Raw genomic sequence first — 57,671 nt, forward strand, 5'->3', positions numbered from 1 at the left:
CACAGCCACGTTTGGTGATGATGGCGAAGGGGAACCACGCGTTCCCATCCCGAACACGACCGTTAAGCCCTTCAGCGCCGATGGTACTTGGACCGCAGGGTCCTGGAAGAGTAGGACGTCGCCAAGCACGATGAACCCACGATCTGATGATTGTGGGTTTTTTGTTGCTGTAATTGGGGTTAAGGATGTTCGATAACATCCATGAAACCACGCCACTTCCACACCCGCTGCACCCCAGTCAACTCGCCCTGAAGCTGCAGGTCGCTCCAGATTCCCTGCGTTTTTACCCTAAGTGCGAAAATACAATTAGCATCTGCTACAAAGCAGAGCGATCCATCCTTAAGTGCAAAAATACAATTAACTCATCCCAAATTGGGATTTACTAGAAGGAAATGGAGCTGCTAAGTGTATTTTTGCAACTAGGAGAAGAGAATATAGCCGATTAGTTTGAAATAGTGGTATTTTTGCAGTTAGTGCGTGGATTGGAGGTGGGAAGAGGGGACGGGTGCACGTTTGGAGAAGAAGGATAGGGCGGGTGGCGATGTTAACTAACTAGAGGAGTGGTTAGGCCCCTCGGTTGTTTATAGCTGAGGAAGGAGTTACGAAGTTTAGCCGGGCCATGAGCATCAAACGATGATCACCCCACCTACGTCCGCAAGCCCACAGCCAATAAACACGAAATTTCATACATATTGGAACGATTTTGGCCATAATGTCTCAAATAAGCTCGAAAAATCATATCTATTCGGGGAAAATCCGCTAAAAGGCCGAAATAAATGCGAAAAATCGTGTTTAGCCATAAACAACCCCCTCAACTATCCCAATACACCGCCTCTCACCAGCTTTCAGCATCATAAATCATTTCCAATCAAACTACTGCAACGCAACCCCTCCCCTCTCCTCACGCATCAACAAAAACTGCACCTCACCACCAGAGCAGTATCAAATTGAAGAATCCAATATCCTTTACCATCACAAAGACAGCAGCCTCGCACGCCTGCCACTGTACAGCAGCCACAACGACAAAAGTACCTCTAAAGTCTCCTGTAATCTGGAGAAGTAGGCCCTTAAGGACAAAAATACAGCTAGTTCGTTGGAATTTGGAAGGTTCTAGGATGATGTGGTGCATTTAAGTGTACATTTGTCGGTATCGACTCCATATTGAGCCAGATACGAGGATTAAGGTGTACTTTTGTCTGTACGCAGCCAGCGCGCAGGTTTTGGGACCATGAAGGTAACGCATCAAACCCAATTCAATCTCAATCCCAACCTCAATCCGCAACCTGAATCTCATCCCCTTAAGCACCTGCACCTACCTTGTTGCTACTAGTATTGTCATAGTTGACGAATAAGCGGCGTTAGGATAGGTTTGAGATTAACAGACCAAGAGAGGAAGAGGTGAGTGGTGTGAGACGCTTTCGCCCGTTGCAGGCCCCTGTCGTGCAGGGCACCCATACCGAGCCGGGATATCGCTATCGTGAATATGCGCCCCACCCGCAATTGGCCGACATGGTTGCCTGTTACTGGTCGCTGGAGGTACTGCGCTCTTCTGATCAACCAGTGCTGCATCGGATTTTGCCTGATGGTTGTGTAGATATTATTGTCAGCATGAACGGATTGTCGTCGAATCTGTTGGCGTTCACCGCTGGGTTAATGACCCATTACCGAACCATGCCGCTGGCGGAGCACTCCCTCACGTTGGGTATTCGGATGTATCTCGACGCGGTTCCGCAGGTGACAGGTTACCCGGTGGCCGCGTTCGGTGATGGCCGCGTCATGCTGGAGGAGCTGTGGAACCGGGCGGAAGCGTCTGCGTTAATGGATGAACTCACGGTTGCTACGCTTGATGCGGGTGTTGAGCCTGATCGTTCACCCTCACCGGCCTTTCTGATTCGGCAGATGGAGACCTGGCTAATGCGCCGAGTGGCAAGGCAGGAATCCAAGACTAGCCGGGGAGGAGCAACAAGCCAACTGGTGCTGTCGGGTATGCGGATCATGTATGAAAGCCGGGGGATGCTACCGATGCGGGAGCTTGCGGCGCAACTGGGCTGCAGCGAACGGACGCTGCGCCGGGTATTCAACGAGGAGTTGGGACTCGGACCCAAAGGACTGTCCGGCGTTATTCGGTTCCAGAGCGTGCTTCGGCAGCTGCGGAGGGAAACCAGGATGACCGATGCCGCGTACAGCCACGGGCTCTACGATCAGCCCCATCTGATTCACCTGTTCCAGCGTTATTATGGCATGGCCCCCGGAGCCATACTCTCTTCCCCGCGAACGCTGCGAGCGGAGCCGGAGGGATAACGGATGGCCGTTTTTTACAAGACCGTAAGGCAGGAATGACGGATACTGGTCGTAAAGGAGAGATGATGCATGAAAACATTGGACAAGCAACGGTACGAGGAAGCGATAACCTATATGAAGGAGAAAGCCAGACCACTAGAACGAGCGATCTATGAGCATAGCTTTGAAGGAGGAGCAGCGGAAGCAGTAGTTCGCGAGCTACTAACTTTTCAGAATCCGGATGGTGGATTTGGTCATGGCCTGGAGCCTGATCTGCGGACGCCGCATTCTTCGGCATTGGCCACAACTAACACGCTGGCTATTCTCAAAAACCTGCCTTCCCATGAAGAGGCATTGAAGATGGCACATCAAGCGCTTGGTTTCCTGGCTGATACGTACCAAGCGGATCGCGTCGGCTGGGAGATCATCCCCAAGGAGGCCGAAGAAGCACCGCGTGCTGTCTGGTGGACTTACAACGGCTTTGACGCCTACTGGGGCAACCCGAATGCGGATATCGTGGCTTATTTTATAGCTTACCAGACCACCTTCCCTTATGAACGGTTAGAGACCGTCAAACGCCAAGCCCTTCATTATCTGCTCCACGAGTCCGAGCTGACAGAAATGCACGAGATGCTGTGCTACTTGAACTTGAATGAACGATTAAGTGAACAGGAGCAATTGGCGATCCAACACAAGCTGCTCCAATTTCTTGACCAATGTGTCATGACTGGCGAACAGCAAGGTTACGGAGCCAGACCGCTCCAAGTGGCTGACTCCCCCAACTCACGATACGCTGCCCGATATGCCGCGCATCTTCCTGACGAACTGAATAAGTTGATCGACGAGCAAGGCGAGGATGGAGCTTGGTCGCCTAACTGGACTTGGCATCAGTATGAGCAGGAATGGGAGCAGGCAAGAGAAGAGTGGAAGGGAATCCTGACGCTTCAAGCCCTGCGAACACTCCAAGCTTACCACCGTCTTCCATAAAAAACGCTTTATTATATCCTGCCGAAGCCCTTCCGTACCAGGGTATCCCTGCGTTGGCAGTCGGCGTACAGCCGCTCTCCCCGAATGGTATGAAAATGAAATGTAAGCTTGCGGGAGAAAGCTTGACAGCCCTATACCCCTCTGCTAATATTGCAATAATATCGATCTGGGCGAGGGGCGAACATGCATGCCAAGTCCTGCCCAGACGGTGCTGTGAGGCAGATGAGCGACAAGCAGAATCAGCCTGGTTAACCGGGAATAATACTTGGTATAGACCAGGCAGCAGAGACCTCCACCAGCCAACAGCAGAGAATAGACGGATAGATATTGGACAAGGAGGAACTATACTCGTGTGGGAAACCAAGTTCGCCAAAGAAGGATTGACGTTTGACGATGTGCTGCTCGTCCCTCGTAAATCCGAAGTACTGCCTCGTAATGTGAGTCTGTCAGTAAGCCTGAGCAAGACGGTGAAGCTGAATATGCCGGTCATCAGCGCAGGTATGGATACCGTCACGGAGGCGGCGCTGGCCATTGCTATTGCCAGAGAAGGCGGGGTCGGCATCATTCATAAGAATATGTCTGTTGCAGAGCAAGCGGAAGAGGTAGACCGGGTTAAACGGTCAGAGAGCGGTGTTATTACCAATCCGTTCTCCCTTACTCCGGACCATCATGTCTATGATGCTGAGGAGCTCATGGGCAAGTATCGGATCTCGGGCGTGCCTGTAGTCGATGGTGAAGATAAACTGGTTGGTATTATTACGAACCGCGACTTGCGGTTTGTGCACGACTATTCCATGAAAATCAGCGAAGTGATGACTCACGAAGCGCTTGTGACAGCGCCTGTGGGTACAACACTGCAGGAAGCTGAAGTGCTGCTGCAGAAGCATAAGATTGAGAAATTGCCTCTGGTTGACGAGAACAATACCCTCAAGGGTCTGATTACGATCAAGGATATCGAGAAGGCCATTCAATTCCCGAACGCAGCCAAGGATCAGCAGGGCAGATTGCTATGCGGCGCAGCGGTTGGCATTTCCAAGGATACCTTTGAGCGTGCCGAAGCGCTAACCAAGGCTGGCGTGGATGTGCTGGTCGTGGATTCGGCGCATGGCCATCATATTAACATTCTCGAGACGGTACGCAAGCTGAGAGAAGCTTATCCTGAGCTGACCATCGTCGCCGGCAATGTTGCAACTGGCGAAGCCACCCGCGATCTGATTGAAGCCGGAGCATCTGTCGTCAAGGTTGGAATCGGTCCGGGATCGATCTGTACGACTCGTGTAATTGCAGGTATTGGCGTGCCTCAGATTACGGCCATCTACGATTGTGCTTCGGTGGCACGGGAGTATGGCATTCCGGTCATTGCTGACGGAGGCATCAAGTACTCTGGTGATATTACCAAAGCGATCGCTGCTGGAGCAAGTGCGATCATGGTCGGCAGCCTTTTCGCCGGTACGGAAGAGAGCCCGGGCGAATCGGAGATCTACCAAGGCCGCCGGTTCAAGGTCTATCGCGGTATGGGTTCGCTGGGTGCGATGAAGGAAGGAAGTAAAGACCGGTACTTCCAGGAGAATGAGAACAAGCTTGTTCCTGAAGGCATTGAAGGCCGCGTGCCTTACAAGGGACCACTTGCCGATACCGTACACCAGCTGATGGGCGGATTGCGCTCTGGTATGGGGTACTGCGGTACGAACACGATTGAGGAGCTCAAGAACGACACGCAATTCGTCCGGATTACCGGAGCTGGTCTGCGCGAGAGCCATCCGCATGATGTTCAGATTACCAAAGAAGCGCCGAACTACTCCCTTTAATAAAACGTTAGACCTCAGACAGGAAGGGGATTTCATTCCCCGATATTCCTGTCTGTTTTCTTGTGTCTAGCTCTAACGCTCCCCGCTATTCTTGTGGTACAATGATAAACGGATTAAGTACAGGTAGAGAGGGAGAGGAGTGCTGTGGTAAACAGCCGGAAGGCGAGGCCCTGGAAGCAGGTATTGGCCGCTTTTATGGCCATCTGGATGACATTGCTGGCAACGGCAGCCCATGTAAACGCAGAAGTACAGTCAGCCAATGAATTGGGATTGCAAGTGAGGTCTGCTTTTCTGATGGATGTTGCGACCGGACAAGTATTGGTCGATATCCAAGCGGATGAAGCCCTGCCCCCAGCCAGTATGTCGAAGATGATGACCGAGTATATCGTTTTGGAAGAGATAGCCAATGGTAACCTGCGTTGGGACGAAGAGGTGACCGTCGGGGAGAATGCGGCGACCACGACCCGCCAAGGCTCCCATGTCTTTCTGGCGCAGGGTGACAAACATACAGTAGAAGAGTTGTTCATTGCAATGGCTGTTGGTTCGGCCAATGACGCTTCGATTGCGCTTGCTGAGCGGGTGTCGGGCACAGAAGAAGCCTTTGCTCAGCGGATGAACGAGACAGCCAAGCGCTTGGGTCTTACAACCGCTCATTTCATCAATGCGACAGGATTGGGTCGTGATGACATGAGTGCTAAGTTCCAACCGGCGTCGATCAGTGGCGAGACTGTGATGTCAGCCCGCGACGCAGCGATGCTGGCCTACCACATCCTGAGCGAGCATGATGAGTTTTTGAAATATTCCAGTATTCCTTCCTATCAGTTCCGTGAGCGGGATCAAGAGCCTCTCATTAACTACAACTGGATGTTGGAGGGCAACAAGGACGTCCAAGCGTTCCGTCGTTATGCATACGAGGGACTGGATGGCATGAAGACCGGTCATACCCGGGCGGCAGGATACTGCTTCACCGGTACGGCCGAGAGAGACGGTATGCGTCTGATCGGCGTTGTCATGGGCGCAGACAGTCAGGGTGGACGCTTCCTGGAAACGGCCAAGCTGCTGGATTACGGCTTCAACAATTTTGAGATGAAGACGGTCGTTCAGCCGAAGAGTGTCGTGGAGACCGCCGAAACGGTCAAGGTCAAGAAGGGCGTCCAGACAAGTGTGCCGATTTTCACGCAGAATGATGTCAGCTTCCTGGTGAAGCGCAATGTTGAGCCGCAGATCGAGCTGCTGGAGACAAGCCTGAAAGAGCCGGACGAGCTGGTGGCACCGTTGGAAGCAGCGACGGTCGTCGGTACGGCAACCTATCAGTATACTGATCCAGAAGGCGACACGGTACAGAAGACGGTCAATCTGGTAACGGATGAAGAAGTGAAAAAGGGCAGCTGGTGGCGGCTGATGTTCCGGGCAATCAAGGATTTCTTCGTTGATCTGTTCAACGGAATCGTCGGATTATTCTAGCTTAAGCGGTCCATTCATGGATTCATTTATTATAAAAGGTTAGATTAAGTACTATAAGCACAGTCTAGGAGGAAGAAAAGCAATGGAAACAGGTACTTCACGTGTAAAACGCGGCATGGCCGAAATGCAAAAAGGCGGCGTCATCATGGACGTTATGAACGCCGAGCAAGCTAAAATCGCTGAAGCGGCAGGTGCAACAGCCGTTATGGCGCTGGAGCGCGTGCCTTCCGATATCCGCGCAGCCGGCGGCGTTGCCCGTATGGCTGACCCGACTGTAACTGAGCAAGTGCTTCAAGCCGTATCGATTCCGGTTATGGCGAAAGCCAGAATTGGCCATTTCGTTGAAGCCAAAGTACTGGAGTCGATGGGTGTGGACTACATCGATGAGAGTGAAGTGCTGACACCGGCTGACGAAGTCTTCCATATCGACAAGACCGGCTTCACGGTACCATTCGTTTGCGGTGCCAAGGACCTGGGCGAAGCCCTCCGCCGGATCGGCGAGGGTGCCTCGATGCTGCGGACCAAAGGCGAGCCAGGAACTGGAAACATCGTCGAAGCGGTACGCCACCTGCGTTTGATCAACGGTCAAATCCGTAAAATTCAGAACCTGTCCAAGGACGAGCTCTACCATGAGGCAAAAACACTTGGCGTTGCTTACGATCTGCTGTTGGCTGTTCACGAGAGTGGCAAGCTGCCAGTCGTTAACTTTGCCGCTGGTGGCGTAGCTACGCCTTCGGATGCTGCCTTGATGATGCATCTGGGCGCAGACGGCGTATTCGTTGGCTCGGGTATTTTCAAGTCCGACAGCCCGGAGAAATTCGCACGCGCCATCGTAGAAGCAACGACTCACTATGAAGACTACAAGCTCATCGCCGAAGTATCCAAGAACCTGGGTACGCCGATGAAGGGTATCGAGATCTCCAAGCTGGTCGGCTCCGACCGGATGCAAGACCGCAGCTTGTAATCGCTGATTCATCAGCAAGTGAAGAAAGAAGGATTCGCATGAAGATAGGTGTACTGGCGCTGCAAGGCGCCGTGGCTGAGCATATGAAGAGCATCACGCTGGCCGGCGGCGAGCCGGTCGCTATCAAGCGGACGGAGCAACTGCAGGAGCTGCACGGATTAATCATCCCCGGCGGGGAGAGCACCGTTATCGGCCGGCTGATGCGCAAGTATGAGTTCATCGATGCGCTGCGCGACTTCTCTGCCCAAGGCAAGCCGATGTTCGGCACCTGCGCCGGCATGATCGTATTGGCCGAGAGGATTGAAGGCCAGGATGACGCGCATCTGAGGCTCATGGATATGACGGTAGCGCGTAATGCCTTCGGTCGTCAGCGCGAGAGCTTCGAGACGGATCTGGACGTCAAGGGCGTCGACGAGGCGGTTCGTGCGGTGTTTATCCGAGCACCTCTCGTTACTGAGGTCGGATCCGAGGTCGACGTGCTGTCGACGTACAAGGACGAGATTGTCATGGCACGGCAAGGCCATCTACTGGCGTGTTCGTATCATCCAGAGCTGACGCATGACTACCGGATGCATAGCTACTTCTTGGATATGGCCAGAGAAGCGCAAGTCTAGACTGAATAGCTCCCTATAGCATGAACAGAAACAAAGGTTGCAGAGAGGATGACTTCCACTCGTGTTAGATATCAAACGACTCAGAGCGGACTTCTCCGGCGTACAGGAAACCCTGGTCAAACGAGGCGGTACAGCCGCTGATGTCTTGGCCGGGTTCACTGACCTGGACACGAAGCGCCGTGATATGCTGCAAGAAACCGAGCAGCTGAAAAGCCGCCGCAATACGGTATCGCAGGAGGTCGCCAAGCTCAAAAAATCGGGCGGCGATGCAGATGCGCTTATCCTGGAGATGCGCGAAGTAGGCGATCGGATCAAGGCACTAGATGAAGAGATCCGTGGATTGGAAGTGCAGATCGACGAACTGATGTTGTCCGTGCCCAACCTGCCGCATGAAAGCGTACCGGTGGGAAGCTCGGAAGAGGACAATGTTGAGATTCGCCGGGTCGGCGAGCCGCGGACCTTCGAATTCGAGCCCAAAGCACATTGGGATATCGCCCAAGGGCTGGGGATCCTCGATTTTGAAGCAGCAGGTAAAGTAACGGGATCGCGCTTCGTCTTCTACAAAGGCTTGGGCGCACGTCTGGAGCGGGCCCTCATTAACTTCATGATGGACCTGCACAGCGACCGTCACGGTTATGAGGAGCTGTTGCCGCCACAAATCGTAAATCGCGACAGCCTGGTAGGCACAGGTCAGCTGCCCAAGTTTGAAGAGGACCTCTTCAAGCTGGCGGATACCGAGTATTACATGATTCCTACCGCTGAGGTGCCGGTCACCAATATTCACCGTGATGAAATCCTGTCCGGGGAAGAGCTGCCGAAGCACTATGTCGCTTATTCCGCTTGTTTTCGCTCCGAAGCGGGTTCAGCGGGCCGCGACACGCGGGGCTTGATCCGTCAGCATCAGTTCAACAAAGTCGAGCTAATCAAGGTCGTCAAGCCGGAGGATTCCTACCGCGAGCTTGAGGCGATGACGGCGGACGCCGAGCGCGTACTGCAGCTGTTGGGGCTGCCTTACCGCGTGCTGACATTGTGTACCGGTGACATGGGCTTTACCGCTGCCAAGACCTACGATCTTGAGGTTTGGCTGCCAGAGAGCGGGATGTACCGCGAGATTTCATCTTGCTCCAACTGTGAGGACTTCCAGGCTCGTCGAGCAGCGATTCGCTATCGCTCCGAGCCTAAGGCCAAGCCGGAGTTTGTGCATACGCTGAATGGGTCCGGCCTTGCCGTCGGACGTACGGTTGCAGCCATTCTGGAGAATGGCCAGCAGGCAGACGGCTCGGTGATCATTCCTGAGGCACTGCGTCCGTATATGGGCAACCTGGAGTCCATCCAGGCCCGTTAGACGCGGGTAGAGCCACTGTACGCCTTGTGCGTACGGTGGCTCTTTTTTTGCCTTGGACAGATGTCATAGATTAGTCATTGACAAAGTGCTGGCCGAGCTATATATTTACATTGATTGTGATAATCATTATCATACCATATGACAGATGAGGGGTTTTCTATCATGAAGAAAGTGGTTTATTTTGCAGGTCTATTCCTGCTTATTATGCTGTTGGCTGCTTGTGGCAGCAATACGAACAATGAAGAATCCGTACCTGCCGCACCCAACACAGGCAGCGGGACTGAAGCGCCTGACACGAATGAAGAAGCGGCAACGGAGGGCGACACGATTACCTACCAATCGGAGACAGGCCCTGTTGAAATTCCGGCTAACCCACAGCGGATTGTTGCGCTGACGAATGCGCCTAATGTCCTATCCCTCGAAGGCCACGTCGTAGGGGTGGATCAGTGGACTCAAGCCAATCCGTTGTTCACTGAGCGCTTGGAAGGCGTGAAGGTTGTATCTGAAGCAGACTTCGAAGAGATTCTGGATCTGGATCCGGATCTAATCATTGCGGGCTCCCATATGGAGACGATTGCAGAGTTAGAAAAAATCGCGCCGACCGTGGTTTACACATGGGGCAAGCTGGACTACCTTGAGCAGCAGCTAGAGATCGGCAAATTGTTGAACAAAGAGCAAGAAACACAGGAGTGGATCGATGATTTCACTGCACGTGCCGCGGCAGTCGGTGAAGAGGTCAAAGGCGAATTTGGAGAAGATGTCAGTGTATCGGTCTTCGAGACAGACAGCAAAAACTTCTCTGTCTTTGGCGCGAATTGGGCGCGTGGAACCGAGATTTTGTATCAGGCGATGGGTCTGAGCATGCCAGAGAAAGCCCGGACAGATACGCTTGATGTGGGCTATTATAATTTGTCTCTGGAAGTCATCCCGGATTATGCGGGAGATTTCATTATCCTCAGCCGTCCAGCAGCCAGCGAAACCAGCTATATGGATACAGAAGTATGGAAGAGCATTCCTGCTGTGCAAAATGACCGTGTTATTACAATCGACTTGGAAGCTTCCACTTACAGCGATCCGATCTCTCTGGAGACCATGTTGGGCACCTTCCAAGAAGGGATGCTGGGAAGTCAGTAGCATCTGCTGTCAGCGTATCCAAGATAAAGAGCTTGTTTTGCCTTGAGCCATATGGTAAAATACATTCTGTTACGTGATTTGTTATAGAATGAGGAGAGATACCGAAGCGGTCATAACGGGGCGGTCTTGAAAACCGTTAGGGTGCAAGCCCACGTGGGTTCGAATCCCACTCTCTCCGCCACTTTATCTAACCAACGCGACTAAACTGCCGAGCTTTTCTCGGCGGTTTTTTTATTGTTCTCGGGAAGGGAAACGCCGCATAAAAAGAGCTGCCGTATGCCATAGTAACCTCATGGAGGTGGCAAAGCCCATGAGTAAGAAAGATGAGCTGCAGCTAGATCAGCAGCGGTTGGTCGAAGCATGGCAAACCACGCTGCCGGAGCGGATCAAGCATGGTGACCATGCGGACGTGAAGGCGGATGAGGCAGATGCCCGAAGTATCCGGGTTACGATCCGGACGGCAGGCCACCAGGAATATGACTTCGACTTCCTCGTTACTTATGTAGATAGCCGGGAGGTTCATGTCAGTCTGGTCGATGTCGAGAAAGCAGGCGTGTCCGTTGACGAACGGACCGACACCATTCAACAGTTGATCCAGGATTATAAGCGTCACCTGCATGAGTGCGCACAGGCGCTTCATCATCTCACGCATGCTTGATTGGAGGGATTGAAGATGACTCACAAAGCGAAGCCAGACGAGAACCTGGAAGGTGTAGCAGCCGATCTGGCGCAGACCCCAGTCAATGGCCACCAGGCGCAGCAATTGCAACAGGACAAGAATGACCGCCGTCATCAGGACGCGCTGAATCATGATGAACCCACGGACTTGGAGCATCAGCGCAGCTAGTCATCCCTTCAGAGGAGGCCCATATCGATGAGTAAGCCGAAGAGCCAGCCCGTACCGGAGGCGACACCACAGCAGCACAAGGAGCCCCGTCGCAATCGTCAGCAAGAGCCGAATTCAGGCTCCAAAGACACCAAGCAAGCCAACCATGTGGACCATCATAATCCGCAAGGATAATCAATCTCGTGGCTAAGAGAACTCCCATAAATTGAGACAGCTCGTCTCAATTTATGGGAGTTTTTTAATGTTACAGTTCTTTCCTGTCTGGGTAAGTTGTAATAGAATGGGTATGTTGTGCGTCAGAAACTTACAGAGAAAGAGGAGGGATACCATTTGTACAACACACACAAGAAAACCGTGAAGCTGATGCTTCTCCTGGTGGTTCTGTCTCTGGCAATGCTAGGGTGCAGCACAAAAGAGCCCAAAGAGGCGGTCACCAATGCATTTGCTAATTCCATGCTGATGAAATCCTACACGTTCAGCGGCTCCATGCAGCTCGATCAGTTGAACGTTCCGCCAGAAGCAATGGGAGCGAACGGCCCCGAAGCTGCAGCAATTATTAATACGCTCAAAGGCGCTGAAATTTCGGTAACAGGCGCGTATCAAGAGAATCCGATGCGGATGGAGATGACCATGAACCTGGCGCTGCAAGGCGACTTCTCCATGAATATCTCCGTGCCGATGATTATGACGGAAGACAAGATGTATGTTAAGATTCCGTCGATTCCAATGGTTCCGATGGAGGGACTGGCTGGTCAATTCATCGTGGTGGATCTGAACGAGCTTCCAGAGGAGGAAGGCTTCTCGCCAATGACGGACATGAACGTCGAGTCGTTCCGCAAGATGGCACAAGACCTGGCTTCTGTTGTGCTCAAGCATTATGAAGAAGGAGTCTACTTCACCGCAGCTAGTGAAGACGAGCTGAAGGCGAAGCCGGAGAACCTGTCCTCGGATCAGATCGTCAAGTTCTCGGTCACGCAGGACAATATTGATGATTTCGTCACAACCCTCATTCAGCAAGTGGCGCCAGAGATTCTGGATGTCATTGCAGCCAATGAAGAGTACAAGGCTACACTTCAACTCTCGGACGCCGAGATCGAGTCCGCTCGCAGCGAGCTGGCCGAGGTTCAAGGCGAAGAGCTACAGCGCGGCCTGGACGAGATGAAGGAATCGCTGGTCATCAACGAGATCAACACCATTGCCGCCATTGAGGATGACTATATCCGTTACCAGGAGATCAACGTGAACGTTGACATTACGGATGAACAAGGACAAACCGTAACGATTGGCTTCTTCACGACGAGCGAGTACAACAACATTAATGAAGACATCGAATTTGAGCTTGAGATTCCAACGGATGCTATTCCGATCGAAGAGCTCCAGAACATGGGTTCATCGATGCAAGGTCTATAATCATTCCCACCAGGTAGAGGGGCTGTCCCTGCGCTTCATCAATCGATGAGGGCAGGGCAGCCCCTCTCATGCGGGTGGGCGGAGTCTAAAGATAAGTTAAAGAAACAACAAACTCTGCGACCCCTACGTTTCTGGTCACGTATAAACGGGTAAGTAAGCAATGATTTACAAAAGCATCCAATTTACAAGATAAAGGGAGAGGTCCATAATGAACATGAAATCATCCATCTACAAGCTTGCAGCAGCTGGGCTGATCAGCAGTATGATTCTGGCAGGTTGCGCAAGCAACGGCAATAACGAAACACCACCGCCGCCTCCGGCTAACAACAACGCAAATGCCAATGCAAATGGAAATGCGGAGCCGGTCGTCGATAATGAACAGGGAAGTGAAACGCCTGCCCTGGATGGAACGGCGCTGGCCAGCGCAAACGAAGATATTCAAATTACACTGCCGGATGGCTGGCGTGAAGATAATGAGCTCAATCCTGTTGCCCGTCTGAGCGCTTCTAACCGTGCAAAAGAGAAATACATCATGGTTCTAGCTACATCCAAGCAAGACCTTGCAGAAGGCGCGGGATTGGATGATTACATCAACATCTTCAAAGAGAATACAACGCCTTCCGTAGAGAACTTCGATGCAACTGAGGCCACCGATACGACAATTGATGGTGCACCGGCCAAGCAAATTGAAATCACCGGTGAAGTTCAACGAATCAAAGTCCACTACCTGGCCACATTCGTTGAGAAGGACGATGCCTTCTATCAAGTCATTTCTTGGTCTACCCAGGCTCAGTTCCCCGACCATAAGGAAGAGTTTGATGCTATGTCCCACAGCCTGCAGGTCCTTAAACCACTCGAAGCTTCGGTAGGCAATGACGGAGGAGGATCGGCAGACCTGCAAGCTTACGAAGGCACAAGCGGCAACTTCCAGATCATGCTGCCTTCGGATTGGACCGAAGAGACGACTCTGACGCCAGGGGCCGATATCCAAGCGGCACGGATGGCTCAGGAAGACTATGTAGCAATCATCACTGAATCCAAATCAACCTTCTCCGACGGTACAGCTCTGGAGGATTACCTGGATCTCGTACTGCAAAACGGCATGCTGGAAGCCATTGAGGGGGCGCAGATGTCTGATCCGCAATCTGTGACTGTCAACGGTAATGCTGGTTTGCAATTCACGCTGACAGGCGCAGTAGAGAAAGTGAAAGTAGGCTATATGATTACTGTTGTGGAGACCAACGGTCACTTCTCCCAGGTCATCTTCTGGACCCTGGAGCAGATGCTGGATCAGAAGCTCCCAGCTTATAATGAATACCTGCAGACGTTCGAAGAGAAGGGCTCTGCCCTTTAAGATGAGCGATAACTGAATCATAGCATGACCCCAGACGCAGTGGAACTCCGCTGCGTCTGTTTTGTCTGTGAGCGGGGAGCACAGAACAGCACAAAAAAAGCGGCCCCGAGATGAATCGAACATCCGACACCACGTTTAGGAAACGTGTGCTCTATCCGCTGAGCTACGGGGCCACAGCAATATCCATTATAGCATACGCTGAGCCGCATCGTCATTATCCTAACTTTTGACCTAATGGGGTGTCTATGGGCCTGTTTTTAATTATAGGAAAATGGTAGGATGTGTGGAAAACTGGTATACTTGTCCATAGAGAAACTAACGGTGGGAAGGTGCGGATGCCCAGATGAATCAACAGTCAAGGAAAGTACAAAAGCTTTCCCTCTACGGCAGCAAGGAGGGGAATGATGTAAGCGTCTTGGTCGATGCCAAGGTAGCGGTGGAGAAGCGGAGTTTCGTCGCCACCGGTATTGTCACCTATGTGCTCGGCGAAATCATCGAAGTTGAGCTACCCCAATTCGATGAATTCGGACTGGGGGAGCAGGTAAAGTTGATGATCTACTCCAGAGGCGGGATGTTTGTCTTCGAATCGACGGTCATAGCCAAGCATAATGGAGCGCTGATGATTCTCAATCCCCCAGAGAACAGACGGCGGTTCAATGACAAACGCGAGCATCCGCGAGTAGAGGTGGCCTGCACGGGCACACTCCATGCCATGTTGAATCCATCCAGCCGGCAAGAGTGGCTGATGCCTTCCCCAGTTGAGTTCACAATAGATAATATGAGTATGGGCGGGCTGGGCCTGATGTTGACTGTTGACCTGGGAATCAGCCGCACCTGGCAGCTCGACGTGCAGCTCGATCTGGGCTTCGTGCTTCCTTGCGGGCTGGAGATTATCCGAATTGACCGATCGGCAAGCAGCTTCTACTATGGTGCTTCGTTCCGGGGGATGCCCCAAGAGCAAGCCAGCAGGCTCAGAGCCTTCATTCTCAAGCGTCAAATTGAGGCTCATTATGAGCAGAAGCACCGCATTGTTGAAATCGGGAGCGAGGAGCCCGAGAAATTGCCGGAAGAGGCTCCAAATGCTATCAAAGGCTCGGGCATGCATATCCTCAAAGCGTCCGAATAATAAGAATAATCAACTGCAGAATTTGTAGAAGTTTGTCGAATATTTTGGGAAAATGCATGTAAGTTGTCGACAGGTTTTTACAAATTCCTTACCAAGAAGCGCGTATACTATACTTACAGCTAGTAATGTCTAGGATAGGAGCGAGCTTCTTGGGGCGAGTATTCGATAAATCCAAACTTCTTGACCAGCTTCAACGACTTCGTCTCCAACTGCATGAACTGGCCGAAGCACGTGGAAGCTTAACCGACCCCGACGTCATAGCCATCAGTGAAGAGGCGGACCGTTTGATCGTGATCCTCCAGCATCTTCAAAAATCTGAGATGAGCGGCAGTGTCACGTCTGCCGGCGAGTAGCGCGCCCTAGGATGATCTAGAGCGTAAGCGCCGGAAGAATTGCGTGAGCAGTGCCGCACATCGTTCTTGATGTATGCCGCTAATGAGCTCGGTTGTATGATTGAACCGATCATCTTGCAGCAGATTCATCAAGGTACCCGCACATCCCGCCTTTGGATCCGGGGTGCCATAGATAACACGTGCAATCCGGGATTGGACGATGGCGCCAGCACACATCGGGCACGGCTCCAAGGTTACATATAATGAACAGTCCAACAGTCTCCAGGCGTCCAAGTGACGACTAGCCTCCCGGATCGCTACCATTTCCGCGTGTGCGGTCGGGTCATGACTGGTCTCCCGCAGATTGTATCCCCTGCCTATGATCTCACCGTCTTTGACAACCACCGCACCAATCGGAACTTCCATTAACGCTTCGGCCTTCAGTGCCTCTTCAATTGCTGCTTGCATCCAGTATTCATTATCTTTCATTTCATTCATGTACCAAGGGGCCTCCATTACTGATGTAGTCAGAAGGACAGCCTTTTTTTGTTGATAGGCTGTCGATAAATAGCGAATTGTGCCACGAACAAATATTCGTTGTTAACAGCGTGTGGATATAATTGTGGATAAATGCATCGTTGTACACATTATTATACACATTTATTCGATTTTGCTGTGAGTAACTAGGATAACTTGTGTATAAGTCGACGAGTTACGTAAAGTTTACTTACGTATAGTACTTTTAACGCTAGAATTTTTTGGTAGTTGTGTTATCATCGAAAGTAAAGCAAGCATCACTAGACAAAGGGTGTGTCAGCTGTTGTCGGTCAAAGCCAAGCTAGCATTCATCCTATCCTCCATCGTCTTTATTCTGCTCATCCTTAATGTTCTCCTGCATGATTATATGACAAGAGATGATCTGCGGGCGCAAGCTGAGCAAGATATGAGCACCGTCGCAGAGCAGCTCATGCTGTCGATCGTTAGTTATCGCCATGGCGTGGCTTATATCGACAGGGAATGGGAAGAGCGTCTGCGATTGGCATCGATTGCTGCTGCGGACAGGCTGGGTCCGAGCAGGGAACAGATTACAGCAAGTCAGCTCAACGAGATGGCGCATGAGCTCGGATTGAAGCAGGTGGTGGTGCTCTCGCGTGAGCAATTGACACCCGAACCTGTACTGACCTCCGATACCGAGCTTCCGAACCTGAACAGCGCCCGCTGGCGTGAGCGAATGTCCTGGCTCGCCTCGGTCATGAACGACAATCCGTCCGGGTATTGGTCACCGCCTTATGAGACGATGGCGACCGGGGGCATCAATCCAGACAAGTGGGGGTATTATACCCGCGAAGGACTGGATTATATGTTGGCTGTCTCCCTGGATAATACGAACCTCACCGACGCCGTGTCGGTGGTAGGGCCAGCCCCTGTCTATGCCAAAGCGATCGAGTCCATAGATGCACTGGTCGAAATCATGCTGTTCAATATGACTCCTGAGGATGAGACAGATCACCTGGAGACGACCATGCGGCAGCTGGACAAAATGTGGTTCACACAATACGGGAATTCTCGCGTGTTTGGTACGGGCACCTATGCAGAGCCAGGGAGAGATTATGAGCGGGCGCAAGTTGCAATGAAACAGGGTATCTTGTACCACGAGGCCGTCTTGGGGGGCAAGGAACTGCTCAAGAGCTATGTTCCATTCACGGACGGCAGTCCCTACATTCTGGGAATCGTCATGGACAAGCAGCTAGCCATCTACGATAAGGTGCGGGCGGAGCGGGATCAGCGCTTATTGGTATCAAGCATTGCTTGGCTAATCGTGATCATCTTCAGCTACTGGATATCCGGGTGGATTCTCCGGCCCATTCGCTCGATACTGTGGAAGGTGAGCGAGGTTGCATCGGGCCGGTTTGACGAGTCGCTCCTGGTGACGCGCAAGGATGAATTCGGCCAACTGGCCACGCGTATCAATGCGATGTCCAAAAATCTCGCCATTTACACGACGAAGCTCAAACAAGCTTTTGAAGAGAACCGCTCCATGAAAGAGTACCTGGAGTCCTTCATTAACCATACAATCGATGCCATCCACGTGGTAGATCTGGACGGGCGTGTCACCCAGGTCAATCGGGCATTTGAAAAGATGTTTGGCTGGACGGCGGAGGAAGCGGTCGGCCATGTGCTGCCCCTCATTCCTGCCTCTCAGCAGAAAGAGGAGCAAGCTGCCATGGAGGCGCTGCGCAGCGGCAAGCTGCTGGATGCACGCGAAGTCATCCGCCGCAACAAATACGGCGAGGAAATCGCCGTGAGCGTGACCACCTCGCCGATCCGGGACCGGAGCGGTGCCATTGGCGCGATAGCCAGCATCTCACGCGATATGACCAGTCGCAACAAGATGGAGGAGCTGCTGCGCCAATCCGAGAAGCTGACCACCGTCGGACAGCTGGCTGCGGGTGTCGCTCATGAGATCCGCAACCCGCTGACGACGCTCCGGGGTTTCCTGCAGCTGCAGCAGCAGACGGGGAATCTGAATATGAGACATAATGATCTGATGCTCTCGGAGCTAGACCGGATCAACCTGATCGTCAGTGAATTCCTTATTCTTGCAAAGCCGCAGGCGAGCAAGTTTCATGTCAAGGACGTCCGTTATGTCTTGGGCGATGTCATCTCCCTGCTCGATAGTCAGGCGCATCTGTGCAATGTCGTATTCCAGGAGCGCTTCAGCGAGGAGCCGTGCGAGATTTCTTGCGAAGAAAATCAACTGAAGCAGGTGTTCATCAATCTACTCAAGAATGCCATGGAATCGATGCCTCAGGGTGGCGAGATTATCATCTCTGTTACACGGAACGCCCTGGATTATATCACCATTGCCATTCAGGATCAGGGTATTGGCATTCCCGAAGAAATGATCCCCAAGCTGGGTGACCCCTTCTTCACCGGCAAGGAAACCGGTACAGGTCTGGGCATCATGGTGAGTCAGCGCATTATCCATAGTCACCATGGTACAATGCAGATCGCCAGCACTGTCGGGGAAGGGACCACCGTGAAGCTGACGCTGCCGGCCTGGCGGGCCAATGCAGGCGAAGCAAGCGAAAATGAGGTACAATAGGAGCCATAGGGCAGACATCAAGAGCAGGAGGAACCATCATGCGGATCAACAAATTTATTAGCGAGAGCGGCTACTGCTCGCGCCGTGAGGCTGACAAGCTGGTGGAGAGCGGCCGTGTGACGATTAATGGCAAGCCTGCGGAGCTGGGCAGTCAGGCAGAACCCGGTGACGATGTCCGTGTCGACGGGAATCCGCTGGGTGCGCACAAGCAGCATGTCTATCTGGCGCTCAACAAACCGGTAGGCATTACAAGTACGACCGAGCAGCATATCGCGGGCAACATTGTGGACTATGTCGGACACCGGGAACGGATCTTCCCGATTGGCCGCCTGGACAAAGACTCGGAAGGGCTAATTCTCATGACCAATGACGGAGACATCGTCAATCGGATTCTGCGCGCCGAGGGCGAGCATGAAAAAGAGTACGTGGTTACTGTGGACCGGCCGATCACGCCAGCCTTTGTGAAGGGGATGAGTGAAGGCGTACGGGTGCTGGGGAGCATGACGCTCCCCTGCCGGGTGGAGTCCATGTCACAGCGGACCTTCCGCATTACGTTGACCGAAGGACGCAACCGCCAGATACGGCGGATGTGCGCAGCCTTCGGCTATCAGGTGCGGCGGCTGCAGCGGGTGCGCATCATGAATATCCGTCTTGGCGAGCTGCCGAACGGACAATGGCGGGACCTGACCTCCGAGGAGCGCAACGAGCTGTTCGGTAAGCTGAATTACCAGCCGCAATAGGTTCGTTGGAAGCAGGATAATGCACAAGCGACGCCCCCGGGTCCATGTGGACCCGGGGGCGTCGCTCAGCGTTCAGGCAGGTCATCAAGGCAGCAGAGGCGCGAGGAGGTAGGGACGTTCACTTAGCAGTCCCTCTTCCCTGCTAGGCCTGCTCCAGACCGACGAAATACCAGCTGCCCTCCCGGATTACCGGATGCTTCTCTTTCACCCGGAACCCATGCTCGCCCGCAATGGTCTCGAGCTCGGCTTCTGTTGGGAACCCATATAGATTCTCATGAGAAGACATGAAGTTGTTGAAGGCAGCTGAGAAGGCTTTCCCGCTGCTGGTCATATATAAGGGCGTAATCATGGACACGGAGCCGTTCTTGCTGAGCAGCTGACGCGCCCGGTCCAACAGGACGCCGCGTTGGTCCGGACTAAAATAGTGCAGAATATTATTCATCATGATTAGATCAACCGGCTCGCCCGGTCCTTCCCATTGACGGAAGTCGCCGTGGACGAACTCGATGCTCACATCGGGACTGCTGCTGGTGTCTTTGCGTGCCTGCAGGACGACATCCTCGTTCTGTTCGATGCCGATCAGCTTGAGACCCTCGATCTTCGTGGCCAGCTTGAGCAGATAGCCGCCATGGCCGCAACCAATATCCAGAACCGATTGAGCATGGCTGTTCTTGACCCAATGGGAGACCTTGGGGAAAGCCAGCTTCTCCAACAGGGACGAGGTAGCCGCGACGGTCGAGCCGAATTTCTCATTCTCAAAGGAAGGCTTTTGCTCCCCCTTCAGCAGCTCGGGAAACCGCAGCAGCGTTGGAATGTGCAGCTCCATCATCTCATGCAGCAGCGCACCGACAGACTGGGGGCTGGACTTGGACACATATTGCAGCATCGTCGGTGCCGTCTGGATTCGCTCCTCCTGGCGACTCAGATGACCGAGCACCAATCCCGTATCTATCCAATTCTGCAGCAGCTGTGGATCCAATCCGCGATTGGCGGCCACGGTTGCAGCTTCTTCGCCCTCGGCGAAGGCATCGAACAGATCCGATTCATACCCTACGTAGGCGTGCCACGCCGGAAGAAAGGACGCATTTTGCTTCATCCACTTACGGGCTTGCAATAATCTTCTCCACTCTTTAATTGTCTCAAGCATCCTTCTCTCCTCCATTCATTGTTCCGGGCGCGGCAAGGCTGCCAACCTTGGAGAGCCAGGGGTAATCTTCTTCCTCTCGGAAACGTCGGGCCAGCCGTTCTGCCTTCGAGAGCGAGCTGCCTCCAGGGAGCACTCCCAGCTGCCTGAAACGGTCAAACAGGTTCTCCGGCCATTCACCCAAACCGGAAATGTTCAGCATATATTTGAAGTGGAGATAATCCGACTGCTCGATACGCTTCAGCACATGGCTGCGCGCACGACGGACCACGTCTTGATCAAAAGAATAAGCCAAGGCTGAGAGATGACTCAGCTCAGAGATGAACTGGGCGCGCTGGCGGCGGACCCGCTCATACCAGGGCAGACTGTCTTCAATATCCCGCTGCTCGCGGTAGCTCCAACTGATTAGGTGACCGAGAATATCTGCATCCTGAATCGCCATATTCATGCCCTCCCCGGCCATCGGATGGACATTGTGGGCAGCGTCGCCCATGATGGCGATATTGTGCCGGATGTAGCGATTCGCATTATGGCGGAACGGAATCATCAATTGGATATCCTTCCACCGCTGAATTTCATCGACATAACCCTCCAGATCCGGACGCATCTCCCGATATTCCCGATAGAAGCGCTCCAGCCCCTCCCGGCGCATTTGCTTGAACTCCTCCGGCTTGATCAGGAAGACGGTCCGCACCTGTTGATCAGGCAACGGGAACAGGCCGAGGAAGCGGGAACCCTGTGAGATGATGGTAGCTTCATCAAGCGTATCGGGTCGGCCGAAGGATACGGTGAGGAAGTGATGATTGTAGTCGGTGCGTTTGGCTACGGTGTTCATTTCCTCACGCATTCGCGAGACCCGTCCCTCTGCACCGACGAAGAGATCAGCAGTAACCGTTAGCGGACCATCCGGTGTATCGACGGTGGCGGAGACAGCGCGGCCATCCGCATCACGATTCAGTCCGGTGAATGAACCAGGCTGAATCCAGCGGAAGGAAGGAAGCGCCTGCGCCTCATCCAGCAGCAGTTGCTTCAACTCTTCATGCGGATGCATCAGGGCATAGTCGTAAGGGGAGGCCAGCTTGCCGTAATCGAAGACGATATCGCGAGAGCTCCGGCGGGGTTCGCCGTCAGGCGGAGGATCGACCGGCTGCTCCTGCATTCGAATCGTCCGAACGGTGAAGCTTTCTCGCCGCAGATGCCCCAGCAGACCTAAATTATCCAGAATTTTCAGACTTTTAGGTTGTAATAATTCTCCCTTGTACATGAGACCTCCACCGGGACTCCGTTCAGCGACGACGGTATCAATGCCTTCCCTCGCCAGGATCAAACCCAGCGTCAGGCCGGCTACGCCGCCGCCGGATATGAATACCTGGCAGCGCATATCGTTCCTCCTCCCTGATTATTCTGTTACGACATACATACCGCAATCTTGAGCGGTTGAAACGAGGGGTGGCGGCCAGGCAAGGCAAACAGCCGCCCCGCGGCTGCGGGACGGCTGACAAAGGGTACGTCTTATGGTGTTGTGGACGCCGTGGAAATTTCTTGCGTATTGTCCATATCAACATATTTGCGGATGATGGAAACTTCAACCCGGCGGTTCTTGGCCCGTCCTTCGACGGTCTCATTGGTAGCAATTGGTTGTTGCTCCCCCCGACCGACGGCGCTGAACCGTTCAGGCTCCAGACCGGGTACTGACAGGATGACACCAAGGAAACGGCTGGCGCGGGTCCCGCTGAGATCCCAGTTGGATTCGAATTGATACGTTGCGATAGGCTCGGTATCGGTATGGCCCGTTACGACCACTTCGTAATCGGGGTATTGCTGCAGCATCTTGCCGATGGCGAGTCCCAGCTCGCGCGACTCGTCCTTGACTGAGGCGCTGCCGGAGGCAAAGAGGGCGTTATCGCTGATTACGAGCATCAGCTGCGCCAGATTGAGCTGGGTCTCGAGCTGAGTGGTCAACCCATGATCACGAATGTACTCGTCGAGCTGGCGCTTGAGCTCCTCCAGATCCTCTTGCTCCTTTTGCATCAGTGCCTGACGCTGCTCCTCCACCGTGCGGTTCTCCGGTCCGTCGGAGGGCGCCTTGCCAGTCGGGAGATCCATCTGTGGGCCGGTACGTATAATCGCTGGCGAATCCAAGACGCCGCTGCCGGTATTGAAGGCAATGGTGAAGGCTTCAGCCATTTCTTCGAATTTCTTGGCATCAACAGAACTCATGGAATATAGAACGATGAATAGCGCCAGCAGCAGCGTCATCAAGTCCGCGTAGGGAATCAGCCACGACTCGTCTGCATGTTCTTCGTGATCGTTATGCTTGTGCCGTTTGCTCACTTACTGCACCTTCTTTCTCACTCAGCTGCAACCGCTCGGTCGGCGTGAGGAAGACAGACAGCTTCTGGCTGATTGCGATCGTGGACACGCCTGACTGGATAGACAGCAGTCCCTCGACCATCATCACCCGAATCTCCATCTCCCGCTTGGACAACCGCTTCAGCTTGTTGGCAATCGGATGCCAGAGTACGTAGCCGGTGAAGATACCGAGCAGGGTTGCGATAAAGGCAGCGGCGATCGCTGCGGCGAGTTTGTTCATATCACTCATATCTGCCAGGGCAGCGATCAGACCGATAACGGCCCCGAGTACCCCGAGCGTCGGTGCATACATCCCAGCCTGGGAGAAGAGCAAGGCACCGGCCTTATGGCGCTCCTCGGTAGCTGCAATATCTTCTAGCAGCACGTCACGCACAAAATCCTGGTCGTTGCCGTCGATGATCATGCGCATGCCGTTGCGCAGAAACGGATCTTTAATATCGTCTACCTGCGTTTCCAGTGCCAGCAACCCTTCGCGGCGAGTGATGGTCGCCCAGTCCATGAAGAGCCGGATCAACTCACTGCGCGGTACCAGCTGTTGGGCGCTGAAGACCAGCTTGATTAGCTTGGGGAACTTCTTGACTTCCGACATGGGGAAGCCTACGAACAGGGAAGCGGCCGTGCCGACGAGGATGATGACGAAGGCGGCAGGGTTGTATAGGTTAGAAAGCGGTGCATGCTTCAAGAACATCCCGCCCACGACAGCCACGATTCCAAGTCCAATACCGATAAGCGTTGATTTTTCCATAAGACACCCCGTCCAGAGAATATGTAGGAGAGCGAACAACAGCCAAACTGGATGCTTCTGATCGTATTCGACAACACTCTCTATCTATATATCGACAAAAAGGGGATTGAGATTAGAGGTAAACGTCTGATTTGTGAGCGAAACGTGCATAAATAAACTATAATGGCTGTATACAGCTGTAATTAAGGAAGGTGGAGAAGCGCAAATGGGCGTTAAGCATGCCAGAGAATATGCCGACATCCTCTCAGAACTGACCGATGCGGTGGGTGCAATCGACAATAGTTATGAATTTTTTGATATGTCTCAGGAGGATTGGGTCGCGCTGGGCGAGGGGGAGCGCAAGGAAGTGATGGAGGCGCTCGCGGACGATGTGTTCTACGGACTTGGCGAGCAGGAGAGCATCCAGGTGGGTTCAGGTACGATTACGCATCGGCCCAAATTCCATGTGATTGAAGTAGCGGTCGACGGCACTGAGGTTCGAATCGTCCGATTGGTGTAATGAGGAATAGGCGGCAGGAGTGCCGCCTAACATTCCTATCTATGGAGGCGATCCTATGGCACCGAAAAAGCTGAGTGAACAGGAGCTGGAGACTGGCATGGCCAGCCTGCCAGAATGGCGGCGCGAGGGCGACTGGATGGAACGGACCTGGGAGCGGCCGTCTTTTCCCGAGGCGGTGCAGGCTGTTGGTGAGATTGCGGCTATCGCGGAAGCGATGCAGCATCACCCACAAATCATCATTGATTATAAGAAGCTTACGCTGCGTTTGACGACGCATGACGCCAGCGGACTGACTGCGCTTGATCTGGAAGCGGCCGGTCGTTTTGATGCTGCCCTGCAATAGATATTCCTGAATTTGGCTTACAGACGCTTTACAATCCCGGTTCTCTCCCTTACAATCGTATCATAATAAGATGTCAAATTAGTTGACATTTCAGTGGCTGAGGGAGAGCGCATGTACAACTACGTGGACAACCAACCAATACCCGTCACTCCATCCGAACAAGAAGCCGTGGCTTGCTATCAGCCGGTGCTAGCTCTCGATACCCGCCAAATTGTCGGCTATGAGGTGTTGGGACGACGGCAGAGGGTGGGGCGTCTGGAGACGCTCGGACCTTTCTTCACCGACCCCCGTGTGCCGGCAGCCGATCAGATTCGAATTGACCGACATATCCGTGAGCAGGCATTGGCCACGCTCAGCCGGACAGACGATACGTCGCTGCTATTCCTTAACTTGAAGCCTTCCTGGATGTATCAATCGTTTCAGGAAACTGGAGAGTTGCTGACGCTTCAGCTGCTGAAGCGATATGGTGTTGATCCCGCACGGATTGTCATTGAAGTGACGGAAGAGGCTTTTCGGGGATCGATGGTTTCGCTGAGTGAAGTCATTGATGTCTATCGGCAGGCCGGCTGCCAGATCGCGATAGATGACGTCGGGACAGGCTTCAACAATGCCGACCGAATTGCGCAGATCGGACCCAGCCTGCTCAAGGTGGATATTCACGTCATGAAGAAGAGCGCCAGTCACAGCGGGTACTTTGGCGTCCTGCGCTCGTTCTCTACGTTAGCCGAGCAGATCGGGGCCTCCCTTCTCATCGAAGGTGTAGAGACCCGGGAAGACCTGCAGCGGGCGGTCGAGATTGGGGCTCGTTATGTCCAGGGGTATCTGTTCGCTCCGGCAGAGCCTGCCTTCCGGGCGGCTGACAGCTACTCGGTGCTGATCGAGGAGGAGCTGCATGCCCACAGGCAGCGTCTCTATTCGGTCGAGCATTACTGGCAGTCGCAGAGCTGCCTCTTGCAGGAACTGGTGGACCGGACCGCGGGGGTGGCGGATGGGAGCCTTCCGGATGATACGGGCATCGAGCGCCTGCTGGACGGCCTGGATGATAGCTGTATCCGGGTCTACATCTGCCAGGAGAGTGGACTGCAGCTCTCTTCCAATTACAGGCGCGAAGAGACCGGATGGTGCAGACAGACCCAGTACCAGGGCGCCAATTGGAGCTGGCGTCCGTACTTCATCGCCAGTCTGCTGGCGATGAAACGCCGGGGCGAGGCCGGCGTCTCGCTCACATATACCGATCTGGAGACCAAGATGCGGATCCGCTCGGTCTCCATCCAGCTCGGCGAAGGCCGCGTCCTGTTCGTAGACATGCTGGACCCGACAGCGGTGCACGGGGGCTGACGCGGGCGTACAGCGTGTGAGGCGGTGCGCGTGGGGCAGTGTCGGCTCACATCGCGGCCTGAGGCCAGCGTCGTAGCCCGTTGCTAGCGTAGCGTGGTAGCTGTGGCGTGGGCACGCAGGTGGAGCGGTGCGTGTGGGGCAGTGCGGCACACGTCGCAGCCTAGGGCCAGCGTCGTAGCCCGTCGCTAGCGTAGCGTGGTAGCTGTGGCGTGTGCACGCAGGTGGAGCGGTGCGTGTGGGGTAATGCAGCTGGGGCCAGCGTCGTAGCTGGGCGGCCCGCATCGCGGCCAAGGTGGCTGGCGGTGCAGCGATGCTGGGGGAGCGTTTCGGCAGAGGGAACTTGCGCTGCAACCAGCGCCGCAACTGAGGCGTCCAGCGACGTAGCCTGGCGGCTAGCGTGGCAGCTGTGGCGTGGGCACCGCGTGGCTCGTCGGCTAGCGTCGCAGCTGTGGCGTTCGGCGCGCACGTGCGAAGGATGGGGGAGCTTGCAGGAAGAGTATCGATTAATTGCCAATCCCAGTTGGAACGTGCTAACGGACACATACGCGCTTATTAGCTCTAAAACTAGAAATTTTGTAACGGCCACCACAGCCGCTATTTCGCCTAAATCGAGTCACTTTGAATTCTAACGGCCACCAGCGCAGTTATTGGAGGGTTTTCGAGGCTCCAACGGTCTGTTTGGCCACAATAGGCGCATATATGGCCGTTAGAAATGATGAGCTACCTTTTCAGGGCAAATAAGCGCATATATGGCCATTAGCCGGGAGGGCAGCAAGGACGCGCAGGGTAGGCGACGCCTAGCAGTAGGTCGGCGGCTGGACAACCACCCTCCTCTGCTCTAACGGCCACCACAGCCGCTATTTCGCCCAAATCGAGTCACTTTGAATTCTAACGGCCACCAGCGCAGTTATTGGAGGGTTTTCGAGGCTCCAACGGTCTGTTTGGCCACAATAGGCGCATATATGGCCGTTAGAAATGAGAGCTACCTTTTCAGGGCAAATAAGCGTATATATGGCCGTTAGCTGGGAGGACAGGGAGGACGCGCAGGGCAGCAAGGACGCGCAGGGTAGGAGGCGACGCCTAGCAGTAGGTCGGCGGCTGGACAACCACCTTCTCTGTGATAGGCGATACCGATACAGCTTCAATCGACGCTCTCGCAGGAAGCACTTAGCGGCCTATTTTGGCCTACTCGTGGTTGTAACGCTTGCCACGAAGCGTTAAAGGCAAAAAAACGGCCGCTAAGGTCAGATGGCAAGCGTAAGAATGATAATGGGGCCGAAAAAGATCAAATAAGCTGTGTGGCAGGCGTTAGAGCTGTGATGCGACGGAGAAAGTAGGATTGAGGAATATATGTTCCGCTATATCCCGTATCTTAGCTGGATTCGAGATAAAGGGGCGCTTATTTTCCCTTATCTCGCTGGTAACCATTGGTTAGTTGTGCCACATTCGAGAATAAGGGAACAAATGCGGCGTATCATCTCCTAAAGTCCCTCTAGGCCTGGAATAAAGGAAAATAAGTGGCGTATCGCAAGGCTCGGGAGGGCTGAGGTTGGGTTTGTGGAGGTTAGCGAAGGTTAGCGAAGGTTAGCCAAGGCTCATGAGACCTCAGATTACTTCGGATTGGCCTGTGCTAGCGTATCTTTGAGAATCCTCCGGAAACCTCGCTCTAGTTCGAGTGCTTCTCTGGAAAACCCCGGCATTTTTGCGCATCTCCATAGTCCTTTGGCATTCTCACAAACCCTAGTCTAACCTTGTCCATTCCCTACATTCACACGTATCCTCGCGGACCAACCTGCAGTACCTTGCATCTACACGTTTCTTTGTACACCCACCTGCATTCTCTACCTTTTGAACTCTCTAGCAACCTTGGAATCACTGGACGTATCCTCGCCCACCATCGGCGTTATCCAGCAATCTCGCGTTCTCATGTAGGCTCCGAAATGCTCGCGCACTTCTGGCATACCGTGATAACTTCGCAAATACTTGCGCATCCTTCAGCAGCCTCGTGCACCCTCGGCATTGCCCGGCATACCATCAGCTCATATACTCGAGCACCCTCGGGATAACCCATCCTCCACACCAAGCCGCATGAACCCCCATGATTCGCGACGAAGCTCGCCGCTTTAAGGTCCCCCGATGACACGTGCCGCATCACGCAGCTTGCGGAACCAACTGACATCGTAGGCTCTCACCCACAAGACGGCAGCAGCCGTTTCATCGTCTTTTCCCCGTCATGATTTTCTCTTATACGACACCTTGAGCAATCATCGCATCCGCCACGTGGACGAAGGCTGAGATGTTGGCGCCCGCTACAAGATTGCCGGAGCAGCCATACTCTTCAGAGGCGACAACCGCCCGCTCATAGATCTGTTTCATGATCTGGTGCAGCTTGGCATCGACTTCTTCGAACGTCCAGGACATCCGCATGCTGTTTTGCGACATTTCGAGTGCAGATACAGCTACGCCACCTGCATTGGCGGCTTTGGCTGGTCCGAACAGGACGCCGTGCTCCAGGAAGTGGTCAATCGCCTCCAGCGTTGAAGGCATGTTGGCGCCTTCGCCGACAGCTTTCACACCGTTTTTCACCAACGTTGCCGCAGCTTGACCATCAATCTCGTTCTGAGTGGCGCATGGCAATGCGATATCACAAGGAAGCGTCCAGATGCCCTCCCAACCCGACACATAAGATGCCCGAGGATGGGTAGCGGTATATTCGCTGATCCGTTTGCGGTCGCGCTCTTTGAGCTGCTTCAGCAATGCCAAGTCAATGCCTTCTGGATCGTAAATGTAGCCGGAGGAGTCACTGCAAGCTATGACAGTCGCACCCAACTCTTGAGCCTTCTCAATAGCATAAATCGCCACATTGCCTGAACCCGAGACAACCACTTTGCTGCCCTCGAAGCTCAGTCCTGCGAATTTCAACATTTCCTGCACGAAATATACACACCCGTAGCCTGTTGCTTCCGTACGTCCGAGGCTGCCTCCGTAGAGTACACCTTTGCCTGTGAGTACCCCGGATTCATTGCCGCCGCGGATCCGCTTATATTGGCCGAACATATAGCCGATCTCTCTTGCACCTACGCCGATATCCCCGGCAGGCACGTCCGTATCCTCGCCAAGATATTTATACAGTTCCGTCATAAAACTCTGCGTGAACCGCATAATCTCCAGGTCCGATTTGCCTTTGGGATCAAAGTCGGAGCCGCCCTTGCCGCCGCCAATTGGCAGGCCGGTCAAGGCATTTTTATAAATCTGCTCGAAGCCAAGGAACTTGACGATGTTGGCATTCACCGACGGGTGAAAGCGCAGACCGCCTTTGTATGGCCCGAGTGTACTGTTGAATTGCACGCGAAAGCCCCGGTTGACCTGAACTTTGCCTTGGTCATCCACCCAGGGTACGCGAAACGAAACCAAACGCTCCGGTTCTACCATACGCTCAAGAATAGCATGATCGATATAACGGGGTTGCTTGGCGAGAACGGGAAGCAGAGTATCCGTAAACTCCTTCACAGCCTGATGGAATTCGGGCTCGTGGGGGTTACGCCGCACGACGCCTTCGTATACGGACCGGATATACTCCGCTGCCCGTGTCTCATGTTCGGTGATCACCGCTGTCAATAAAAACACTCCCTCAAGGTGAATTTGCACTTTCTGACGTTTCTTTGCACTTAATCATGGATTTTATCGAATCTAACATGGAATAGCTAATAAAAAAAATTTATCGCCCGGCCAAGAAAATTAAATGGCACCGGAAAAAGCCTTGCCACTCATAGGTGACAAGGCTTGTAAGCATGGGAAAAGTTTTTTTGAAAAGAGACGATTCTCGGCTTCGATTTACAGCAAATCGCGGCGCAGCTCTTCTGGTGACTTAGGGGACAGGTAGCCCAGCGCGATATCAAATACGGTACGTGCACCCGTCTGACCTTCGCGGTGCAGACGGTAGGCTGCTCTCGCATAGGCGACAAGCACACTTGCTGTGAATTCTGGATTGCTGTCTAGCTTCAGTCCAAACTCAATAATCTGACGGTTGCCTTCGCCAGTCACGCCACTGCGAATGACGAAGCCGCCATGCGGCATGCCGCTGTGCTCCTCACGCAGCTGCTCCTCCGAGATGAAGTCGACTGTCGTGTCATAATCCGCAAAATAGTTCGGCATATTCACGATCGTCTCGCGAATTTGCGCTTGGTCTGCGCCTTCCTCGGCTACGACATAGCATGCGCGCAAATGCTTGGCGCGGGTCGGCAGTTCTGGCGTCTCACCAGAACGGATGCGGTCGATCACCTCTTGCTGTGGCACAGTATACTGAACGCCGGCCTTCACGCCAGGCACGCGGCGGATGGCATCGGAGTGGCCTTGGCTGACGCCTTTGCCCCAGAACGTGTACTCTTTGCCTTCAGGCAGAATGGACTGGGCCAACAGACGGTTCATGGAGAACAGGCCCGGGTCCCAGCCGGTAGAGATGACGCTGATGGTATCCGCACGCTTGGCCGCAGCATCCACACTATCATAGAACGCCGGGATGTTGGCATGCGTGTCGAAGCTGTCGACGGTATTGAACATCGACGCGATGACCGGGGTTTGCTCCGGCAGGTCTGTTGCCGAACCGCCACAGAGGATCATAACATCGATGATGCCTTTATATTGTTCAGCTGCCGAGATGGATTCGAATTTAATGCTGCTATCTTGACCTACCTGGGATGGCTCACGGCGGGTAAATACCGCTACCAGTTCCAGGTCCGGGTTTTGAGTGATGGCCTTTTGAACGCCTTTTCCTAAGTTGCCGTAGCCTACGATACCGACTTTGATCGTGGTTGTCATGTCGTCCTCCTTGGGAATAAAAAATTGTGACAAGCTCTCCCCTAAGTATAAGGATGTTACATGAAATGTAAACTATGAATCTGAAATTTGGTCCTTTTGATCGACCGTTTGGTAGACCATACAATAGAATTTTGCCAGGCCTGACGGGGTGTTGCGTCTGTACGAATCGGTAATGACAAAGCCTGCTTTTTCGTAGACCCGGATAGCACGCTGGTTCCAGGTGAGCACCTCCAGGTCGATCTCATCCCCTGGTGCGCGGCGGATTGCTTCATTGGCAATCATTCGTGTAAAAACCGTTCCTATTCCTCGGCTGCATAAGCCAGGATGGAGTCCAAGCCCCAGACGCGTGACCCCAAGCAGAGGAAAAAATTGAGCGAAGCCGACGAGACGGTCACGGTCATCCACGACGGTGGCAAATTGACGTTCACGCACCTCGGGATCGGCAGCGTCGGAGCTGCTCGCGAGCATGACGTCCCAGGCGGGCCAGTCGAACACGTCATAAGGCGGCTCGTACCGCCAGGTGGAAATCTCGCGGGCATGCTCGACCGTCATCGGAACGATGTGCATGGCGTCCGGATGTAACGTCAGCTTGTCCATTTTGCCAGCGGGCTCGTTGTTCTGGCTGCTCTGTCCAGTCATAGGCTGTCATCTCCCTGATAAACTCTTAAGTTTTTAGTATATCAAACCGTCAGGGACTCATGATATGATGGGGGACGGTACAATTTTCAGCATGTAGGGACAACATGAGATAGGAGTTATGATGCGTAATTTGATATGGCTGAGCTGCCTCTCGTATATGGTCATCGGGATGGCGCACGTAGTCGCGGGTGCCGTTCTGGAGCCCATGATGGCTTCGTACGGACTGAGCTACGGCGATGGCGGACAGTTTATTATGAACCAATTTCTAGGTTTTCTAGGCGGCGTACTGATCACCCCCTGGCTGACGCGCAGAGTGGGCAAGCGGCGGGGACTGCTGCTGGCACTGGGGATGCTGACGGGAATTCAGGCTTTATATAGTCTCTTGCTGCCGTGGGCGTGGATGCTGGCGATTGCACCGATTGCGGGCTTCGGCTTCGGGATGACAGAGACGATTATCGGAGCGGTCATTATTGATGCGGTTCAGGACAAAAAAGCATCGGCCATGACACGGATTGAGGCCTTCTTCGGTCTGGGCGCACTGGCGATGCCGGCCCTCGCGGCCCTGCTGATCAAGCAAGGGCTGTGGCAGTGGTCTTTTCCAATCGTCATGGTGCTGGCGTTATTGACCGTGCTGCTCTGGGCGAGGCTGCCGATGGGACAGGCGGAGTCGCTGCTCTCGCACAAACGTGAGGAGCTGCAGCAGGCAGCTACGCAGCAACCGGGTTACAGCCGAGCCATGCTGCCATTCCTACTGATGGGTGTGGCCTACTTCCTGTTCTATGTCGGAATGGAGATGGGCTTCTCCAATTATCTGCCATCGATCATGATTAATCAGACGGGCATGGACCAATCCAGCGCGGCGATGACGATGAGTCTGTTCTGGGGGCTCATGGTGGTGGGACGTTTGTTCGCAGGGCGTCTTGCAGATGGTATTGGACATGGACGGTATCTGATTATCTCCACGGCTGCGGGTACGATGATGTTCGTGTTCCTGCTGTTCTCGGCCAGTGTGACGTGGAGTCTCTTGTTCATCGCGCTCAGCGGCCTGATCTGGTCGGGTGTGTTCGCGATCGGCCTGGTTTACATCAATGGTCAGCTGCCAGGCATGACCGAGCGGACGACGAGCTTGCTCGTCGCCTGCGGCGGTCTGGGCGGGGCGTTGTTCCCCCGGTTCTCCGGATCGCTGATGGATAATTCCGGCGCGCCTGCGACACTTAGCATGTATGTCGGGATGGCCGTGCTGATGTTCCTCCTGATGGCGGGCATGCTTGTAGTGGCCAGGAGGCGGAATGGGATGAAGGCGGTCTGAGCGGGGCTATAGTGCTCCTGAGACTGAATTAAGGTAGATGTTGAAAAAAGGAGAGGGACTTACTTTGGTGTAAGTCCCTCTCCCTTCTTTTTAAAATATAAGAAAGTATATGTTCCCATCTACTTGGCTTATATTTCGCCATTCGCCGGTGGCGGCTGACTTGCAGGCTGCCGCGCACCGGTGATGCGGTAGCGAGTTCCGCTCAGCTTCTCATGCCAGAGCTGAAGCTGATGATTGAACAGGCAGCGCATGGCGTGAATGAAGACGGCAATGTTGAGCACCAGCGTAGCCACGTTGAAGATCAGGGATAAGGGCGATGGCGGCAGTGGCGCCACGAGGACGTTCCAGCCCAGAAAGCCATACAACAACGACTGGCGCAATGCGACCTCACCTAGCCGCAGCCGTTCTCCCTTGCCTTGCAACTCAATCCGAACGATGGCACGGCCGACGGTCCGTCCGTTCGTCCAGTATGGGACAAGGCTATGATAGGCCACGACCATCAGCAGACCGATCACGGGATGGAACACCACGCCGAAGATCAGCATAACCGGTAGCATGAGCAAGCCATCGATCCCAAAAGCGAGCAATCGTCTCGTATAGCTAACCCGTTTGGCAGACAAATCAAGCGAGTCGTCCAGCCGATCCATCCGCGGCAGCTTCACGGAGAGCACTTGGGCGATCAGATAGCCGACCATGCCGCCCAGTGTGTTGGTCATGATATCATCTATGTCGAACAAGCGGTACGGATGATCAAAGTAGCCATAGATGCCAGTCACCTGCGTCACTTCGAAGAACAGCGACAGGGCGAAGGCGGCTGCCAGACAGCTAAACCAACGCAGGCGGAAGTAATAGCGCATGAACATGCCAAAAGGGATCGTCAACATGACATTGAAAAGGTTCTGGAGAACGGCTCTCTCCCTCAGCAGGTTAATATATTGGCTTGGCTTGCTGAAATCCACATTCGTCTCACGCAGAATGTCCTGGATGAAGATAAATGGAATAAGCTGCATCACCTGCTGGGGCGGCTCATTGTGCCGTGTCGGGGGCATCGGCAGCAAGACCAGAAAGAAGGCATTCATCAGATACAGCAGGAACAAATAGAGCAAAAACCCGCGCCACTTGTTAATATAACCATGCCGCCGGTATTGCACAATTAAAAATGGCAGCGTGAATAGCATCGCGGCGAACGGAAACGTCAGAAACGCTTGGGTCACCGGTGATATGTAGTGTTGGAGCATAGCGTGGCCTCCTTTGCTTTGGTTTCGTTTGGAAAGTTGATTAAGTGCAAAAGTCAGGCTGTTGAAAAAGAATGCCTACAGTCACGGATCGATCTTACGATCGCTGTTGTCCCCCAGATTTCTTGAATTTTTAACCGCTTCAGCGGTTGAAATCCGGGGACAAAGGCGAACGCTTCGCTTCTCCAGATTCGATTCCGTGCCTCTCCGGCGGTTTTCAATAGTCTGAAAAGTACACTTAATATCGGACTACAAAGTGATAGTAGTATCGTAAGTGCAAAAATACAATTATATCTTATGTATTACCCAGAATCAGGGGGTTTGGGCGGTGGTAAATGCATTTTTGCACTTAACCACATGAAACTCAAGAGAAATGGCGGAAATAAGTGTACTTTTGCTTTTAAGGAGCAAGGGTGACGGTGTTGTGGAGGTCTGGAGGCGCGAGCTACCTATTACAGCTTACCCTCTTCATCCCGGATAAAAACGCAAATCTGCGGAAGCGAGGAGAGGCGCAGGATAGGATTGCTCCTTTCGGTCAGGGCATAAATTCCGTATAATAGGACGCATACACGCAAGAGAGGCGGAAACAAGGATGGACAATATTGTATCGTTGAAATGGCTGTTGGCCCGGATGTATGAACCGGATATTGTGATTGTAGACTGTCGTTTTCTGATGGGTAAGCCGGACGCAGGACGGGAGTTATATGAGGCATCGCATATTCCAGGTGCGGTCTATATGGATTTGGAGAAGGATCTGTCGGCTCCTGTGGAAGAGGATGGGCATGGCGGACGGCATCCGCTGCCGGATATCTTTGATCTGACGGTGACCATGAGCCGTGTCGGCATCAAGAAAGAATCACGTGTGGTGGCTTACGACGATCAAGGTGGGGCGATGGCTTCGCGGTTCTGGTGGCTGCTCAAATATCTCGGGCACGACCAGGTGTATGTGCTGGATGAAGGCTATACGGCTTGGGTCGAGGCGGGGTTCCCGGTATCCTCGGAGCAGCAGGTGCTGATTCCGTCGAAGTACCTGGCTGAGGTCCGACACTCCATGCTGGCAGAGATGGCCGAAATTCAGGAGCGTTTGGACGATGAGTCGCTGACGCTGATCGACTCACGGGAAGCGCCCCGTTACCGGGGCGAGGTCGAGCCGCTCGACAAGGCCGCAGGCCACATCCCGGGCGCAATCAACCGTTTCTGGAAGGACGGCTTGACGGAGGGTGGCGCTTGGAAGGACGCGGCCGCTCAGACGGACCGGTTCGCCGACCTGGACCGCGATAGCGAAGTGATTGTTTACTGTGGCTCTGGCGTCACCGCCACCCCGAACATCATTGCCCTACAGGAAGCGGGCTTTACGAAAGTACGGCTGTATGCCGGGAGCTGGAGCGACTGGATCTCCTACAGCGAGAATCCGGTGGCTACGGGGGAAGAATAACATTTGCTTCAATCTAAAATACACCGCAAAGTGGTATGCGCCACGGCGGTGTGTTTTTTTATGGCAAATGCGTGGACAAGTTACTTTATTTTTCTGTGTGAGGCTGCGTAAGGTAATGCTCTAAGCGAACTTTTGTTTCGGAAAGAGCTATATAAACCATGATCCGCTGATCGGGTTCATTCGGAAATTGAAGCGTGATATGCTCAAATTCAATTGCGCCTAGAGCAGGGTGAATCAGCTTCTTGTAGCCGTCAAGGGAGCTTGGCACTTCGTGATCCTGCCACATCATCGTAAAATCGGCACTCGTTCTCTTTAGATCCTCGATTAATATATCAAATGAAGCGTCGTTCAGATAACGCGCTCTAGCCGTTCGAAACTCGGCCAACATTCTTCGAGAGACAAGCTCCCAATCCTCTGTGCCTTCCTTCCACACCGGATCGGTAAATTGACGCCACATGAGATTATAATCGTGCGGGGGCGACAACTTATGAATGGTAAAAACAGCCGCGGCCGCCTTGTTCCAAGCTAGAAAGTCCCATTTCTTTCCGATGACATAGGCTGGATTCGGATCCAATGCATGTAGCATGTCCTGGATAGAAGAGCTGATCCTCTCTTCCGCAATTGTCGATGAAGGAGGCGGCGATTCTCCAGCAAGCACAAAGAGATGTCGGCGTTCATTTGGAGTCAGTTTGAGCGCGGAAGCCAAGCTTTCCAATACACCCACCGACGGACGAATATCGCGACCTTGCTCCAGCCGGGTATACCAGGAGAGTCCAATGTTGGCAATCCCGGCGACCTCTTCCCGCCTCAGGCCTCGTGTGCGGCGACGATTGCTGGGCAGAAGGCCAACATCCAGGGGAGTAAGAGAGGATCGCAGATCCCGCAAGAAATTACCCAGTGCTGCTCGGCGCTCACTGTCATTCACCTTTTAAATCCCCCTTATCCTATCACTCACAATCCCACCATAAAGCAGGTTATCGTTATCATTTCATAGTCAAAGTATACTCAAGGCAGTTGATGAGATCAACAATTCCAAGGGTAAGGAGAATGAATATGGAAACCATGGCAGGAACGCTGTTGGCGGGTAAGATCGTGATGATTACAGGTGCGGGGCGAGGCATTGGGGCTGAGGCAGCAAGGCTGTTTGCCAAACAAGGAGCTTCAGTGATGCTCGTCGCAAGAACAGAGTCTGAGCTCAGAAAAGTTAGGGATGAAATTACGATGTCTGGCGGAGAGGCAGCCTATGTTACAGCCGATCTGTCATACGCAAGCAGTGCGGAAGAGGCTGTTAAAGCTACGGTAGCAAGATTCGGTCGTCTTGATGCTGCTTTTAATAATGCAGGACTCGGAGTAACTGTATCTCCGCTTGCGGATGAAAGAGAAGAGGATTTCGACTTAATTCAGTCCGTTAACTATAAAGGCGTCTGGTTGTGCATGAAAGCTCAAATTAAGGCCATGCTGGAGAGTGCCGGATCGGGATCGATTGTTAACACTAGCAGCGTGGGAAGTCTCAAGGGAAATCCGGGATTGGGAGCGTACGGGGCATCTAAACGAGCGGTCAACAGCTTGACTCAGACGGCTGCAGTCGAATATGGGCCAGCGGGTATCCGCGTCAATGCCATTGCTCCAGGAACCACGATGACGGATATGATACAGCAGTGGGTCTCTATCAACCCAGAAATCATTGAACAAATTAGCTCAAAGACCCCCCTCCGAAGGCCAGCTGAGCCTATCGAAATCGCTAACGCAGCTGCTTGGTTGCTTAGTGATTATGCTTCTTTCGTTACAGGGGTCGTGCTGCCTGTAGACGGTGGGCTAAGTGTGTAACTTTTGTGAGATTGGATAAAACGTATACAGCATATAGAGCACAACGACACCGCCACGCAGGCTGAGGCCTGGGGCGGTGCCATTGTCGTTAATTGGGGCCTATTAAGTGTCAGAATCAATATCCACAAATGGCTCACTTGCCTCGCCAGCAGCCCTCAGCAGACGCATAAGCGTCAGAAGCAAGTCTTATGTTGATGGGAGCATGGGGCATAAACGTATCCTCGGCTGTGCCATGAATGATACCAACTCCCGGCCCTGGTCCCTGTCCTGGATCGGGTTGAAATCAAGGACCACTCGGCGTTATGATCGTTGCACCCAACGCAGAATAGCTCTCATTACCTGCCGCATCCAGCGCGGTCACCTGGAAGTGGTACGTGTTGCCTGCTGGCAGGGGGGCGGTTTCGTAGGTAGTTATTCCGCCACTGACGGTGTCCAGCAGAACGCCGTTTTGATAGATTCGGTATTGCGTGACGCCGATGATGTCCTCCGCGGGATTCCAACTCAGCTCAGCTTGAACGCTCGTTCCCAGCTCGGTCTGGAGTGCGCTCCTTGTCGGCCAATACGGTGCTCTCTGGTCGGCAAAGGCGCCCGGCAGCTGGAGCAGGCGCGACGTGCCTGGCCCGAATCGCTCATAGAGCTCCCGCAGCACATCGGTGAACTGATTGCCCCGAGTCGTATGGCCATACAGGCCGCTCATCATGACCAGCCCGTCAGCCATATGCTCCAATTGATTGTTCTCGATGATGACATTCAGGTTGTCACGGTCCTCCAGCGTAAAGATCGGATTGCCATCGCTGGACAGCGTCGCCGCCGAGGAGACGATGCCCGAGAACTTCTGATGCCGCGGCGTGGAGATCGGCTCTTGGCTGCCGTACAGATAATTGTCTCTGATTTCAACACCGTACACGCCCGTCGCATAGAACAGCCCGCCCACGTTTCTGCGATTCGACACCGCAATGATGCCTGCCGCATGTCCGGTACCCGGCGTGCCGATCAATTGATTGCCTTTTACATTCACAAAATAGGCTGGGGTATATCGGCCCGTCGGCACCGCGGCTGTGGAAGAGATATAGATGCCATCGGTATTCGTCAGGGTATTATCCGCAACCACGGCGTCGATGGCATTGCCATACAGCCAGACGCCGCGTTGATTGTCTGTCAGTTCATTGCGATACACCGTAACATTGTCATTGGGTGCAATTAGCGAGAATTTGCTCGTGCGGTCCGGGATTACGTCCCAGTCCTCCGTCAGCGCATACGTCGTGCCCGATGTATATTGCACCTCGCGATACTGCCCGAGTCCCGTGCCGTCTACAATGACGACACTTAACGTACCTCTGCGCAACCGGATCGGCTCCGGCAGCGGTTGCGTAGGTGCCAAGGTGATCGTATCAGCTGTCGCTCCCAGCACCTCACCTACAGAGAAGTAAGCGCCTGGCATCTCCGCCATAATGGACTCGCCGTCATTGTTATACGTGGTTTTCAGGTCAGCCCCGGTCGTGCGTACAATATTGTTCTCAACATGGCTGTTCGACTTGATGCTGATCCCATGCACCTCAACGTCCATTTCGCCGCGCATCACGAATTCATTATCCCAAATAAAAGTGTAGTCTGCCGTGATCGGCATTTGGCTAAAGCCGTACTCCACATAATTGCCTGTAGACTGGACATAACGGTTCATATAGGTACGGTTATATTGCGCTACCCAGCCTACCATGCGATTGTCCTTGATGACGATACGCTCATCCCCAACAAACAGTACGCCTTGTCCGCGACCGCCGCCCTGTGACCGATCTACAGGAACCAGCACCGGGTATTCAATGCTCGTTTCAACGACAAACAGCTCACTGGCCGTCCGCAGGGTCACATCTTCAACAGCAGCGCCCCAATCCTGACCCAGCCAGATGAAGGCATCCGGGTACATCGTATCGTCTGCTGCGCGAATGGCGATTCTGGCAACGCCTGTGCGGCCTACTGTTTTGCCGTCGCCCGACGCCTGAATAAAGTTCTGGCTGCTGCCAGTATGATAGAGGAACGTGCTGTCTGGTCCATCACCCATCAAGACGATGCCACTAGGCAACTGCACGAGGGTCGCATGGAATGTGCCGGGTGGCAGATACACGACACCGCCTCCGTCACTCTTGGCAGCTGCAATGGTCGCTTGAATCGCGGCCGTATCGTCCAGATCATCGTCCGCAATCGCTCCGTAATCCGTCACATCAAACACATTGTCCCAGTCAAAATGATCGGCCCATGCCACGCCGAGTCCCAGCGGATCTTGGCCCGGGGCAACGACGGTCAGCGTCTGCTCGCTCTGCAGTGTAATCCAGGTCTGCCCGCTGTCATTGGACACTTCCACCTCATATTCCCCTAGCGGCACATCCTCCACGAGAAAGCGCACAGAGTAGGGGGTCAGCTCCGTAATCGGCACCGCATACGCGCTCGTTCCCTGGGTCAGCCGGACTTTGGTCTCCGCAGTTGCGTCAAATTCCCGTGCCTGGAAATTACGGCCTGAGACGTCGATGGACAACCCTTCATACACTTCATATTCGGACATAAACAATGGGCGCGGCTTATTCAAATCGATTGGCTCGCTCCAGCCCTCTTCATTGCTCACCCACAATCGGTAGGCGCCCGGTGAGCTGGAGTCGGGGAAGGCCAACTGCAGGAATTGCCCGCGCAGTTCATCTCTTTGAATAATGTCAAGCTCGACTGCTGCGGAAGACGGCGTCATTCCGGAGGTACTAAGCGGCTCAATCACCGCCTTCACATCATCCCAATCGTCAGCTTGCATGGCGTGCCCGCTCAGCTGAAACAGCATGCCGGGCTTCACGGCATCCGTCACGCGCATCAACAGAGGAGGCAGTTCCCACTGCGGCTGCTGGACATCCAATGCAGTGATTGCTTCAGCTCCATCCAGCAGATCGTCATCATTCGGCTCTGTCCAAGCCCTAACGTTGAATTGACCTGCGTAAGGCGGTGTGTAATTCACGGAAGCGACACCATTGGCATCGGTTACGCCTTGGCCAATTTCCGAATCAATGTAGGTGCCTACATAGTCCCCTTGCAGCTCAAAGGTTATGGTATACCCCTCAATCGGTTCATCGTCCTCATCCGTCAAAACAGCTGTCAGCGCTACCGGCTGACCCGGAGCTTCGACCGAATAGGGGCTCTGAAGAAATGTTAGGCTGGTGGAATCATAGCTCTCCGCCAGATAAGACACTGGAGCGGACGGCAAGGAATACAACGCCCCGGACTTGCTTTGCAGGGCATACTCATAGTGCTGACCGGGTATCAAGTTTTCGTCGATGTAGCTGTCGATACCCCCAGCGGTTTCTGCGATTTTTACAAAATCGGTTTCTCCTTGCAGCCTTCTAAGGACGGCAACGGGGCCCGAAGTGCTATCTGTCCACTGCAACTCAACGCTGCGAGCGGGCAGCGGAACAACGGTCAGGTCCTGGGCCGTCAAAGGCACGGGGGCATCAAAGAAAAACCCTTGCGCAAACGCGCGCGTACCGCTCACCCTTGTCACCTTGAGCTTGAAGCTGCCTTGGACGGCGAAGCAGAGATATTTGCCGCTACCCACGTTATCCACTTCCCGGGATTGTAGCACCTGATTCGACGAATTTAAAATTTCGAACCGCGCTTTGTCGGCTGAACCTACTCCGAAATCAGTCGTATACACGGAAAACAAATGCTGCTGGGTATCATTTAGTACAAAGGAATAGGTGAAGTTGCCGCCTGTATAAACCTCAATTCGTTTCCTGCCGCTTGCGTCTGGCAGCTGCAGGGCGCTTGGACCCGCAGGGTTAGACTGCCAGTAGTTCACATTGCCGCTCTTGCTGTAGCTATCCACATAGGAGGGCAGCAGCGCCACATCGGCAGCGGGCGGATCATCTCGCCCGTCGGATCGATTCGACGTGAAGTAGGGCAGGATGTAGCCATCTGATCCGTAAGCGCCAACCCAGTTTCCGGATGTAGTTGAATCGGTATTCACATAAGGTGCTTCCTCTGCAAGCGCCATGCCGACCAAGCCGGGCAGCAAACCAGCTGCCAGAGATACAATGAGCAACAGCAAACCCGATTTCCTTAACATTCTCCGATGCCTTGCCATGTGTAACATCCCTCTTTTCATTGATATGGTCATTTCTATCAGCACTCGCCGAGAGTACTCCCACTTCTTCAAGTGGTGAGGTGAATCGGCGACTTCCTGTTTGAGCCCAACAAAAGGCTTTTGTTTTTCTCGATGTAGCGGTATACTGGATAGGAACATATATTCCCGTTTTGGCAAGGAGGTGAACGCATGTCCGATCCCCTGCTTATGTATCGAACCTATCACGTGTGGATTAAACCGGGGCATCGGTTGTTTGCCTACCTGGATGAAGCTTGTCAGTGCGCCAAGAACTTGTATAATACGGCGAACTTTTATCTCCGGCAAGTGTTCACGGCAAAGGGACAGCAGACCGGGGGACAACCGCTGCAGCAACTCGTCATGGCTACCCTCTCCGCGCATCTGGATACAATGAACGAACGGCGACGTGCAAGAAATCGTTCCCGTCCCTTTGTGCTGCCTACGCCCGAGCAGCCCTTTCTCTCCTATGCTTTCCTGGATGCCTTGTTCAAAGTGATGGAGCAGCCGGATTATCGCTCGCTTGCTGCCCAGAGCAGTCAAGGGATCTTGCAGTTGGTCTTCCAGAACTGGGCCTCCTTTTTCGCGAGTATGAAGGACTACCGCAAGCATCCTGAGAAGTATACCGGCAAGCCGAACCTTCCAGGCTACGCGCGCGGCCAGGTGAAGGACGTGGTGTTCTCCAATCAGGACTGTGTCATCAAAAAGGGTAGATATCTCAAGCTTCCCCGAACCAAGCTGCAACTGAACATTGGCAAATTGGGCGCTGCGGATGGCAAACTAATGCAGGTGCGCGTGCTTCCTCGTCACGGACACTACCTTGTTGAACTTGTCTTCGCTTGTCCGCAGAGGCAGCAGGCATCCGAGACGGAATTACGGCTAAACGCGAGGCCTGCTGATGCATGCATGGCGATTGATTTGGGCGTGAACAATCTTGCAACCATCGTCACGACAACCGGCGCACAGCCGTTGATCGTGAAGGGCGGGATGGCCAAAGCGACCAATCAGTATTACAACAAGATGAAAGCTTACTATACCGGCATTCTTCGCCAAGGCAAGGCGCCGCAGGAAGGCCTGCATACGTCCAAGCGATTGGAACGCTTGCACAGAAAGCGGTATTGCCGCATCAAGGACCTGTTTCACAAGACCAGTTACCACATCGTCAAGCTGGCTGAGAAACAAGGGATTGGCACCCTCATCATCGGTCAAAACAAGGGATGGAAGCAAGCATCCGGTATGGGGCGGCAAACCAATCAGACGTTCGGCCACCTCCCGCATCTCCATCTCATCTCGATGATACAGTACAAGGCCGAAGAGAAAGGAATCACGGTGATCCTGACGGAAGAAGCCTACACATCGAAAGCGAGTTTTCTGGATCAAGATCCTTTGCCTCGGTTCGATGAGCAAACGCCCGCAGCCTTCTCCGGCAAGCGAATTCATCGCGGGTTGTATGCGAGTCCGGCTGGTCTAATCAACGCCGATGTGAACGGAGCCGCCAATATCATGCGCAAAGTATTCCCAAACGTGACGGCCAAACACACGAATGGGATAGAGGGGTTGGATGGTAACCAGTCCGTCAACGTGTCAACTCCCCGGAGGTTAAGCATCCTGCGAACGTCAGGTTGAGACCTTCGAAACCCACACTTCAGCCGAAGCGACCGCTTTGGCAAGTGGTGGGAGTATTCATGTACGAAGTCTTTCGATCAGCCCTATGAACAGAATGAGTTAGGTGGCAAACGCTTTCATATTTCCGAGTGCTATCTTGGCTCCACTATACCCAACCCGCTCGTTACCCGGCCATTCACATTTTTTTTTGCGCCAATTCTAGGCAGCAACCATCCCCGAAATAAATGTTCATCCATGTGGAATCGTCCGCAAACGGTTGAAGGGCTGCTACATATCTGTAGCAGCCCAACTTGGCTAAGCCGTTTAAATGATTGCTCCGATGTCATGCTGGCCGACGATAAGCTTCACCGGCTCGAGGTAAACCCGGGTGAGCGTTGGTTGGGCGACAAGATCGATTTCGATATCCGCGATTTTATAACGAGCGATTTTGCCTTCCCTTTTATCGTACACGACATTGAATTCCTTCAATCCTAGTTGTTGAATCAGAACGGAGGACCCGAGCGACAAGGCAGCCGTTTCGAACTCCCCATGCTCGAACAACACTTCCGAAAGAATCTCTTCGTCCATATCCACTATCGTGACCTGTTGGCAAAATTGGTATTTCATTCACAGACATCTCCTTTAGATGGTATTCATGCAGAATGAGAAGATTGGATGCCCCATACCGCTATTCTTACTTTATCGGATTTATTGGGCTGTCCGTGTAGCTACTAAACTCGCCCACCCTGATTTAGGCTGACTAGAGGGTCAAAAAGGCATGAGCCCGGTACCGTACCGGACTCATGCCTAACTTGCATGCTACCTATTCCTGTTTTCATAGCGCTCTTGTTCGCTTTATTCGCCTCTTGTACGAATTTCGGTGATGGTCTCCCTCAGCACATAACTAAAGGTCAGGGCTTCCGCACGCGTCAGCAGATCGTTCCCGGCATAGCCTGCAATCGAGTTGCCCGTTTTGCCCTTGGAATAACCCTGCTCCAGAAGATAAGCAATCGCCGCATCGCCTGAATAATCTTTTCCGGCTGCAGCGGCGATAATCTCGGCTACCCGTACGCGAGTGATAGCTGCGCTGCGCAATTTGTAATCCTCGGTGCCTTGGACAGGCGCTCGGCGCAGCGTGGCCAAGGCATAGAGCTCATCCGCCCAATGACCGTTGGGTGCCAGATTTTCCTCGGATAGCTCCATGCGTGGTCTGTAGAAGAAGGCAAGGAACTCCGCTTCACTAACGGTGCGATTCGGGCGGAAGGTGTTGTCCTCGTAGCCCCGTGCGAGGCCCTCAGCTACAGCCCATTTAATTGCTTCTGCCGCCCAGTGGCCAGCGATGTCGCGGAAGGCTGGGACTTCCGGTTGCGTGTTCTGCTCATTCCGCTGCTTTTCCTCCTCGGCCCGGCGCTCTTCTTCCTGTTGCTTCTGCTCATCCAATTCAAAGAACCGGATATCATACGCAATGGACGTATCTTGACCCTGGCGATCTTGAAGACCGGTAATCCGGATGCTGAACTCATCTCCGTGCTTGATGTTCAGCTGGGTGTGACCAAAGGTTAAAAAATCACTTCGATTTCCTGCGTTATACTCGCTGGATACATACATCAGTCCCGCACTCTGGTACTTGGCAGTGTCGTAAAACAGCCATTTGACTGCATTTCTTTTATCAATGACTTCAATACGCAGATGCTCTTGGTCAATAGGAGCGTACCTGGACGGATTCAAGTGGATAGAGAACATTTCAAATCTAGAAAGCAGTGTCGGGAAATTGCCTGGAGCTGGCCAAGCGACATAATCTCTGCCATCCGGCCACGGCGCATGCTGGGTGCTGTTCAGATGCATCAGCATATAATTATTCGTATATCCGAAGCCCACTTTCTCTAAGCCAAATTGCAGGATCGCTTTGCGGTGGCCTACATTGTAACGGTTCTGGCTACCCCAATCATCCATGAAGGAACGTACCGCATCGCTTGGGATGAGACCATAATGCAAATTTTCAAAGCCTCTGCCTTCTGAACGTAGCCAGCCTTCTGAGATTTTGAAGAATGAGTCATCCATGTCGGCCGGCTTGGCCGGCCAATGAGGATCTCGCGGGTTATAGGTCTGCTCGAGTACAACTGTTTTGTGCTGGGCAGATTCATTTAGTAGCGGATCCAGCTGCACGGTCTCGGACACCCCGCCAAGGTACCGTACAAATTTGGTCATGTTCAGGGCATCCGTTAACACCTGTTCCTGGAGCTTGCCGGCCCGATAAGGAGAGGAGGTCTGCGGCTCCTGTAAGAACATGCTCCCAGTATAAGTAGACACAGGTGCGTACTGCTTCCATTTGGCCCGGATTTCAGCGATGCCGGCATCGCCCACCTTCGCAGTCAACCGGGAGTCACCCGCTGTTAATTGCTCACGGCTATCACCAGGGGATTCCTGCACAAGCGTATGCGGCGCACGCACGCCCAAGTAATAGGAGATATTCTGATTGGTATTTACAAATACGCTCACCCGATCGGAAACCATCGGCGCCGTTGTGTACGTGAAGAAGCCGCGGGCATCTACTGTGACTTCCACGATGATTTGTTCAAACGGCAGCGACTCATGGCTGTCGAATTGCAGCTGAATTTTTCCATTAGCATGCGATTCAGCCGTTCCCTCAACGGATATGGTGTGGTTCGGGTGGAACACGGCAGTAAACCCATGGTTCTCCGCCTTATCCGAGATTGCAGCGGTTACCGTCGTTACGTAGAAAAGGGAACCAATGATGTACAATAAGACCGCTATCCCCATGGGATGCTTCCATGTCATCTTGTTGCTCATGGATGAGGTGACACTCCTTTTGCTTGAATTCGTTCGCTATGTATCCTACTTGTGGACTACGACAAACGAACCAAGTATAGCATGGTCACCTCTCCTTGTCGATGCACGTCACTGCGCTCAACAGCGAACGCCGTTTCGTCTTATTAACTCTAATGGATTAGTTTGTCTCAACGATTTCACTAATGGCAAGTTTTTATACTACCAAGGTAAGGCTCTGGGTTACGGCATTACAAGCTGCACGGTATCAATACTTCGACAGATTGAAAATTGGCCGGGCAATCTTGCGCATCCAGTACGCCATGACGGTCATGGGTGTCCATGAGCTGCGCTTGTTCTGGAGGTATTGATCACTAATAATATACGTCCGGGTGGAGGTAGGGCTCTTCAGGCCAAAGGCTTCCCAATCCGCCGGATCTGTAGAACCGCCTAGCTTGTTGAGCATGGCCTCTGATTCCTGCTGTATGGTATCCGGTATTTGCTCGTAGGCTTCGGTTATCTGTGCATGGAATTCATCAATCGGATTGCGGCTTGCCAGACTCTCCAAGTGGATGCCCTCGCGAAGGTAAGAGACATAGGCGAGATGGTCAGCCCAGCACGCATCGATATAAAACAGCCGGACCCGCTGCTCTGTAGGACTCATCGACTGCCTACCATGCAGAATGGCCAGCCGCTCGGCATAGAGGAGCCGTCTCTGATCCTCTACCATGTCCGAATAGCTATTGAGCTCCTTGCGGATTTCGAAGTTTTGAGTCATGGCCACGCGCTGGATATGCGAGATTTTATTCTGTAGTGCAGGGTCTTCCAATGCCTCCGCTTGCTTGAGACCACGCACCCACGTATCGATACCATATTGAACCGGCAGCTCGTCCTCCAGGCTGACAAAAAACACGGAAGCACCCGGATCACCCTGGCGGCCTGCGCGGCCGCGCAGCTGGTCATCGATCCGCACGCTTTCGTTCACATGGGTGCCAATGACATACAACCCACCGAGCTTGGCAACTGCTTCGGCTTGGGTAGGTTCCCCACCACCCAGCCGGATGTCGACGCCGCGTCCCGCCATATTCGTGGACACCGTCACGGCGCCGATTTCTCCCGCTCTGGCAATGATTCCAGCTTCTTCGGCATCGTTCTTGGCATTCAGCACATGGCAAGGGACATCGGCAGCGGCGAGTGCTTCTGCCAGCGTGTCCGACTCCTCAACGCTTGATGTACCAATGAGAATGGGACGTCCGGTCCTATGAATGGACGAGATTTCGTGTGCAAGCGCCTTAAGCTTGGCGGCTTTGTGGGTATAGATCCGGCGCGGATGATCGATTCGAATGTTGGGCCGGTTAGGTGGAATCTGCACGACCTCCAGCTCATACCCATCTGCGAATTCCAGGGCAGCGGCGTGTGCGGTAGCCGTCATGCCGCACATCCGCGGATACAAATCGATGAAGTGGTGCAGGGTGATGGTTCCGAGAATAGTGCCGCCCGTTTGTGACTGCAGCCCTTCTTTGGCCGCCAAGGCAGCCTGCAGCCGATCCGGCAGGTGCCTGTTCTCCGCTACGCGGCCCGTATATTCATCGATTAGCTCGATACGGTCATCCCGGACGATGTAATCCACGTCTTTTTTCAACAAGGCTTCCACATGCAGCGCGCAATTGAGGGCAGATAACAACGAACTATTATGCGTTTCGTACAGATTGCCGCATTCCAGCAGAGCTTCTACTGTGGCAGAGCCGGCTTCATTCAAGTACACGTTCCGCTTGGACTCGTCGAAGTCGTAATGCTCCAGAGGCTCTAGCTGGCGGGCAATCTCTGCTAGATTCAGGTCGCTGCTCCCGGATGTGCCCGACTCGCCGGCAATGACTAAGGGCACCCGCGCTTCGTCGAGCAGCAGGGAATCCGCCTCGTCAACGATGACATAGTGGAAGGGGCGATGCACGGTGTCCTCCACATCCAGGGCAATCGTGTCGCGCAGATAGTCGAACCCCGCCTCCTTGGCTGTCACATAGGTAATATCTGCGGCGTAAGCTTCCTGCTTCTCAGGCAAGGGCATGCCCGCTTGAACCGAGCTTGCGGTTAAGCCAAGGAAGCGATAGATCGGTCCCATCCACTCTGCGTCCCGGTGAGCCAAGTAATCGTTGAACGTCAGGACATGAACACCCTCGACGGTAAGCGCATTGAGATACGCAGGCATGACGGCCGACAGGGTTTTTCCTTCACCCGTATGCTGCTCGATTAGCTTCCCTTCGTGTAGCGCGATGGCCGCCATAATCTGGACCTCGTACGGCTGCAGTCCGAGTGTTCGCTTCGCGACTTCGCAGACTAGTGCATACGCATCAACGAGCAGCTCATCCAGCGACGTGCCTGACTTGGCTTCTTGTTGCAGCCTGCGGGACTCCGCTTGAAGCTGTCCATCGTCCCATGCGACATAACTCCGCGCCCGGATGAGCGCCGCTTGGGCTTGATAGGCTTGCAGCTGATTCTCGGTATCGCGATCCTTGAGCTTTTGCATCCATTTCACGGCTCGATTCATTGGCATGGTCCCCCCTCGGTAGAGTAAGCGGCTAGTGATTGGTTTGAATTGGTTGCTTTCGATTATATCATTTTTTCAAGTAGCGCACGTAAGCCTCGGCACTGCGATCGATCTGTTCATCGGTCATCTGAAAAGAAGCCCCGTACACCGCGAAGTGGGGAAGAGCGATGGCCCCGACATGTCGGAGACTGGCTTGAAAGGGAGCCGTGAGCTGATCGACCGTAAACGAGATGGGACCGTCCGCCCGGTAATGCTGCTCTTTGTCGCCAATGGACATGGCCAGCCCCATCGCTTTTCCCTTGAGCTTGTCGCCTCGTGATCCGTAGGCCCAGCCGTAGGTAAACACATCGTCGAACCATTTTTTCAGCAGGGGCGGGTAACTGTACCAGTAGAATGGAAATTGCAAAATGGTCCGGTCGTGCTCTTCCAGCAGTCGTTGTTCTCTCGGCACGTCAATCTGCCCGTCGGGATAGTCATGGTACAACTCATGAAGCGTGCATATACCAGGATGCTTGAGCAGCTCGGCCTTCCAGCGGCGGTTGACCCGGGATGTCTCCAAATGCGGATGTGCAAGGATAACCAGTGTGTTCATGTCTCCATAACCCCTTCCCTTTTCTTCTGCGTGTCGGAATAGGGTCATTATCATACAGAAAAGGTTTAATGAAAATACACACTTTGAAGTAAGGTGCTTACCTCAAAGTGCGTACTGGACGGTAACGAATCGATATGGCAAGATTGAGGTTTAAAGAAGATCTTCCAACCATGAGAAATGGGGGATGAACGGATATGAAACAGTATCACCTTGGTATTGAAGCGACGCTCGAAATTATTGGCGGTAAATGGAAAGCCTTGATCATCTGTCTACTGATGACCGGCCCCAAACGGACCAGCGAGCTGGAACGTGGGATCACTGGAATTACGCAAAAAGTCTTGATTCAACAGCTGCGGGAGCTGGAGCGGGACGGCCTCGTGCTACGCACGGTTTATGAGCAGATGCCGCCCAAGGTGGACTATCGCCTAACGGACTATGGCCTGACCGCCAACCGGATTGTAGATGTCATGTGTGCGTGGGGAACGGACAATATTAAGCGGAGACAATCACAAGGGGAGGATATTGTGCTGAGGGAAGAGGGAAGGGTGGAGTAGGGGAGGGCAGCTCCCAGCAGCGGGGGCCAGCGGGGCCAGCGGCATGACGGTGGTTGGACGACCACGTGCTATGGCTCGCAAATTCACCCATTGCCGGCCATCCAGTCCGTGCCTCAATTCCGTGTTGTTTTAATGGCTTCCAAATCCTCCCGGTTTCAACCTGCTGTAGGTTGGGTACTGGGAGTAGGCTGCCGAAAACACAACAGGGAGGTTTTCTGTTCATGGTAAAAAAGATGAAGCGGGCCGCGGTCGCGCTGGTGGCGATCACCGTATTTGGCAATGTGGCGTACGCAGGCCCCGCTCGGGCGACAAGTTCGAATGGCGACAATGGTGACATTGCCGTCGCTACCAAAACCGTGCGTAAGGAGGAACAAATGACAGACTCGCCAAGCAATTACCGCTATATGGATTTCGAGCAAATGGCGCGGCAATTCGATGAACTCGTATTTTCGTTTGCTGCTAATCCTGACTATGTGCCTGTCGACACGGACTCTTACCTGCCGATTGGGTACTGGGATGACAACAACGTCAATGGCTACGGCCGAACATTTGGTTTTCCCTCTTACATCGGCCAAATCAATGAGGCAGGAGAAGGAACGCTGGTGCCGGGGTCTCAGGAGGCGATCTCCACGATGGCACCGGTATTGTCCGGCATGCTTGTCGGCATCGATAAGACCCAGCAGCATGGCTACAATCTGGTGGAAATGATGAACGAATTTCACAATGTAGCCAACGGCGAGCATATGGTGCTCAACCATGTAGATACTTCGACTGGGCAATCGTTCTGGTATGAATTGTATCCTCAGCTGCTGTACATTCAGCTCTATGAGACAGCCAAGCGTCAATACGGGCAAGACATCGATTCCATGCGCGAGATTATTGTGGAAGGTGCAGACAGATGGTTGGAAGCGTTACCAAATTTTAAGGATAGCGATGGAAGATTGTCGTTTGACTTCACCTCCTACGATATGAAGCGAGGGGAGCCAGTTCGCAACGGGCGATGGACAGAACCGCCTGGTGGATCTCTTGCGTACATATTCTATTCCGCCTATGAGACGACGGGCGAACAGAAGTATTTGGATGCAATGGCGCTGGTCATGGATGAGCTGAATGATAGCGCTAACAATCCTTATTATGAGGTCACCCAGGATTACAGTGCGTTGATGGCCGCCATGATGAATTTTCGATTTGGTGAGCAGTATGATGTGGACAAAATGATCAATTGGATTTTCGATGCAGATAGTGATGTCCGGACCGGCTGGGGGGTCATGGCAGGCGAGTGGGGAGGCTATCAAGCCGACGGCTTGGTAGGTTCAGACCGCGACAGCGGCGGCTTCGGCTTCCTGATGAATACGTACCATCTCGGTGCGGTGTTGGCGCCGCTGGCCAAATATGATCCGCGCTACTCCGATGCCATCGGCAAATGGTATCTGAGCGCATCCAACAGCGTGAGGCTTATGTATCCGAACGAGCTGCCAGCGGCCAATCAGATTCATGGGGGCGCGTTCGAGCATGATCCGGAGGGTGTCCTCGGTTACGAAGGCGTCCGTCACACGGTCGACGGTCAAACGCCGTATGCCAGCGGTGATCCCGTACGTTATGGCTGGGGCCAGACCGACTACGGGATTTATGGTTCGGGGTTGGTCGGCGTGTTTGGAGCTGTTATCGAGCCTACGGAGGTTGAGCGGATTCTTCAGCTTGATTTGAATGCAACCGATTATTTCCGTGAGGAAGGGAGCTTCCCTCATTACTTGTACTACAATCCCTATCCGGAGGAGCGCAGCGTAGCGATTGAACTGGACGATTCGTCCCAGCTGTTCGATGCAGCAGCCAAGACAACCCTGGCCACGAATGTATCCGGCACGCACCACGTAACGATTCCGGCGATGTCCTCGCTGAATGTGATCGTCCTGCCGGCAGAGGCTGACATTCGCCATGAAGGCAACAGCTGGATGGTCGGGGCCCGGACGATTGCCAAGGATGCGATCGGTGTGAGTATACTATCTCCATCTCAGCAGCGTACGTATATCGAGTCGGATGAGGTCGAGCTGGAGCTGGCGCTCACGGGAAGCGAGAGTGCTCATATGACGGTGAGCGCGGACGGCAATGTGCTGTATGAAGGCGACTTCTCGCCTGCTTATACCCTGGATACGACAGAGCTTCCGAACGGGATCGTCAATATCGCGGTCACGGTGGAGTCGGAAGGATTGGTCGATAAGGCCAACCTGAAACTTGCCATCAGTAATCCTGATGTGGACAGTATCATCTACGAGGCAGCGGTTGAGGATCTATTGCTGTACGATCCGGTGGAGGTCATGCCAGCAGCCGTAACCGACAGCGGGGATGGGTATGCACGCATTACCGAGGATAATGAGGATGGCGATTGGGGGGCTGTGCAGACCGAAACCATCGAGGTGGATTTTGGCCGTCGTCCTTATCTGGAGATTGAGACCGTTGATCCGGATCCCTACTACACCATTCAGCTCAAGTTTGAAGACGAGGAATGGGGCAACTATGTGTTGTCGAACGGCATGGAGGATGGCAAACGACTGATTGATCTCCGCAGCGCGTTAGCCACGTATGGTGATCAGACCCAGCGAACGGGCCCGGTTCCACTCCGCGTCTATTTGATGGCGAACGGCAAGGAGGGTGCCTCCTTTGGCATAAAGTCTCTGCGACTGTTCTATAATGACCCGTCGGCAGCTGCGGACAGTGTCGCCTTCGAAGCCGAAGACATCGCGGATTTTGTGCCGGGCGAAGCGCCTGCAACCTCGGAATTAATCGGCAAAAAAGCGATTATCGAGAACAGAACGGACAACGAGGGCTATGGCGGAGTCCTGTCCGAAGTATTTACGCTCGACTGGTCACGAAATCCGGTACTCCACATCGACATCGCAGAGGTTGGGGAGGCCAACACCTATACACTTAAGCTTCTATACGGTGATGCCTCTTACTATGTGTATGCGAACCGTACGGAAACCGGCTTGCAGACCATTAATCTGGCCGAGGGCCTCGAGCAGCATCATAGCGAGTCGCTGTCTGGCTCCGGAGAAGCGCAGCTGGAGCTGTGGGCGACCGATGCGAAAGGCGCCTACTTCATTGTTGAGTCGTTTGAAATCGTCTATGAAGACGAAGGGACGGCTTACGCCGCGGATCAGGCCACGATTGAAACGTTCGAGTCCTCCTCATCGCCGGGAAGAATCGGGTATGTGCATGCGGTGGCGCGCGTGACGGAGGATCACCCTGACGCAGACTACGGTGCCGTCCGTTCGGCTCCGTTCCTGCTGGATTTGGACCAACCGCTCGAGCTGGAGATGGATATCGCAGCGGTGACTGCGGCCTGGTCGCTGCAGTTGAAGTTTGAAGGTGACGAGCAGCCTATGGATGTGGTAGTGGATGCTACGGAGGCAGGCATCGTCAAGCTGGACGTGGCTTCCGCGCTGCGAGACCTTAACCCGGCATTTGACAAAAGCGGGACCCAGCGCGTGATGTTGTACGTCATGGCGCAGGGCGCCGAGGGTGCTTCTGTGGATGTACGGAGCATCCGTCTCCGGCATGTGGAGCCAGCGGGCTACGGGCTGGAGCTGGATAAGCGATTAGTTGAGCTGACGACCGGCGAGTCCGTGCAAGTCACTGCACAGCTGAGCGGGGGAGAAGCCGGCATGACTTGGAGCTCCTCCGACGAAGGTGTTGTGCGGGTTGACGGCAACGGTCTCGTTACTACTGTTGGCGTGGGTACCGCGCTCATCGTAGCGGAGCGGGACGATCGGCCTGGATTAGGAGCAACGCTGACGTTGGCTGTCCGTCCGAAGCGAGCAGAAGCCGTAACTGTAGCTACGCCAGCGGATCAGCCGGTTGGCGGCAAGGTGACGCTGCAGCCTGCTGTAGCGCCAGCGGATGCGCTCAACCACAAGTGGATTTTCCGAACCTCGAACCCGTCTATTGCTGAGGTTACTTCGAGCGGGACCGTCAGTATAGTGGCTGCTGGCACCGCACAGATCAGAATTGCCACGGAAGACGGTTATGCCCGTAACGAGATCACGGTTAGAGGGTACCTGCCGCAAGGAGGCGGGGGTACCGGTGGTGGCGGTCAGGTTGGCGTGATCCCGCCGGATGACGAGGACGTAGAGGATACGCCAAATGCCGGGGAGTGGCAGGAGGGTGTGTATGTGCTGCAGCTTCGTCCGGAAGAGGTCATCCGGGCAGCGGAAGCTGCGGCTGAGCAAGGCGGTGCGGCTCGAATCGAGTTGGCTGTGAGCGAAGAGGAATGGCAGACGGCGAAGGGCTTCACGGTTGAGATTCCGTGTGAGATATGGAGCGACAGTGTGTGGAGTAACGGGAAGGTTGCTCACCTGCTACTGACTAGTCCTCTGGGAGAAATTCGCTTACGTGTTGATGAGGTCCGCAAGCTATATGGTGAGACAGAAGGACCATTGGCGCTGACATTGCGGATGGTGTCCACGCAAGAGCTGTCCGAACGTGTGGCGCAAGCTGCCAATGGGCGCACCGTTTATTCCTTTGCAGCAACGGTGGATGGAAGAGAGGGCATGGAGCATGTGAAGGGTCCTCGCCTTGCCCTTGTCACGTTGCCCGGCGAGAGCGGAGAATCGGTGGTGAAGGAGCTGTCGGCTGCGGGTGAAGAACGGGCCATTCCGTGGTCCGGACGCACGGGAGCAGGCGTAAGTTTTGTTGCTGGAGAATCGGTCTATGTGGTTCTGGATCAGGCCGTGAATCCCTTTGTCGATCTGGGCTCGCATTGGGCCACGGAAAGCGCGGTTTTGGCTGCGGCAAGAGGCATGATGCAAGGGACGGGCGAAGGGCGCTTCGCACCGGGGCTTGGGATGAGCCGGGCCATGGTCGTGCAAATGTTGGCTAATTTGGAGCGTGTAGCTGATCATTCATTAGGCGAGGCGCTGTTTATGGATGTCCGAGAGGGTGCCTGGTACACTTCGGCGATCTCGTGGGCTGTTGAAGCGGAGATTGTTCAAGGCGTGGGTAACGGGAAGTTCGAGCCCAACCGGATGGTCACTCGTGAGGAGATGGCAGTGATCCTGATGCGTTACGCGCAATATACGGGTTTGCCGCTTCCAAATGCGGTGAACGATGTTGAATTGAGCTTCGCCGATAGCGCAGCTATCCAATCTTGGGCGGTAGATGCCGTGCGGTCGCTACATGCTGCAGGGATCATCCGAGGCATGGCAGACCATACATTCGCGCCTGGCGAAGGGCTGCTGAGAGGGCAGGCCGCGACGCTGATGGACGAATGGATCTCCTATTCGCTCCGCGTGTGGGATACCGAAACTGCAAACTGACAACTAACTGCATGCAAGCCCCTGCTTCGAACACTGTTCGAGGACAGGGGCTTTGCGGGTTAGCGAGTTCTGCTGGAGTCGATCATGTGTAATAAGGGTGCAAGTGTACCAGTAGCCTGCCCACTAACCTACGCACTGACCAACGGCACTGAGCCCCCCACCAACCTTTGCACCAACCCACGCGCCGACCTGGGCACCAACCTACACACTGACCTATGCACCAACCTACGCACCAACCTAAGGATAATAATGTAAATATTGTTGGTGGTAATTGTACATTTACACATAGCAAGCCAGCAGACCATGAATGTAGCTAAAATAGTGGTATTATTGCACTTACTATTCCAGTTGCAAAGCCTAGTTGCAAAGCCTTAAGGCTGCAAAGGAGTTGGATTAGCGTGAAATGCAGTTGCCAGCCCAGATAAACGTCCGTTACAAGGCAACGGCTGAGGTGGCCTTAGCCACTCTGAGGCTTAACCCGGCCTGAGCAAAAGTTAGTCGGAGCTGGCTCTGACTTGAGCCAAGCTGTAAAGTAGCGATGCAAGCCCTCGGCAGACATGCACAGGTATCGGCAACTTATTTTTTTCTTCAATGAACCTTTACATAGAGCTGGGCGTACTATTAACGTCAATCCGGATGGAATCATAGCTTGGAGGCCTCTCGTATGGATGAGCTTAGCTTGATCACCAAGGCAAAGAAGGGGGATCAACGCGCGCTGGCAATGCTACTGCAGAAGCATTATGCCTTTGTCAAAAACTACTTGTTGAAATTAACCTTGTCGCCTTCCCTAGCTGAGGATTTGACCCAGGAAACGATCCTGCGTTGTATCCGCAAGCTGCATCTGTACCAGGACAAGTCCAAGTTCTCGTCTTGGATGATTACGATTGCCGGGCGGCTGTACATTGATCATACGCGCAAGCAGAAGCGGGAAAAGCGCTGGCTGGAGGGAGAGCAAGCGAGGAGACAGATTCGCTTCCAGGCCGAACGCTCTGGCCACAGCTGGCCGGAATTGCTGGAGGCGCTGGGGAGTCTGAGTCCCGACATGCGAATGGCTGTGGTCATGAAGCATTACTATGGCTATACCATTGAAGAGATTGCCGAAATCGTGGGAGTGCCGGAAGGTACGGTCAAATCCCGCATTCATCATGCCGTACGGCGGTTAAGAGAGGAGTTGACGCTGGATGAAGAAATCTGACGATAGAGGGAGCCGGACTTCCCGGAGTGACGAGCTCGGAGCAAGGTTTCGTGAGGGTCTGGATGGGCTGGACAGTTGGACCGATCAGGAGGCGCCGGACCTCCCTTGGCTGGAGGATCTCATCCGGCATGAACAGGATCAGCTTCAGCGCAGGTGGAGGTGGGAGCTGGCCGTGTTCTTGATCATTGCGTTGCTGCTTGTCAGTACGGTGATGACGGTCTTGTTCCGCAGTCCGACACTGTTTGTCATATCCCAAGGTGCATTTCTGATCATTCCTTTGTTGATTCTACTCTGGCGGTACCGCCGCAGAAGAAAGCAGGTGAATCATGAAGAACCCCTCGCTTGAGGAATTGCAGGCGGTACCCTGGTACATGTGGGGAATTCTTGGTGTGGCACTGCTGACGCAAGGGATAAGCCTGTTCATTGATGCTCGAAAACGCGGAAGCTACCCTTGGTTCTGGGGAATTTGGGGGTTGATACAATTTCCGACGCCGACTGTGATTTATCTGCTTGCAGTGCGCAAGGTGCTGCACCCGTTCGTTCGGCAGTGGATACAAAAAAGGAGGGCGAAGAAGTGAAGGAGGCTTTAGAATCGATTCCAATCGGGGCCATTGTGCCTTTTATCGTCTTAAATGTGATTCTAATCGTCGTTGCGCTGATCGATCTGTTCCGAAGTGAACAGACAAGGGGACCACGATGGATGTGGATTCTGATTATTGTGTTTCTTCAGTTGGTGGGTCCGGTTTCCTATTTCATTGTGGGAAGGAGAAGAGAGGCATGAGTCTGGTGGAAATTAAAGATCTCAATAAAACCTATGGCTCCAAACAGGCGGTGCATCGCCTGTCCTTCGGCATACGCGAGGGCAGCTGTGTGGCGCTTCTCGGACCAAACGGGGCTGGCAAAACGACGACGCTGCAGATGCTGGCCGGACTGCTTGCTCCAACAAGCGGAAGCATTCGCTTCAACGGCTTGCCAGCACAGGCCGATCTTCGTCGCTACATTGGTTATCTCCCGCAGCAGGGAGCGTATTACAACTGGATGAGCGGCAGCGAATTTATGCACTATTCCGGACAGCTTGCAGGGTTGAGCAAGAAGGAGGCTGTACAGCGGACCAACGATTTGCTGGATCGGGTCGGTTTGCAGGAGGCTCGTAAGCGAAAAATCGGCGGGTATTCTGGCGGGATGAAACAGCGGCTTGGGTTGGCGCAGGCCCTGATTCATCAGCCCAAGCTGGTCATCCTCGATGAACCGGTATCCGCTCTCGATCCGGTCGGACGCCGTGAGGTGCTCGAATTGCTCAAGGAGATTCGGAAGGAAGCGACCATTTTATTTTCCACGCATGTGCTGCATGATGCCGAGGCGGTCAGCGATGACGTGCTCATGATTCGGGATGGAGAGCTCGTCCTCTCCGGCACGCTGCGCGACATTCGCAACGCGCACAGGCAGCCTGTCATCTACATTGAAGAGGACGTGCCGCAGGCGCTGCAGACATGGGCCATAGAGTGGGAACGTCTTGCGCATGTGACGGAGTTGAGCTATCAGGATGGCATTGTGAAGCTGGTGGTCGAACAGCCCGATGAGGTCAAGCAGCAGCTATTGCAGCAGATTGCCCAGCATCGAATCCCGATTCGCAGATTCGAGCTGGCGCAGACGACGCTGGAGGATCTCTTCCTGAAGGTGGTGTCGTCATGAGAACATGGATGCTGATGTACCGCAAGGAACTGCTGGAGATGGCG

47 protein-coding genes, 2 tRNA genes and 1 rRNA gene (1 of these 50 running past the window's edge) are annotated in these 57,671 nt (G+C 53.8%); 34 read left to right on the forward strand and 16 right to left on the reverse strand.

Features of this window, described 5'->3' with window-relative positions; translation table 11 throughout:
* The first annotated feature begins 10 nt into the window (after nt 1–10).
* From rrf to F556_RS0117090, 15 genes are all read left to right on the forward strand, one after another.
* Nucleotides 11–127 (forward strand): 5S ribosomal RNA (rrf, locus tag F556_RS0117015).
* A gap of 1,280 nt (nt 128–1,407) precedes the next feature.
* Entirely contained in the window at nt 1,408–2,301 is an 894-nt protein-coding gene (locus F556_RS0117025; RefSeq protein WP_020618187.1) for a helix-turn-helix transcriptional regulator, read from the forward strand.
* A gap of 69 nt (nt 2,302–2,370) precedes the next feature.
* Nucleotides 2,371–3,267 carry a hypothetical protein gene (locus F556_RS0117030; protein WP_020618188.1) on the forward strand — a complete coding sequence of 299 codons (897 nt, stop codon included), beginning with the start codon at nt 2,371–2,373 and terminating at the stop codon, nt 3,265–3,267.
* Between the two features lie 350 nt (nt 3,268–3,617).
* Entirely contained in the window at nt 3,618–5,075 is a 1,458-nt protein-coding gene (gene guaB, locus F556_RS0117035) for an IMP dehydrogenase (RefSeq protein ID WP_020618189.1), read from the forward strand.
* 195 nt (nt 5,076–5,270) lie between these two features.
* Nucleotides 5,271–6,539: a D-alanyl-D-alanine carboxypeptidase family protein gene (locus F556_RS0117040; RefSeq protein ID WP_063824385.1), complete on the forward strand. Its 1,269-nt coding sequence runs from the start codon at nt 5,271–5,273 to the stop codon at nt 6,537–6,539.
* 82 nt (nt 6,540–6,621) lie between these two features.
* On the forward strand, nt 6,622–7,503 hold the full coding sequence (gene pdxS, locus F556_RS0117045; protein ID WP_020618191.1) for a pyridoxal 5'-phosphate synthase lyase subunit PdxS: 882 nt from the start codon (nt 6,622–6,624) through the stop codon (nt 7,501–7,503).
* A 38-nt stretch (nt 7,504–7,541) separates the two neighbouring features.
* Nucleotides 7,542–8,117 (forward strand): pyridoxal 5'-phosphate synthase glutaminase subunit PdxT, encoded by a 576-nt coding sequence (gene pdxT / locus F556_RS0117050; protein WP_020618192.1) that lies wholly within the window; start codon nt 7,542–7,544, stop codon nt 8,115–8,117.
* 61 nt (nt 8,118–8,178) lie between these two features.
* A complete protein-coding gene (gene serS / locus F556_RS0117055) occupies nt 8,179–9,462 on the forward strand; it encodes a serine--tRNA ligase (protein WP_020618193.1) in 1,284 nt (427 codons plus the stop codon).
* A 162-nt stretch (nt 9,463–9,624) separates the two neighbouring features.
* A complete protein-coding gene (locus tag F556_RS0117060) occupies nt 9,625–10,596 on the forward strand; it encodes an iron-hydroxamate ABC transporter substrate-binding protein (protein ID WP_020618194.1) in 972 nt (323 codons plus the stop codon).
* A gap of 92 nt (nt 10,597–10,688) precedes the next feature.
* Nucleotides 10,689–10,777: transfer RNA gene (locus F556_RS0117065), tRNA-Ser, on the forward strand.
* Between the two features lie 129 nt (nt 10,778–10,906).
* Nucleotides 10,907–11,254, forward strand: coding sequence for a hypothetical protein (locus F556_RS0117070; RefSeq protein ID WP_020618195.1), 348 nt, complete (start codon nt 10,907–10,909; stop codon nt 11,252–11,254).
* A 15-nt stretch (nt 11,255–11,269) separates the two neighbouring features.
* Nucleotides 11,270–11,443 carry a hypothetical protein gene (locus tag F556_RS38360; RefSeq protein WP_020618196.1) on the forward strand — a complete coding sequence of 58 codons (174 nt, stop codon included), beginning with the start codon at nt 11,270–11,272 and terminating at the stop codon, nt 11,441–11,443.
* Nucleotides 11,444–11,470: 27 nt separating this feature from the next.
* Nucleotides 11,471–11,617 (forward strand): hypothetical protein, encoded by a 147-nt coding sequence (locus F556_RS0117080; protein ID WP_020618197.1) that lies wholly within the window; start codon nt 11,471–11,473, stop codon nt 11,615–11,617.
* A 156-nt stretch (nt 11,618–11,773) separates the two neighbouring features.
* Nucleotides 11,774–12,853, forward strand: a complete 1,080-nt coding sequence (locus F556_RS0117085) for a hypothetical protein (protein ID WP_020618198.1) — start codon at nt 11,774–11,776, stop codon at nt 12,851–12,853.
* Between the two features lie 208 nt (nt 12,854–13,061).
* Complete coding sequence (locus F556_RS0117090) at nt 13,062–14,207, forward strand: hypothetical protein (protein ID WP_020618199.1); 1,146 nt, start codon at nt 13,062–13,064, stop codon at nt 14,205–14,207.
* 100 nt (nt 14,208–14,307) lie between these two features.
* On the opposite strand, the gene F556_RS0117095 is transcribed toward F556_RS0117090, so the two are convergent.
* Nucleotides 14,308–14,380: transfer RNA gene (locus F556_RS0117095), tRNA-Arg, on the reverse strand.
* A 170-nt stretch (nt 14,381–14,550) separates the two neighbouring features.
* On the opposite strand from F556_RS0117095, the gene F556_RS34345 reads away from it, so the two are divergent.
* Nucleotides 14,551–15,333 (forward strand): PilZ domain-containing protein, encoded by a 783-nt coding sequence (locus F556_RS34345; RefSeq protein ID WP_020618200.1) that lies wholly within the window; start codon nt 14,551–14,553, stop codon nt 15,331–15,333.
* 149 nt (nt 15,334–15,482) lie between these two features.
* Nucleotides 15,483–15,686, forward strand: coding sequence for an aspartyl-phosphate phosphatase Spo0E family protein (locus F556_RS0117105; protein ID WP_020618201.1), 204 nt, complete (start codon nt 15,483–15,485; stop codon nt 15,684–15,686).
* A gap of 6 nt (nt 15,687–15,692) precedes the next feature.
* Here F556_RS0117105 and tadA read toward each other — a convergent pair whose 3' ends face one another.
* Nucleotides 15,693–16,163 carry a tRNA adenosine(34) deaminase TadA gene (tadA, locus tag F556_RS0117110; protein ID WP_020618202.1) on the reverse strand — a complete coding sequence of 157 codons (471 nt, stop codon included), beginning with the start codon at nt 16,161–16,163 and terminating at the stop codon, nt 15,693–15,695.
* A 310-nt stretch (nt 16,164–16,473) separates the two neighbouring features.
* Between tadA and F556_RS34350 the strand changes: the two genes are divergently transcribed.
* Both F556_RS34350 and rluF read left to right on the forward strand, forming a co-directional pair.
* On the forward strand, nt 16,474–18,771 hold the full coding sequence (locus tag F556_RS34350; RefSeq protein ID WP_245583084.1) for a sensor histidine kinase: 2,298 nt from the start codon (nt 16,474–16,476) through the stop codon (nt 18,769–18,771).
* Nucleotides 18,772–18,809: 38 nt separating this feature from the next.
* Nucleotides 18,810–19,511 carry a 23S rRNA pseudouridine(2604) synthase RluF gene (gene rluF / locus F556_RS0117120; protein WP_020618204.1) on the forward strand — a complete coding sequence of 234 codons (702 nt, stop codon included), beginning with the start codon at nt 18,810–18,812 and terminating at the stop codon, nt 19,509–19,511.
* A gap of 142 nt (nt 19,512–19,653) precedes the next feature.
* Here rluF and F556_RS0117125 read toward each other — a convergent pair whose 3' ends face one another.
* The 4 genes from F556_RS0117125 to motA all read right to left on the reverse strand — a co-directional run bounded on the left by F556_RS0117125 (nt 19,654) and on the right by motA (nt 23,773).
* Nucleotides 19,654–20,658 (reverse strand): class I SAM-dependent methyltransferase, encoded by a 1,005-nt coding sequence (locus F556_RS0117125; RefSeq protein WP_020618205.1) that lies wholly within the window; start codon nt 20,656–20,658, stop codon nt 19,654–19,656.
* Nucleotides 20,651–22,036 (reverse strand): FAD-dependent oxidoreductase, encoded by a 1,386-nt coding sequence (locus tag F556_RS0117130; RefSeq protein WP_020618206.1) that lies wholly within the window; start codon nt 22,034–22,036, stop codon nt 20,651–20,653. The genes F556_RS0117125 and F556_RS0117130 overlap by 8 nt, the downstream gene beginning before the upstream one ends.
* A gap of 131 nt (nt 22,037–22,167) precedes the next feature.
* Nucleotides 22,168–22,989 carry a flagellar motor protein MotB gene (locus tag F556_RS0117135; protein WP_020618207.1) on the reverse strand — a complete coding sequence of 274 codons (822 nt, stop codon included), beginning with the start codon at nt 22,987–22,989 and terminating at the stop codon, nt 22,168–22,170.
* The gene (gene motA, locus F556_RS0117140) at nt 22,967–23,773 is read right to left on the reverse strand and encodes a flagellar motor stator protein MotA (RefSeq protein ID WP_020618208.1); all 807 of its coding nucleotides are present in this window, start codon (nt 23,771–23,773) and stop codon (nt 22,967–22,969) included. The genes F556_RS0117135 and motA overlap by 23 nt, the downstream gene beginning before the upstream one ends.
* Before the next feature lie 205 nt (nt 23,774–23,978).
* On the opposite strand from motA, the gene F556_RS0117150 reads away from it, so the two are divergent.
* From F556_RS0117150 to F556_RS0117160, 3 genes are all read left to right on the forward strand, one after another.
* Nucleotides 23,979–24,272: a hypothetical protein gene (locus F556_RS0117150; protein ID WP_020618210.1), complete on the forward strand. Its 294-nt coding sequence runs from the start codon at nt 23,979–23,981 to the stop codon at nt 24,270–24,272.
* A gap of 55 nt (nt 24,273–24,327) precedes the next feature.
* Nucleotides 24,328–24,615, forward strand: coding sequence for a 4a-hydroxytetrahydrobiopterin dehydratase (locus F556_RS0117155; protein WP_020618211.1), 288 nt, complete (start codon nt 24,328–24,330; stop codon nt 24,613–24,615).
* A 111-nt stretch (nt 24,616–24,726) separates the two neighbouring features.
* A complete protein-coding gene (locus tag F556_RS0117160; protein ID WP_020618212.1) occupies nt 24,727–25,953 on the forward strand; it encodes an EAL domain-containing protein in 1,227 nt (408 codons plus the stop codon).
* Between the two features lie 2,244 nt (nt 25,954–28,197).
* Here the strand turns inward: F556_RS0117160 and gdhA are convergent.
* The 3 genes from gdhA to F556_RS0117175 all read right to left on the reverse strand — a co-directional run bounded on the left by gdhA (nt 28,198) and on the right by F556_RS0117175 (nt 31,410).
* Nucleotides 28,198–29,571, reverse strand: coding sequence for an NADP-specific glutamate dehydrogenase (gene gdhA, locus F556_RS0117165; protein ID WP_020618213.1), 1,374 nt, complete (start codon nt 29,569–29,571; stop codon nt 28,198–28,200).
* A gap of 216 nt (nt 29,572–29,787) precedes the next feature.
* On the reverse strand, nt 29,788–30,771 hold the full coding sequence (locus F556_RS0117170; protein WP_020618214.1) for a diaminopimelate dehydrogenase: 984 nt from the start codon (nt 30,769–30,771) through the stop codon (nt 29,788–29,790).
* A 72-nt stretch (nt 30,772–30,843) separates the two neighbouring features.
* Nucleotides 30,844–31,410: a GNAT family N-acetyltransferase gene (locus tag F556_RS0117175; protein WP_020618215.1), complete on the reverse strand. Its 567-nt coding sequence runs from the start codon at nt 31,408–31,410 to the stop codon at nt 30,844–30,846.
* Between the two features lie 121 nt (nt 31,411–31,531).
* Here F556_RS0117175 and F556_RS0117180 point away from each other — a divergent pair, with 121 nt between their 5' ends.
* A complete protein-coding gene (locus F556_RS0117180; RefSeq protein WP_040717020.1) occupies nt 31,532–32,719 on the forward strand; it encodes an MFS transporter in 1,188 nt (395 codons plus the stop codon).
* 128 nt (nt 32,720–32,847) lie between these two features.
* On the opposite strand, the gene F556_RS0117185 is transcribed toward F556_RS0117180, so the two are convergent.
* Nucleotides 32,848–33,957, reverse strand: a complete 1,110-nt coding sequence (locus F556_RS0117185; protein ID WP_020618217.1) for a VanZ family protein — start codon at nt 33,955–33,957, stop codon at nt 32,848–32,850.
* A gap of 589 nt (nt 33,958–34,546) precedes the next feature.
* Here F556_RS0117185 and F556_RS0117190 point away from each other — a divergent pair.
* Nucleotides 34,547–35,389: a sulfurtransferase gene (locus F556_RS0117190; protein WP_020618219.1), complete on the forward strand. Its 843-nt coding sequence runs from the start codon at nt 34,547–34,549 to the stop codon at nt 35,387–35,389.
* 85 nt (nt 35,390–35,474) lie between these two features.
* Here the strand turns inward: F556_RS0117190 and F556_RS0117195 are convergent, their stop codons facing one another.
* Complete coding sequence (locus tag F556_RS0117195) at nt 35,475–36,314, reverse strand: helix-turn-helix transcriptional regulator (protein WP_020618220.1); 840 nt, start codon at nt 36,312–36,314, stop codon at nt 35,475–35,477.
* Between the two features lie 128 nt (nt 36,315–36,442).
* Between F556_RS0117195 and F556_RS0117200 the strand changes: the two genes are divergently transcribed.
* On the forward strand, nt 36,443–37,216 hold the full coding sequence (locus tag F556_RS0117200) for an SDR family NAD(P)-dependent oxidoreductase (protein ID WP_020618221.1): 774 nt from the start codon (nt 36,443–36,445) through the stop codon (nt 37,214–37,216).
* Between the two features lie 283 nt (nt 37,217–37,499).
* Here F556_RS0117200 and F556_RS0117205 read toward each other — a convergent pair whose 3' ends face one another.
* Nucleotides 37,500–41,312, reverse strand: a complete 3,813-nt coding sequence (locus tag F556_RS0117205; protein WP_169447606.1) for a glycosyl hydrolase family 28-related protein — start codon at nt 41,310–41,312, stop codon at nt 37,500–37,502.
* A gap of 207 nt (nt 41,313–41,519) precedes the next feature.
* On the opposite strand from F556_RS0117205, the gene F556_RS0117210 reads away from it, so the two are divergent.
* Complete coding sequence (locus F556_RS0117210) at nt 41,520–42,971, forward strand: RNA-guided endonuclease InsQ/TnpB family protein (protein ID WP_020618223.1); 1,452 nt, start codon at nt 41,520–41,522, stop codon at nt 42,969–42,971.
* Between the two features lie 303 nt (nt 42,972–43,274).
* Here the strand turns inward: F556_RS0117210 and F556_RS0117215 are convergent, their stop codons facing one another.
* The 4 genes from F556_RS0117215 to F556_RS0117230 all read right to left on the reverse strand — a co-directional run bounded on the left by F556_RS0117215 (nt 43,275) and on the right by F556_RS0117230 (nt 48,874).
* Nucleotides 43,275–43,577, reverse strand: a complete 303-nt coding sequence (locus tag F556_RS0117215; RefSeq protein WP_020618224.1) for a hypothetical protein — start codon at nt 43,575–43,577, stop codon at nt 43,275–43,277.
* Nucleotides 43,578–43,805: 228 nt separating this feature from the next.
* Nucleotides 43,806–45,761 (reverse strand): S-layer homology domain-containing protein, encoded by a 1,956-nt coding sequence (locus tag F556_RS36375; RefSeq protein ID WP_020618225.1) that lies wholly within the window; start codon nt 45,759–45,761, stop codon nt 43,806–43,808.
* Nucleotides 45,762–46,005: 244 nt separating this feature from the next.
* On the reverse strand, nt 46,006–48,282 hold the full coding sequence (locus tag F556_RS0117225) for a preprotein translocase subunit SecA (protein WP_020618226.1): 2,277 nt from the start codon (nt 48,280–48,282) through the stop codon (nt 46,006–46,008).
* A 67-nt stretch (nt 48,283–48,349) separates the two neighbouring features.
* The gene (locus F556_RS0117230) at nt 48,350–48,874 is read right to left on the reverse strand and encodes an NAD(P)H-dependent oxidoreductase (protein WP_020618227.1); all 525 of its coding nucleotides are present in this window, start codon (nt 48,872–48,874) and stop codon (nt 48,350–48,352) included.
* A gap of 194 nt (nt 48,875–49,068) precedes the next feature.
* Between F556_RS0117230 and F556_RS0117235 the strand changes: the two genes are divergently transcribed.
* The 8 genes from F556_RS0117235 to F556_RS0117270 all read left to right on the forward strand — a co-directional run.
* Nucleotides 49,069–49,428, forward strand: a complete 360-nt coding sequence (locus F556_RS0117235) for a winged helix-turn-helix transcriptional regulator (RefSeq protein ID WP_020618228.1) — start codon at nt 49,069–49,071, stop codon at nt 49,426–49,428.
* Between the two features lie 221 nt (nt 49,429–49,649).
* Nucleotides 49,650–54,740, forward strand: coding sequence for an S-layer homology domain-containing protein (locus F556_RS0117240; RefSeq protein WP_020618229.1), 5,091 nt, complete (start codon nt 49,650–49,652; stop codon nt 54,738–54,740).
* A gap of 664 nt (nt 54,741–55,404) precedes the next feature.
* Nucleotides 55,405–55,935 carry an RNA polymerase sigma factor SigY gene (gene sigY / locus F556_RS0117245; protein ID WP_020618230.1) on the forward strand — a complete coding sequence of 177 codons (531 nt, stop codon included), beginning with the start codon at nt 55,405–55,407 and terminating at the stop codon, nt 55,933–55,935.
* The gene (locus F556_RS0117250) at nt 55,922–56,281 is read left to right on the forward strand and encodes a YxlC family protein (RefSeq protein WP_020618231.1); all 360 of its coding nucleotides are present in this window, start codon (nt 55,922–55,924) and stop codon (nt 56,279–56,281) included. Before sigY ends, F556_RS0117250 begins: the two co-directional genes overlap by 14 nt.
* Nucleotides 56,262–56,513 carry a hypothetical protein gene (locus F556_RS34360; protein ID WP_020618232.1) on the forward strand — a complete coding sequence of 84 codons (252 nt, stop codon included), beginning with the start codon at nt 56,262–56,264 and terminating at the stop codon, nt 56,511–56,513. Before F556_RS0117250 ends, F556_RS34360 begins: the two co-directional genes overlap by 20 nt.
* Entirely contained in the window at nt 56,510–56,716 is a 207-nt protein-coding gene (locus F556_RS0117260) for a PLD nuclease N-terminal domain-containing protein (protein ID WP_020618233.1), read from the forward strand. Before F556_RS34360 ends, F556_RS0117260 begins: the two co-directional genes overlap by 4 nt.
* The gene (locus tag F556_RS0117265; protein ID WP_020618234.1) at nt 56,713–57,627 is read left to right on the forward strand and encodes an ABC transporter ATP-binding protein; all 915 of its coding nucleotides are present in this window, start codon (nt 56,713–56,715) and stop codon (nt 57,625–57,627) included. Before F556_RS0117260 ends, F556_RS0117265 begins: the two co-directional genes overlap by 4 nt.
* On the forward strand, nt 57,624–57,671 hold the beginning of the coding sequence (locus F556_RS0117270) for an ABC transporter permease (RefSeq protein ID WP_020618235.1). The gene runs 732 nt beyond the window's last position; only the first 48 of its 780 coding nucleotides appear in the window; the start codon lies at nt 57,624–57,626; its stop codon lies beyond the right edge, outside the window. The genes F556_RS0117265 and F556_RS0117270 overlap by 4 nt, the downstream gene beginning before the upstream one ends.

The organism is Paenibacillus daejeonensis DSM 15491 (assembly GCF_000378385.1).
Taxonomy (GTDB): domain Bacteria; phylum Bacillota; class Bacilli; order Paenibacillales; family Paenibacillaceae; genus Paenibacillus_D; species Paenibacillus_D daejeonensis.

Excerpts from the sequence above, each read along its gene's own strand:
- rluF (WP_020618204.1), top strand. The coding sequence starts at position 18,810 with ATGCGGATCAACAAATTTATTAGCGAGAGCGGCTACTGCTCGCGCCGT.
- F556_RS0117250 (WP_020618231.1), top strand. The coding sequence starts at position 55,922 with ATGAAGAAATCTGACGATAGAGGGAGCCGGACTTCCCGGAGTGACGAG.
- F556_RS34360 (WP_020618232.1), top strand. The coding sequence starts at position 56,262 with ATGAAGAACCCCTCGCTTGAGGAATTGCAGGCGGTACCCTGGTACATG.
- tadA (WP_020618202.1), bottom strand. The coding sequence starts at position 16,163 with ATGAATGAAATGAAAGATAATGAATACTGGATGCAAGCAGCAATTGAA.
- F556_RS0117090 (WP_020618199.1), top strand. The coding sequence starts at position 13,062 with ATGAACATGAAATCATCCATCTACAAGCTTGCAGCAGCTGGGCTGATC.
- F556_RS0117160 (WP_020618212.1), top strand. The coding sequence starts at position 24,727 with ATGTACAACTACGTGGACAACCAACCAATACCCGTCACTCCATCCGAA.
- F556_RS0117080 (WP_020618197.1), top strand. The coding sequence starts at position 11,471 with ATGAGTAAGCCGAAGAGCCAGCCCGTACCGGAGGCGACACCACAGCAG.
- F556_RS36375 (WP_020618225.1), bottom strand. The coding sequence starts at position 45,761 with ATGAGCAACAAGATGACATGGAAGCATCCCATGGGGATAGCGGTCTTA.
- F556_RS0117240 (WP_020618229.1), top strand. The coding sequence starts at position 49,650 with ATGGTAAAAAAGATGAAGCGGGCCGCGGTCGCGCTGGTGGCGATCACC.
- F556_RS0117170 (WP_020618214.1), bottom strand. The coding sequence starts at position 30,771 with ATGACAACCACGATCAAAGTCGGTATCGTAGGCTACGGCAACTTAGGA.
- F556_RS0117060 (WP_020618194.1), top strand. The coding sequence starts at position 9,625 with ATGAAGAAAGTGGTTTATTTTGCAGGTCTATTCCTGCTTATTATGCTG.
- F556_RS0117210 (WP_020618223.1), top strand. The coding sequence starts at position 41,520 with ATGTCCGATCCCCTGCTTATGTATCGAACCTATCACGTGTGGATTAAA.
- F556_RS0117205 (WP_169447606.1), bottom strand. The coding sequence starts at position 41,312 with ATGTTAAGGAAATCGGGTTTGCTGTTGCTCATTGTATCTCTGGCAGCT.
- F556_RS34345 (WP_020618200.1), top strand. The coding sequence starts at position 14,551 with ATGAATCAACAGTCAAGGAAAGTACAAAAGCTTTCCCTCTACGGCAGC.
- F556_RS0117230 (WP_020618227.1), bottom strand. The coding sequence starts at position 48,874 with ATGAACACACTGGTTATCCTTGCACATCCGCATTTGGAGACATCCCGG.
- F556_RS0117180 (WP_040717020.1), top strand. The coding sequence starts at position 31,532 with ATGCGTAATTTGATATGGCTGAGCTGCCTCTCGTATATGGTCATCGGG.
- F556_RS0117235 (WP_020618228.1), top strand. The coding sequence starts at position 49,069 with ATGAAACAGTATCACCTTGGTATTGAAGCGACGCTCGAAATTATTGGC.
- sigY (WP_020618230.1), top strand. The coding sequence starts at position 55,405 with ATGGATGAGCTTAGCTTGATCACCAAGGCAAAGAAGGGGGATCAACGC.
- motA (WP_020618208.1), bottom strand. The coding sequence starts at position 23,773 with ATGGAAAAATCAACGCTTATCGGTATTGGACTTGGAATCGTGGCTGTC.
- F556_RS0117030 (WP_020618188.1), top strand. The coding sequence starts at position 2,371 with ATGAAAACATTGGACAAGCAACGGTACGAGGAAGCGATAACCTATATG.
- F556_RS0117130 (WP_020618206.1), bottom strand. The coding sequence starts at position 22,036 with ATGCGCTGCCAGGTATTCATATCCGGCGGCGGCGTAGCCGGCCTGACG.
- F556_RS0117215 (WP_020618224.1), bottom strand. The coding sequence starts at position 43,577 with ATGAAATACCAATTTTGCCAACAGGTCACGATAGTGGATATGGACGAA.
- F556_RS0117185 (WP_020618217.1), bottom strand. The coding sequence starts at position 33,957 with ATGCTCCAACACTACATATCACCGGTGACCCAAGCGTTTCTGACGTTT.
- F556_RS0117150 (WP_020618210.1), top strand. The coding sequence starts at position 23,979 with ATGGGCGTTAAGCATGCCAGAGAATATGCCGACATCCTCTCAGAACTG.
- F556_RS0117200 (WP_020618221.1), top strand. The coding sequence starts at position 36,443 with ATGGAAACCATGGCAGGAACGCTGTTGGCGGGTAAGATCGTGATGATT.
- F556_RS0117125 (WP_020618205.1), bottom strand. The coding sequence starts at position 20,658 with ATGCTTGAGACAATTAAAGAGTGGAGAAGATTATTGCAAGCCCGTAAG.
- pdxS (WP_020618191.1), top strand. The coding sequence starts at position 6,622 with ATGGAAACAGGTACTTCACGTGTAAAACGCGGCATGGCCGAAATGCAA.
- F556_RS0117265 (WP_020618234.1), top strand. The coding sequence starts at position 56,713 with ATGAGTCTGGTGGAAATTAAAGATCTCAATAAAACCTATGGCTCCAAA.
- F556_RS0117225 (WP_020618226.1), bottom strand. The coding sequence starts at position 48,282 with ATGAATCGAGCCGTGAAATGGATGCAAAAGCTCAAGGATCGCGATACC.
- F556_RS0117155 (WP_020618211.1), top strand. The coding sequence starts at position 24,328 with ATGGCACCGAAAAAGCTGAGTGAACAGGAGCTGGAGACTGGCATGGCC.
- F556_RS0117070 (WP_020618195.1), top strand. The coding sequence starts at position 10,907 with ATGAGTAAGAAAGATGAGCTGCAGCTAGATCAGCAGCGGTTGGTCGAA.
- F556_RS38360 (WP_020618196.1), top strand. The coding sequence starts at position 11,270 with ATGACTCACAAAGCGAAGCCAGACGAGAACCTGGAAGGTGTAGCAGCC.
- F556_RS0117175 (WP_020618215.1), bottom strand. The coding sequence starts at position 31,410 with ATGACTGGACAGAGCAGCCAGAACAACGAGCCCGCTGGCAAAATGGAC.
- pdxT (WP_020618192.1), top strand. The coding sequence starts at position 7,542 with ATGAAGATAGGTGTACTGGCGCTGCAAGGCGCCGTGGCTGAGCATATG.
- F556_RS0117190 (WP_020618219.1), top strand. The coding sequence starts at position 34,547 with ATGGACAATATTGTATCGTTGAAATGGCTGTTGGCCCGGATGTATGAA.
- F556_RS0117040 (WP_063824385.1), top strand. The coding sequence starts at position 5,271 with ATGGCCATCTGGATGACATTGCTGGCAACGGCAGCCCATGTAAACGCA.